General features: G+C 62.4%; 51 protein-coding genes, 2 tRNA genes and 2 pseudogenes (1 of these 55 running past the window's edge). 38 read left to right on the plus strand and 17 right to left on the minus strand.

The window, feature by feature from the left end; translation table 11 throughout:
* Window positions 1–542, minus strand: the 5' portion of a protein-coding gene (locus tag PGB28_RS10130) for a Bug family tripartite tricarboxylate transporter substrate binding protein (RefSeq protein WP_271421399.1). It extends 442 nt beyond the left edge of the window; 542 of the gene's 984 nt are visible here — the first part of the coding sequence; its start codon is at window positions 540–542; its stop codon lies off the left edge, out of view.
* 119 nt (window positions 543–661) lie between these two features.
* Here PGB28_RS10130 and PGB28_RS10135 point away from each other — a divergent pair, with 119 nt between their 5' ends.
* The 4 genes from PGB28_RS10135 to PGB28_RS10150 all read left to right on the plus strand — a co-directional run bounded on the left by PGB28_RS10135 (window position 662) and on the right by PGB28_RS10150 (window position 7,096).
* Window positions 662–1,327, plus strand: a complete 666-nt coding sequence (locus tag PGB28_RS10135) for a response regulator transcription factor (protein ID WP_271421400.1) — start codon at window positions 662–664, stop codon at window positions 1,325–1,327.
* The gene (locus PGB28_RS10140; RefSeq protein ID WP_271421401.1) at window positions 1,324–2,715 is read left to right on the plus strand and encodes a sensor histidine kinase; all 1,392 of its coding nucleotides are present in this window, start codon (window positions 1,324–1,326) and stop codon (window positions 2,713–2,715) included. Before PGB28_RS10135 ends, PGB28_RS10140 begins: the two co-directional genes overlap by 4 nt.
* On the plus strand, window positions 2,685–3,698 hold the full coding sequence (locus PGB28_RS10145) for an ABC transporter substrate-binding protein (RefSeq protein WP_271421402.1): 1,014 nt from the start codon (window positions 2,685–2,687) through the stop codon (window positions 3,696–3,698). Before PGB28_RS10140 ends, PGB28_RS10145 begins: the two co-directional genes overlap by 31 nt.
* 488 nt (window positions 3,699–4,186) lie before the next feature.
* Window positions 4,187–7,096: an Rne/Rng family ribonuclease gene (locus tag PGB28_RS10150; protein WP_271421403.1), complete on the plus strand. Its 2,910-nt coding sequence runs from the start codon at window positions 4,187–4,189 to the stop codon at window positions 7,094–7,096.
* Between the two features lie 135 nt (window positions 7,097–7,231).
* Here the strand turns inward: PGB28_RS10150 and PGB28_RS10155 are convergent, their stop codons facing one another.
* On the minus strand, window positions 7,232–7,456 hold the full coding sequence (locus PGB28_RS10155; RefSeq protein WP_271421404.1) for a sulfurtransferase TusA family protein: 225 nt from the start codon (window positions 7,454–7,456) through the stop codon (window positions 7,232–7,234).
* A 110-nt stretch (window positions 7,457–7,566) separates the two neighbouring features.
* Between PGB28_RS10155 and PGB28_RS10160 the strand changes: the two genes are divergently transcribed.
* Together PGB28_RS10160 and PGB28_RS10165 are read left to right on the plus strand one after the other, a co-directional pair.
* Window positions 7,567–8,799, plus strand: a complete 1,233-nt coding sequence (locus PGB28_RS10160; protein WP_271421405.1) for a hypothetical protein — start codon at window positions 7,567–7,569, stop codon at window positions 8,797–8,799.
* Complete coding sequence (locus PGB28_RS10165) at window positions 8,796–10,148, plus strand: cytochrome P450 (RefSeq protein WP_271421406.1); 1,353 nt, start codon at window positions 8,796–8,798, stop codon at window positions 10,146–10,148. The genes PGB28_RS10160 and PGB28_RS10165 overlap by 4 nt, the downstream gene beginning before the upstream one ends.
* 170 nt (window positions 10,149–10,318) lie before the next feature.
* Here PGB28_RS10165 and PGB28_RS10170 read toward each other — a convergent pair whose 3' ends face one another.
* Both PGB28_RS10170 and PGB28_RS10175 read right to left on the minus strand, forming a co-directional pair.
* The gene (locus tag PGB28_RS10170) at window positions 10,319–10,558 is read right to left on the minus strand and encodes a hypothetical protein (RefSeq protein WP_271421407.1); all 240 of its coding nucleotides are present in this window, start codon (window positions 10,556–10,558) and stop codon (window positions 10,319–10,321) included.
* 11 nt (window positions 10,559–10,569) lie between these two features.
* The gene (locus tag PGB28_RS10175) at window positions 10,570–11,223 is read right to left on the minus strand and encodes an alpha/beta hydrolase (protein WP_271421408.1); all 654 of its coding nucleotides are present in this window, start codon (window positions 11,221–11,223) and stop codon (window positions 10,570–10,572) included.
* A 174-nt stretch (window positions 11,224–11,397) separates the two neighbouring features.
* On the opposite strand from PGB28_RS10175, the gene iscR reads away from it, so the two are divergent.
* From iscR to PGB28_RS10245, 14 genes are all read left to right on the plus strand, one after another.
* Window positions 11,398–11,859 carry a Fe-S cluster assembly transcriptional regulator IscR gene (iscR, locus tag PGB28_RS10180; protein WP_271421409.1) on the plus strand — a complete coding sequence of 154 codons (462 nt, stop codon included), beginning with the start codon at window positions 11,398–11,400 and terminating at the stop codon, window positions 11,857–11,859.
* Between the two features lie 84 nt (window positions 11,860–11,943).
* Window positions 11,944–13,002: a cysteine desulfurase family protein gene (locus PGB28_RS10185; protein WP_271421410.1), complete on the plus strand. Its 1,059-nt coding sequence runs from the start codon at window positions 11,944–11,946 to the stop codon at window positions 13,000–13,002.
* Entirely contained in the window at window positions 13,002–14,522 is a 1,521-nt protein-coding gene (sufB, locus tag PGB28_RS10190) for a Fe-S cluster assembly protein SufB (protein WP_271421411.1), read from the plus strand. The genes PGB28_RS10185 and sufB overlap by 1 nt, the downstream gene beginning before the upstream one ends.
* A gap of 63 nt (window positions 14,523–14,585) precedes the next feature.
* The gene (locus tag PGB28_RS10195; RefSeq protein WP_271421412.1) at window positions 14,586–14,762 is read left to right on the plus strand and encodes a hypothetical protein; all 177 of its coding nucleotides are present in this window, start codon (window positions 14,586–14,588) and stop codon (window positions 14,760–14,762) included.
* Window positions 14,763–14,792: 30 nt separating this feature from the next.
* A complete protein-coding gene (locus tag PGB28_RS10200) occupies window positions 14,793–15,599 on the plus strand; it encodes an FkbM family methyltransferase (protein ID WP_271421413.1) in 807 nt (268 codons plus the stop codon).
* Entirely contained in the window at window positions 15,596–15,910 is a 315-nt protein-coding gene (locus tag PGB28_RS10205; RefSeq protein ID WP_271421414.1) for a heavy metal-binding domain-containing protein, read from the plus strand. Before PGB28_RS10200 ends, PGB28_RS10205 begins: the two co-directional genes overlap by 4 nt.
* 120 nt (window positions 15,911–16,030) lie before the next feature.
* Window positions 16,031–16,609: a hypothetical protein gene (locus PGB28_RS10210; protein WP_271421415.1), complete on the plus strand. Its 579-nt coding sequence runs from the start codon at window positions 16,031–16,033 to the stop codon at window positions 16,607–16,609.
* Between the two features lie 80 nt (window positions 16,610–16,689).
* Window positions 16,690–17,445: a Fe-S cluster assembly ATPase SufC gene (gene sufC / locus PGB28_RS10215; protein WP_271421416.1), complete on the plus strand. Its 756-nt coding sequence runs from the start codon at window positions 16,690–16,692 to the stop codon at window positions 17,443–17,445.
* Window positions 17,445–18,725: a Fe-S cluster assembly protein SufD gene (gene sufD / locus PGB28_RS10220; protein ID WP_271421417.1), complete on the plus strand. Its 1,281-nt coding sequence runs from the start codon at window positions 17,445–17,447 to the stop codon at window positions 18,723–18,725. Before sufC ends, sufD begins: the two co-directional genes overlap by 1 nt.
* A gap of 12 nt (window positions 18,726–18,737) precedes the next feature.
* The gene (locus tag PGB28_RS10225; RefSeq protein ID WP_271421418.1) at window positions 18,738–19,223 is read left to right on the plus strand and encodes a YIP1 family protein; all 486 of its coding nucleotides are present in this window, start codon (window positions 18,738–18,740) and stop codon (window positions 19,221–19,223) included.
* On the plus strand, window positions 19,220–19,813 hold the full coding sequence (locus tag PGB28_RS10230; RefSeq protein WP_271421419.1) for a YIP1 family protein: 594 nt from the start codon (window positions 19,220–19,222) through the stop codon (window positions 19,811–19,813). Before PGB28_RS10225 ends, PGB28_RS10230 begins: the two co-directional genes overlap by 4 nt.
* The gene (locus PGB28_RS10235) at window positions 19,806–21,026 is read left to right on the plus strand and encodes a cysteine desulfurase (protein WP_271421420.1); all 1,221 of its coding nucleotides are present in this window, start codon (window positions 19,806–19,808) and stop codon (window positions 21,024–21,026) included. Before PGB28_RS10230 ends, PGB28_RS10235 begins: the two co-directional genes overlap by 8 nt.
* Before the next feature lie 40 nt (window positions 21,027–21,066).
* Window positions 21,067–22,551, plus strand: a complete 1,485-nt coding sequence (locus tag PGB28_RS10240; protein ID WP_271421421.1) for a fused MFS/spermidine synthase — start codon at window positions 21,067–21,069, stop codon at window positions 22,549–22,551.
* Window positions 22,552–22,645: 94 nt separating this feature from the next.
* Complete coding sequence (locus tag PGB28_RS10245; protein WP_271421422.1) at window positions 22,646–23,950, plus strand: ferredoxin reductase family protein; 1,305 nt, start codon at window positions 22,646–22,648, stop codon at window positions 23,948–23,950.
* A 148-nt stretch (window positions 23,951–24,098) separates the two neighbouring features.
* Here PGB28_RS10245 and PGB28_RS10250 read toward each other — a convergent pair whose 3' ends face one another.
* Entirely contained in the window at window positions 24,099–25,598 is a 1,500-nt protein-coding gene (locus PGB28_RS10250; protein ID WP_271421423.1) for a peroxidase family protein, read from the minus strand.
* Between the two features lie 214 nt (window positions 25,599–25,812).
* On the opposite strand from PGB28_RS10250, the gene PGB28_RS10255 reads away from it, so the two are divergent.
* Window positions 25,813–25,889 (plus strand) — tRNA-Arg (locus PGB28_RS10255).
* A 51-nt stretch (window positions 25,890–25,940) separates the two neighbouring features.
* Here the strand turns inward: PGB28_RS10255 and PGB28_RS10260 are convergent.
* From PGB28_RS10260 to PGB28_RS10295, 8 genes are all read right to left on the minus strand, one after another.
* Entirely contained in the window at window positions 25,941–27,104 is a 1,164-nt protein-coding gene (locus PGB28_RS10260) for an alpha-hydroxy acid oxidase (protein WP_271421424.1), read from the minus strand.
* A 43-nt stretch (window positions 27,105–27,147) separates the two neighbouring features.
* Complete coding sequence (locus PGB28_RS10265; protein WP_271421425.1) at window positions 27,148–28,077, minus strand: AEC family transporter; 930 nt, start codon at window positions 28,075–28,077, stop codon at window positions 27,148–27,150.
* A 75-nt stretch (window positions 28,078–28,152) separates the two neighbouring features.
* Window positions 28,153–28,956, minus strand: a complete 804-nt coding sequence (locus tag PGB28_RS10270; RefSeq protein ID WP_271421426.1) for an MBL fold metallo-hydrolase — start codon at window positions 28,954–28,956, stop codon at window positions 28,153–28,155.
* On the minus strand, window positions 28,953–29,756 hold the full coding sequence (locus PGB28_RS10275) for a TatD family hydrolase (RefSeq protein ID WP_271421427.1): 804 nt from the start codon (window positions 29,754–29,756) through the stop codon (window positions 28,953–28,955). The genes PGB28_RS10270 and PGB28_RS10275 overlap by 4 nt, the downstream gene beginning before the upstream one ends.
* Window positions 29,757–29,763: 7 nt before the next feature.
* A complete protein-coding gene (locus PGB28_RS10280; RefSeq protein ID WP_271421428.1) occupies window positions 29,764–30,894 on the minus strand; it encodes a DNA polymerase III subunit delta' in 1,131 nt (376 codons plus the stop codon).
* Complete coding sequence (tmk, locus tag PGB28_RS10285) at window positions 30,891–31,520, minus strand: dTMP kinase (protein ID WP_271421429.1); 630 nt, start codon at window positions 31,518–31,520, stop codon at window positions 30,891–30,893. Before tmk ends, PGB28_RS10280 begins: the two co-directional genes overlap by 4 nt.
* Window positions 31,517–32,689, minus strand: a complete 1,173-nt coding sequence (locus PGB28_RS10290; RefSeq protein WP_271421430.1) for a D-alanyl-D-alanine carboxypeptidase family protein — start codon at window positions 32,687–32,689, stop codon at window positions 31,517–31,519. Before PGB28_RS10290 ends, tmk begins: the two co-directional genes overlap by 4 nt.
* 46 nt (window positions 32,690–32,735) lie before the next feature.
* On the minus strand, window positions 32,736–33,635 hold the full coding sequence (locus PGB28_RS10295) for an SPOR domain-containing protein (protein WP_271421431.1): 900 nt from the start codon (window positions 33,633–33,635) through the stop codon (window positions 32,736–32,738).
* A gap of 201 nt (window positions 33,636–33,836) precedes the next feature.
* Between PGB28_RS10295 and PGB28_RS10300 the strand changes: the two genes are divergently transcribed.
* A tRNA-Ser gene (locus PGB28_RS10300) sits at window positions 33,837–33,926 on the plus strand.
* Between the two features lie 278 nt (window positions 33,927–34,204).
* On the opposite strand, the gene PGB28_RS10305 is transcribed toward PGB28_RS10300, so the two are convergent.
* On the minus strand, window positions 34,205–34,726 hold the full coding sequence (locus PGB28_RS10305) for a hypothetical protein (protein ID WP_408636242.1): 522 nt from the start codon (window positions 34,724–34,726) through the stop codon (window positions 34,205–34,207).
* A 143-nt stretch (window positions 34,727–34,869) separates the two neighbouring features.
* Between PGB28_RS10305 and PGB28_RS10310 the strand changes: the two genes are divergently transcribed.
* On the plus strand, window positions 34,870–35,160 hold the full coding sequence (locus PGB28_RS10310) for a DUF6127 family protein (RefSeq protein WP_271421432.1): 291 nt from the start codon (window positions 34,870–34,872) through the stop codon (window positions 35,158–35,160).
* A 74-nt stretch (window positions 35,161–35,234) separates the two neighbouring features.
* Window positions 35,235–35,899: pseudogene (locus PGB28_RS10315) on the plus strand (YcbK family protein).
* On the opposite strand, the gene PGB28_RS10320 reads toward PGB28_RS10315, so the two are convergent.
* On the minus strand, window positions 35,860–36,951 hold the full coding sequence (locus PGB28_RS10320) for an AraC family transcriptional regulator (RefSeq protein WP_271421434.1): 1,092 nt from the start codon (window positions 36,949–36,951) through the stop codon (window positions 35,860–35,862). The pseudogene PGB28_RS10315 and the gene PGB28_RS10320 overlap by 40 nt on opposite strands.
* A gap of 177 nt (window positions 36,952–37,128) precedes the next feature.
* On the opposite strand from PGB28_RS10320, the gene PGB28_RS10325 reads away from it, so the two are divergent.
* From PGB28_RS10325 to PGB28_RS10385, 13 genes are all read left to right on the plus strand, one after another.
* Window positions 37,129–38,685 carry an amidohydrolase family protein gene (locus PGB28_RS10325; protein WP_271421435.1) on the plus strand — a complete coding sequence of 519 codons (1,557 nt, stop codon included), beginning with the start codon at window positions 37,129–37,131 and terminating at the stop codon, window positions 38,683–38,685.
* Between the two features lie 58 nt (window positions 38,686–38,743).
* Window positions 38,744–40,375 (plus strand): amidohydrolase family protein, encoded by a 1,632-nt coding sequence (locus PGB28_RS10330; RefSeq protein ID WP_271421436.1) that lies wholly within the window; start codon window positions 38,744–38,746, stop codon window positions 40,373–40,375.
* Between the two features lie 2 nt (window positions 40,376–40,377).
* Window positions 40,378–41,073: a DUF3299 domain-containing protein gene (locus tag PGB28_RS10335; RefSeq protein WP_271421437.1), complete on the plus strand. Its 696-nt coding sequence runs from the start codon at window positions 40,378–40,380 to the stop codon at window positions 41,071–41,073.
* Window positions 41,074–41,284: 211 nt separating this feature from the next.
* Entirely contained in the window at window positions 41,285–42,862 is a 1,578-nt protein-coding gene (locus PGB28_RS10340; RefSeq protein ID WP_271421438.1) for an amidohydrolase family protein, read from the plus strand.
* Between the two features lie 31 nt (window positions 42,863–42,893).
* A complete protein-coding gene (locus PGB28_RS10345; RefSeq protein ID WP_271421439.1) occupies window positions 42,894–43,022 on the plus strand; it encodes a hypothetical protein in 129 nt (42 codons plus the stop codon).
* Window positions 43,022–44,020: a class A beta-lactamase gene (bla, locus tag PGB28_RS10350; protein WP_271421440.1), complete on the plus strand. Its 999-nt coding sequence runs from the start codon at window positions 43,022–43,024 to the stop codon at window positions 44,018–44,020. The genes PGB28_RS10345 and bla overlap by 1 nt, the downstream gene beginning before the upstream one ends.
* Window positions 44,021–44,194: 174 nt before the next feature.
* Complete coding sequence (locus PGB28_RS10355) at window positions 44,195–45,532, plus strand: metal-dependent hydrolase family protein (RefSeq protein WP_271421441.1); 1,338 nt, start codon at window positions 44,195–44,197, stop codon at window positions 45,530–45,532.
* Between the two features lie 57 nt (window positions 45,533–45,589).
* Window positions 45,590–46,276: an ABC transporter ATP-binding protein gene (locus tag PGB28_RS10360; RefSeq protein ID WP_271421442.1), complete on the plus strand. Its 687-nt coding sequence runs from the start codon at window positions 45,590–45,592 to the stop codon at window positions 46,274–46,276.
* Window positions 46,276–47,796, plus strand: a complete 1,521-nt coding sequence (locus tag PGB28_RS10365) for an ABC transporter permease (protein ID WP_271421443.1) — start codon at window positions 46,276–46,278, stop codon at window positions 47,794–47,796. Before PGB28_RS10360 ends, PGB28_RS10365 begins: the two co-directional genes overlap by 1 nt.
* A 20-nt stretch (window positions 47,797–47,816) precedes the next feature.
* The gene (locus PGB28_RS10370; protein ID WP_271421444.1) at window positions 47,817–48,473 is read left to right on the plus strand and encodes a DUF3299 domain-containing protein; all 657 of its coding nucleotides are present in this window, start codon (window positions 47,817–47,819) and stop codon (window positions 48,471–48,473) included.
* Window positions 48,474–48,556: 83 nt separating this feature from the next.
* Window positions 48,557–48,943 carry a hypothetical protein gene (locus PGB28_RS10375; protein WP_271421445.1) on the plus strand — a complete coding sequence of 129 codons (387 nt, stop codon included), beginning with the start codon at window positions 48,557–48,559 and terminating at the stop codon, window positions 48,941–48,943.
* Window positions 48,944–49,011: 68 nt separating this feature from the next.
* The gene (locus PGB28_RS10380; protein WP_271421446.1) at window positions 49,012–49,545 is read left to right on the plus strand and encodes an HdeD family acid-resistance protein; all 534 of its coding nucleotides are present in this window, start codon (window positions 49,012–49,014) and stop codon (window positions 49,543–49,545) included.
* Entirely contained in the window at window positions 49,542–50,054 is a 513-nt protein-coding gene (locus PGB28_RS10385; RefSeq protein ID WP_271421447.1) for an HdeD family acid-resistance protein, read from the plus strand. The genes PGB28_RS10380 and PGB28_RS10385 overlap by 4 nt, the downstream gene beginning before the upstream one ends.
* Before the next feature lie 109 nt (window positions 50,055–50,163).
* On the opposite strand, the gene PGB28_RS10390 is transcribed toward PGB28_RS10385, so the two are convergent.
* Window positions 50,164–50,388 (minus strand): transposase domain-containing protein, encoded by a 225-nt coding sequence (locus PGB28_RS10390; RefSeq protein WP_271421448.1) that lies wholly within the window; start codon window positions 50,386–50,388, stop codon window positions 50,164–50,166.
* Between PGB28_RS10390 and PGB28_RS10395 the strand changes: the two are divergent.
* A pseudogene (locus PGB28_RS10395) lies at window positions 50,387–50,611 on the plus strand (IS6 family transposase); the annotation flags it as partial. The gene PGB28_RS10390 and the pseudogene PGB28_RS10395 sit on opposite strands and share 2 nt — an antisense overlap.
* Window positions 50,612–50,668: 57 nt before the next feature.
* Here the strand turns inward: PGB28_RS10395 and PGB28_RS10400 are convergent.
* The coding region (locus tag PGB28_RS10400) for an integrase core domain-containing protein (RefSeq protein WP_271421449.1) at window positions 50,669–50,901 on the minus strand (233 nt) is incomplete at its 5' end.

Consider the following 50,901-nt stretch of genomic DNA (forward strand, 5'->3'; position numbering starts at 1 on the left):
TTGCCCGCCGCTTCCATCACCATCGCCGCAACCAGGTGGTCCATGCCGCCGGGCACCGAGCCGCCGCCGATGGCGGTGCTGTTGGGGTCGGCATCATAGGCGGCCAGAAGATCGGCCATCGAGTCGATGTTGCTGTCGGCGGGAACCACCATCGCGGCGTAATCGCCAATGGTGCCAGCCACGAGCGTCAGATCGCGGAAGTTCTGCGGGAACACACCGGTGAGCGACCGGATGATGATCGGCGTGGAGTTCACCATCAGCGTGCCGTGGTTGCTCTCGGCATTCTCGATCAGGTAGCCGATGGCTTTGCCGCCGCCGCCGCCGGACATGTTTTCATAGGACGCGGTGCCCACGAGGCCCGCATTGGTCAGCGCCTCACCGGTGCCGCGCGCGGTGCCGTCCCAACCGCCACCGGCGCCGCCGGGGATCAGGAAGTGGATGCTGTCCAGCACCTGGTGGCCGCCGGCCAGAACAGGGGTGCCAAAGCTCATCGCCGCGGTCGCGGCTACCATCAGGGCGCGACGGCCCAGTTTCAATGTCATCAGATTTTCCTCCCATTTGACAATGGCGGGGGGACCCGCTCATGTTTCATGAAACTTGCCCATGAACCTGACATAAACCTGACACGTCCGGATAATTCCCTGAAACGAAAGCACGGCCCATGCGGTTTCTCCTGATCGAAGATAGCGAGGCGCTGGCCTCAGCCGTGGTCGAGCGGCTGCATCTGGACGGGCATGTGGTGGATCATGCGGGCGATCTGGCGACCGCCTGGGATTATGTGGCAACGACCGATTACGATCTGATTTTGCTGGATATTATGCTGCCCGATGGCGATGGGCGCAGCTTTCTGGAACGCCACAGGAGCGCCGACGCCAGTACCCCGGTCATCGTGCTCACCGCGCGGTCCGAAGTGTCGGACCGGGTGGGGCTTCTGGACCTTGGCGCGGATGACTACATGGTCAAGCCGATCGACTTTTCCGAGCTTGAGGCGCGTTGCCGGGCGGTGCTGAGACGCCGGGGCGGGGAGGCGCGCAACCTCATCACGCTGGGTAATCTGGGATTCGATTCCCTTGCCGGGACGCTGAAGATCGGCGGCGAAACCGTCCAGCTCCGGACCCGCGAACTGCGCCTGTTCGAGGTGTTCATCAACGCGCCGGGGCAGATATTCTCCAAATCCGCCCTGGTGGACCGGCTGTTTTCCTATGACGAGGACCCGTCCGAGAACGCCATCGAGGTCTATGTCGGCCGTCTGCGGCGCAGGTTGGCGGGCTCCGATGTCGGGATCACCACGGTCCGGGGGCTTGGCTACAAGCTGGAACAGACGTGAGCGCGCCCGCCAGACAAGACCCCGTTTCCCAAGGCTCGATCCGGCGGCGATTGCTGCTGGTACAGCTTGCGGGCGCGGCGGCGCTGGCGGTTCTGCTCTATTTCGTGGTGCTTTCGGTCACCCGGCAGGTGGCACAGCAGAGCCAGGACAACGTGCTCGCGGCCTCGGCCCTGTCAATCCTTGGCTCGGCGCGGGTCTCGGGCGGCGAGATCGTGATCGACCTGCCGTATTCGGCGCTCTCCATGCTGGATTCGGTGACGGATGAACGGGTGTTCTATGCGATCTGGCTGGGCGATGAGTTCCTGTCGGGATATCAGGACCTGCCGCGTCCCCAGCGACCGGGCGAGGCGCAGCCCGCCTTTCTTGAGGCGGCATTTCTGGGGGCACAGGTGCGCATCGCGGCGGTGGAGCGGCCGTTTTCCACCGATCTGGGCAATGAGCAACTGAGCGTGTCGGTGGCGCAGACCCTGACCGGGCGCGATCAGACCATGGCGCGCATCTCGCGCGTGGCGCTGGGCGTGGGGGCCGGGTTCTTTGCGCTCTCGGCGGTGCTGGCGCTGATCGTGGCGCAAAGCACGATCCGCCCGTTGAACCGGTTGACCGGGGCGGTGTCGCGGCGCGGGCCGCGCGATCTGCGCCCTGTGTCGGCACCGGTGCCGTCCGAGATGGTGCCGCTGGTGGCCTCGCTCAATTCCTTCATGAAGCGGCTGGAAACCTCGCTCTCGCGCTCCGAGGATTTCATTGCCGAGGCCGCGCACCGGGTGCGCACCCCGCTGGCCATCGTGCGCACACAGGCCGAGATCGTGCAGCGCCGTGTCCGGGACGAGGACACGCGCAACGCCGTGCGCGAGATGATCCATGCCGTCGACGAAAGCTCGCGCACGGCGGGGCAGTTGCTGGATCACGCGATGGTGGTATTCCGGCTTGATGATCTGGCGTGCGAACCGGTCGATTTGCCCGCGCTGGTACGCGAAACCGTGTCGCAGGTGGGGGTTTTGTCAGAGATGCGTGACATTGACCTGATCCTGGGCCGCATGGAGGACGCGGTGGTCGAGGGGGATGCAATCCTGTTGCAGAACGCGCTGCGCAACCTTCTGGACAACGCCATTAAATACTGCCCGCCCCTGGCCGAGGTCACGGTTTCGGTGCGCAATGACGGCAATGAGATCTGCTTGCAGGTCAGCGACACCGGCCCCGGCTTTCCCGAGGGCGGCAAACGCCGGTTGGTGCAGCGCTTTTCGCGCGGTGACAATGTCTCGGGCGTGGTTGGCTCCGGTCTGGGGCTGACCATCGTCGAGGATGTGACCGTGGCCCATGGCGGGCGCTTTACCATCGACAACAATGACGGAGGTGGCGCATGCGCGCGATTGTTCTTTCCGGCATCCTGACGCTTTGGGCCGCCTGGGTCAGTGCATTTGAGGTCGAGGACCGCGCGGTCTTTGGTCCCGAGGCGGCAGGGGACACAATCAAGGTGATTTCTACCGCCGATATCGCCTATTTCGAGCCGATGATCCGGTCTTTTCTGGACCGCGCGCCGGGGCTGCGCGTGGACTACACGGTGGCCAGTTCGTCGGAACTCATGAAAGCCATCCAGGACGAACGCCAGAGCTTTGATCTGGCCATTTCCAGTGCCATGGATTTGCAGACCAAGCTGGCCAATGACGGGCTGGCCCAACAGCATTTTTCCGATGTCACGCGCAGCTTGCCGCGCTGGGCCACATGGAATGACATGGTCTTTGCCTTCACCCAGGAACCGGCGGCCATCGTGCTGTCGCGCGCGGCCTTTGCCGATCTGCCGATCCCGCGCAGCCGACAGGACCTGATCCAGCTGTTGCGCCAGAACCCCGAGCGGTTTCGCGGGCGGATCGGCACCTATGATGTGCGGATCTCCGGGCTGGGTTACCTGTTCGCCACACAGGACACCCGCGCATCCGAGACGTTCTGGCGGCTGACCGAGGTGATGGGCGCGCTGGGCGCACGGCTCTATTGCTGCTCGTCCGACATGATCGAGGATGTGGAACGCGGCGATCTGGCCATCGCCTATAATGTGCTGAGCAGCTATGCCGTCACGCGCGCCGATACGGACCGGTTTCACATCGTGTTGCCGCAGGATTTCACAACGGTGATGCTGCGCAGCCTGCTGATCCCGGTCACTGCGCAGAACCGCGACGGCGCGGCGCGATTTGCCGATCATATTCTGTCGCCGAGCTTTGGCCCGGAGGCTTCGCCGCTGGCCGGGGTGGACCTGACCGCGCTGCAGGCGGAAAGCACGCTGCATAGGATCAGGCTGGGGCCGGGGCTTTTGGTGTTTCTCGATCAGTTCAAGAAACGCAGCTTTCTGGCGGAATGGCAAAGCGCCATCGTGCAGTAGCGCCGCAACAGGAAATCACCGCATTTTGCAAGCCCGAAACCGGTGAAATGCGACAAAGTGCATTTTGAGCATTGTCATTGCATCCCCTCCGACCTTATGTTGAACGAAGGCCAATGGGATTTTCCCGGCCTAAAGAGTTTCGCTGTTATCAAAGCTCTCGTGGGCAAACCCGCCCAGCCTCTTTGAAACAGACCGATGCGATTGCCCAGAGCGGGGAAACCACGCCGGGCGATCAGTAAGACCAGCCCGATCCGTGAAACCGGCGGGCCGTAAACGGGCGGAGGGCCAAAGGGCTGCTTCCGTCGGAGAAGAACCGCGATGCAACGCGCGAACGCATTGAGGATACGGGCAGGGGGCGATCGTCGCTCTTCCTATAACCGTGGTCCCGACGCGTCCCGCATCGCCTCAATCAGACATCTCCCGCAATATGCTGCACCGCCCGGGCTTTCGCCTGGTGTGCGGTCTTTGCCGGGGTGCAATTGGACAATATGGCTAAGAAAATGCTTATCGACGCCACCCACGCGGAAGAAACCCGCGTCGTGGTGGTTGACGGAAACAAGGTTGAGGAATTCGACTTTGAATCCGAAAACAAACGCCAGCTTGCTGGCAACATCTATCTCGCCAAGGTAACGCGCGTCGAGCCGTCGCTTCAGGCGGCTTTCGTGGATTACGGTGGCAACCGCCACGGTTTCCTTGCGTTCTCGGAAATCCATCCGGACTACTACCAGATCCCGGTCGCCGACCGCGAGGCGCTGATGGAAGAAGAGCGCGCCTATGCCGAGGCGATGCGCGCCCGCGACGAGGAAGACGAAAAGCCCAAGCGCTCTCGCTCCCGGTCGAAATCCAAGGCGGAATCCACCACCCGCAAGGATGCCGTGCAGACCCGCGAAGTCGAAGGCATGGAGACCATCGACCTTGGCGACGAGGACGAGACGGATGAGGGCCTGTCGCCGATGGAAACGGTGGCCGAAACCCCGGTCGAGGAGCCGGTGGACGAGGCACCCGAGGTTCAGGGCACTGCGTCGGAAACAGATGCCGTCGAAGAGGCCCCGGCCGATGACGCAGACGCAGCCGTGGCTGTGACCGCCGATGGTGCGGATGCGGCAGAGGCAGAGGAGCAGGCCGCTCCGGCAGAAGCGGACATGGAACAAGCCGACGCAGGCGAAGATGCAGACACGTCGGAAACCGCAGAGGCCGACGTAGAGCCCGCCGCCGAGGAGGATGACAGCGACGAGGGCGAAACCGCCCGCGCGCCCGATGCCGCCGCCAAGGACAGCGAGATCGAATCCGTAGCCGAAGAGGACGATCAGGAAGACATTCGCCCGCCGCGCAAACCGCGCCCCAAGCGCTACAAAATCCAGGAAGTCATCAAGGTCCGCCAGATCATGCTGGTGCAGGTGGTCAAGGAAGAGCGCGGCAACAAGGGCGCGGCGCTGACCACATACCTGAGCCTCGCCGGTCGCTACTGTGTGCTGATGCCCAACACCGCGCGCGGTGGCGGGATTTCCCGCAAGATCACCAATGCCGCCGACCGCAAGAAGCTCAAGACCATCGCCAATGAGATCGACGTGCCGACCGGCGCGGGGCTTATCGTGCGCACCGCCGGGGCGAAACGCACCAAGACCGAGATCAAGCGCGACTACGAATACCTGCAACGGCTCTGGGAACAGATCCGCGAGCTGACGCTGAAATCCATTGCACCGGCCAAGATCTATGAAGAGGGCGACCTGATCAAACGCTCGATCCGCGATCTCTATTCGCGCGAGATCGACGAGGTGCATGTCGAAGGCGAGCGCGGCTACCGCATCGCCAAGGACTTCATGAAGATGATCATGCCGTCCCACGCCAAGAATGTGAAGCAATACACCGACCCGATGCCGCTTTTCGCGCGCTATCAGGTGGAAAGCTATCTGGGCGCGATGTTCAACCCGACCGTGCAGCTCAAGTCCGGCGGGTACATCGTGATCGGCGTGACCGAGGCGCTTGTCGCCATCGACGTGAACTCCGGCCGCGCCACCAAGGAAGGCTCGATCGAGGAAACCGCGCTCAAGACCAACCTTGAGGCCGCCGAAGAGGTGGCGCGCCAGCTGCGCCTGCGTGACCTTGCCGGACTGATCGTGATCGACTTTATCGACATGGACGAGCGCAAGAACAACGCCGCCGTTGAAAAGAAGATCAAGGACAAGCTCAAGACCGACCGCGCCCGCATCCAGGTGGGCCGCATCTCGGGCTTTGGCCTGATGGAAATGTCGCGCCAGCGTCTGCGCCCCGGCATGATCGAGGCGACAACCGCGCCGTGCCCGCATTGCCACGGCACCGGCCTGATCCGCTCGGACGACAACCTTGCCCTGCAAGTGCTGCGCCAGATCGAGGAAGAGGGCGTGCGCCGCCGCTGCCGTGAGGTTGTGGTGCGCTGCCCGGTGGGCATTGCCAACTTCCTGATGAATTCCAAGCGCGAACATATCGCCATGATCGAGGCGCGCTATGGGTTGTCCGTGCGGGTCGAGGGCGATCCCAGCCTGGTCAGCCCGGATTTCTCCATCGAGAAGCTGAAAACCGCCACGCGCCGCGTGCCCGAGGTCGAAGCACCTGTGGTGTCTGCCGACACCTCGCTGATGTCGCTGGTGGACGAGGACGCCGCCGAAGACGAGGAAGAGATCGAGACACCGGAAGTGGCCGAGGACGAGGAATCGCCCAAACCCAAGAAACGCCGCCGTCGCCGTCGTCGCCGGAGCAGCAAGTCCAAGACGGCAGAGGGGGATGAAAACGGCTCGACCGAGGAGACCCCGGATCAGGACGGCGATGCCCAGGACGAGGGCAGTCCCGACGAAGCCGAGGCCAGCCCCTCCGACGAAACCGCCACCGACGAGGCCAAGCCGGAAGACGGCGAGGACGAGGCGAAACCGGCCAAGAAGAAGCGCACGCGCTCCCGGTCGCGGTCGAAATCGAAGAAGACCGAAGAGCTTTCGGAAACAGAGACGGATACACCCGCCGAAGCGGATGCAGCCACTGATGAAGCGCCTGTCGAGGCGGTTGCAGAGACGGCGGATACCGTGTCCGAAGAGGCCAGCGCTCCTGATGCGGCAGAGCCTGCACCGGAGCCGATGGCAGAGGATGCGGTGACCGAGCCTGAAGCGGCCCCCGAACCGGTTGCTGAGGCCGAACCGGTTGCTGAGGCCGAACCGGTTGCTGAAGCCGAGCCCGCGGCAGAGGCCGAGACGCCTGCGGAACCTGAGGCAGAGGCACCGGCAGAGCCGGAGATCGCTCAGCCGGAAGAGCCTGTGGCCGAGGAAACCGCAAAAGAGCCCGAGCCTGTGGCCGCCGAGGCCATTCCCGAACCGGCCCCCGCCGAGCCGGCCAAGCCCAAACGGCGCGGCTGGTGGTCGATGGGCGGCTAAAGCATGTCGCGCAAAAGTGGGAACCGGTTTTGCGCTCCTCGGAGATGCGACGCGCTATAAGCCCGGCATCATGACACCAACAAAACCCCGGCGCGCTGGACGTGCCGGGGTTTTTCTTTGCCTGCCGGGTTTTGGTTAGCCGCCCTTGCGGATCACATAGATCTGCACGCCTTCGGCCTCGCGGCTGTCCACCAGCGCATGACCCGCTTCCATGCAGAAATGCGGCACGTCCACCACTGCCGCCGGATCATCGGCATGCAACTCAACAACATCGCCATTTTGCAGCGATTTCAGCGCTTTGCGCGCCTTCAATACGGGCAGGGGGCAGAGCAACCCAACGGCATCAATCTTGTCTGTCATGCCCTTGGTTTAGGGCGCGGCACCGGCCCTGTCCAGCGCCTTACTCTTGCCGCAAAAAACGGGTAACGTCATGAAAAGCCGTAAAGAGTGACCCAGCCAGGGGTTGAGACATGAGCAGTGTTGCGGGCGAAGCACCAGTCAGCCGCCGCCGGGTGTTCTACATCCCCGGTTATGATCCGATTCATCCGCGCCGTTACCGCGAGCTTTACCGCAAGGAAGGGGCCGCGCAGGCAGAAATTTCCGGCTATGATCTCGCTCTCAGCCCCCGAAAGGCCAAGGGTCGCTTTGGCTGGCATGTGACGGGCGATATCGACGGCTACACGACCGAGGTCGATGTCGATGTGCTCCTGTGGTCCGACATCGTGCGTTCCTCCATGGGCCATTCCATTCCCGCCACCTACCTGGCGATGCTGCGCACGGCCTGGGTCTATATCGGGTCCGGCGCGCTTTGGCGGCTCATGCGGTTGCGCAAGGGGCCGGTGATTGCCGCGCTTTACCCGGTGGGGATGCTGATCCTTCAGGCGATTATTGCGCTACTGGCGGGCTATGGGCTCTATCGCGGGGCATCCCTGCTGCCGCTGCCCGATCTTGTGACGCGTGGTTTGGGTGGCGTCGCCGCTTTGGCACTGATCTGGGCGATCCTCGATCTGTTCCGGCGCTGGGATAACAGGTTCTTTGTCTACTACCTGATGCATGACTATTCCTATTCCGCCCGCACCCGCGGCGCGAACCCGCCCGCGCTGGAGGCGCGGATCGCGGAGTTCACTGACGCCGTGGCCGAAGCGCTCTCCAGCGATGTGGACGAGGTGCTGGTGGTGGGCCATTCCTCGGGCGCGCATCTGGGCGTGTCGGTTCTGGCCGACCTGATCCGCGCGGGGCGCGTGCCGGGTGACGGCCCGGCGCTGTCCTTCCTCACGTTGGGGCAGGTGGTGCCGATGGTGTCCTTCCTGCCCGATGCGCAGCGGCTGCGTGCCGATCTGCGGTTCCTGTGTGACCGCGATGAACTGTTCTGGGCCGATGTGACTGCGCCCGGCGATGGCTGTGCCTTTGCGCTCTGTGATCCCGTGGCGGTGTCCGGAGTAGCCCCCAAGACCCAGCGCTGGCCGCTTGTGTTTTCTGCCGCTTTCACCCAATCGCTTAGCCCGGCGCGGTGGAAAGAATTGCGCTGGCGCTTCTTTCGCCTGCATTTCCAATATCTCTGCGCCTTTGATGCGGTGAAGGATTACGACTATTTCCGCATCACCGCCGGTCCAATGACCCTGCGCCAGCGGTATCATGATCGCCCGCCATCGCCCTCGCGCAAGGTGACCCCGGTCAACAAATTCACCGCGACCCGCCCATGAAACGCCCGCCCAAACCGCCCGCCCGTGCCGACCGCGTGTCGCTGTTGCGTTATATGGCGCTGTTCCGAAGGGACATTCTCTCGGCCCAGCCCGCGCGGCTTTATCGCGCTTGGATGGCCGAGTTTCGCACGCCGTTCTTTCGCTCTTACCTGATGAACCAGCCCGATCTTGTGAGCGAGGTGCTGCGAAAACGGCCCGAAGATTTCCCCAAATCCGACCGTATCGGCGAAGGGCTGCGCCCGCTTTTGGGTGACTCGGTCTTTCTCACCAATGGCGCGACATGGGAACGTCAGCGCCGCATCATCGATCCGGCGTTCGAGGGCGGGAGGCTGCGCGATACCTTTCCGGCCATGTGGGCGGCAGCCGAGGCCGCGACCGCACGGCTGACCCGGCGGGCAGGGGACGAAGTCGAGATCGAGGCCGAGACCAGCCATGCGGCGGCGGATGTGATCTTTCGCACGCTGTTCTCGATCCCCATCGAGCACGAGGTCGCGGCACAGGTGTTTTCCGAGTTTCGCGACTACCAGCGCAGCCAGCCGATCCTGAACCTCGCGGCCTTTGTGCCATTGCCGAAATGGATGCCGCGCTTTTTCCGGCGTGATACCCGCGCCGCGGCGGCATCGATTCGAAAACTGATCACGCAACTGACGGCGGAGCGCATGGACGCGATCGGGGCCGGCACCGCGCCCGATGATCTGGCCACCAAGATCATGACAACCCGTGACCCGGAAACGGGCGAGACCTTTTCCACCGGGGAAATGGTCGATCAGGTGGCGATCTTCTTCCTGGCGGGGCACGAAACCAGCGCTTCTGCGCTGGCCTGGACGCTCTATCTCATGGCGCTCTATCCAGAATGGCAGGAACGGGTAGCGGAGGAGGCGAAAGCGCTGCAAGGCCCCGATTTCGGCGTCATGTCGAAACTGCGTATCTCCCGCGATGTGTTCCGCGAGGCGCTGCGGCTTTATCCGCCGGTGCCGATGATGGTGCGCGAGGCGGCGTGCCCCGAACATTTCCGCGACCGTGACGTGCCAAAGGGCAGCCAGATCGTGCTCAGCCCCTGGCACCTGCATCGCCATGAGCGGCTCTGGGACAATCCCGATGGTTTCGACCCGGGCCGATACGGGACCGAGAATGGCAAGACCTGCCTGCGCGCGGCCTATATCCCGTTTTCCGCGGGGCGGCGCGTGTGTACGGGCGCTGGCTTTGCCATGGTCGAGGGGCCGCTGATCCTGTCGATGCTGCTGCGCGATCTGAAAGTGGAGCTGACCGACCGCCCCGCGCCGGTCCCGGTGGCGCATCTGACGGTGCGTTCTGACAAAGGCATCTGGCTCAGGATCAGTCGCCGCTGACGTGTTTCATGCCGACGCATGCCCTCGCCCGGCACCAGCTCTTCTTCTGTTCGAAAATGCCTCGGGGACTGTGGCGCGTCCGGAGATTGATCCGGGGGATCAATCTCAGCGCCGAAGGGTCGGAGACCACCCCACAGGCAGGCGGGGGCAGAGCCCCCGTCATGCGTGGATCAGCCCTGCTGACCCTTCAGCTTGGCTTCAAACGCCGCAATCCGCTGGTTCAGCATTTCCCGCCCGCGCTTTGCGGCCATGCGGCCCCGCACGGCGGACAGGAACGCCTCTTCGGTGATTTGCGAGGACGACCCCATGAGATTGGCGATATCCATGATGAGCTTTTCGTCATCCATGGCCTCCGCCGCCTCGATGGCGTCGGCGGCAAGCTTGTCGGCCAGTTCTTCGATCACGCTCATGGGGCAGGCCTCTAGCGGGTGTTCTCGGTCAGGCGGCGCTTCACGTAATTGGTCACCGTGCCGATCATCGTGTCCATATGGTCATTTTCAAAGAAATGCCCGGCACCTTCGATCTCGGTATGTGTGATTGTGATGCCCTTTTGCTCATGCAGCTTGTTCACCAGCGCCGTGGTGTCTGCGGGCGGGGCCACGCGGTCATTGGTGCCGTTGATGATCAGCCCCGAGGATGGGCAGGGCGCGAGGAACGAGAAATCATACATATTTGCCGGCGGGCTGGCCGAGATGAAGCCGGTGATTTCCGGACGGCGCATCAAAAGCTGCATGCCGATCCAGGCACCAAAGGAAAAGCCCGCGACCCAGCAATGCTTGGAATTGTTGTTCATCGACTGAAGATAATCCAGCGCCGAGGCCGCATCGGACAATTCGCCCACGCCCTGATCATATTCGCCCTGGCTCCGGCCCACGCCGCGGAAATTGAAGCGCAGCACGGTAAAGCCCATGTTGTAGAAGGCGTAATGCAGGTTATAGACCACCTTGTTGTTCATCGTCCCGCCGAATTGCGGATGCGGATGCAACACGATGGCGATCGGAGCGTCGCGTTCTTTTTGCGGATGATAGCGGCCTTCAAGGCGACCTTCGGGTCCGGGAAAAATGACCTCGGGCATATACAGCGAAACTCCTGCGCGTGTGGCGGCAATTCTTGACGAAATCGCTCAACCACTTTAGAATGGTTCTAATGTCACTCCGCTGTGAGTGAGCGGGTCTTACGCAGTTAAGCGTTATACGGCCCAAGGTCAACATTGCTTGGGTCCCTTGGGGGCCTGCCGGAGGGGGCGCATATGAAGCTGAGTACAAAAGGGCGTTATGCGATGGTGGCGCTGGTCGATATCGCGCTGCAGCCCAGCGACAAGCTGGTGACTTTGGGCGAGATTTCCCAGCGACAGGATATTTCGCTGCCTTATCTCGAACAGCTCTTCGTCAAGCTGCGCCGCGCCGATCTGGTGGCGTCGGTACGCGGGCCGGGCGGCGGCTATCGGCTGGCCCGGCCAGCGACGGAAATCCGCGTGGTGGATGTGCTCTCGGCGGTGGATGAGACCGTGGACGCCATGCACAAGGGCGCGGGGGCCAGCGGCGGCGCATCCGGGTCGCGGGCGCAATCGCTGTCCAACCGGTTGTGGGAGGGGCTGTCGGCGCATGTCTATGTGTTCCTGCACCAGACGCGCCTGTCCGATATTGTGGACAATGAACTCGCCCCATGTCCCGCCGTGCCGGGCCTGTTTTCGGTGGTGGATGATGGCTGACCCGTACGGGGGGCCAGCCCCCCATCGCCTTTGGCGATTCCCCCCGGAGTTTATCTGGCAAGATGAAGCACGGGAGCGGTGTTGATGCCGCGCGTGTATCTGGATCACAACGCCACCGCGCCCCTGCGCGAAGAGGCCCGCGTTGCGATGATCGCGGCAATGGACGTGGTGGGCAACCCGTCCTCGGTGCATAGCGAAGGGCGCGCGGCCAAGGCCCTCATTGAGCGCGCCCGCGTGCAGGTGGCCGAGGCCTTTGGCGCGGGGGAGGCGGATATCGTCTTTACCTCGGGCGCGACCGAGGCGGCGGCGCTGGCGCTGGCAGGGCGGGGATTGTCCTCGGGCGCTGTGGAGCATGATTGCGTGGGGGCCTGGACGGATGGGGCTTTGACCGTCGATGAATCAGGGGCTGTTACCGTGGCCAATCCCGCGCAGAGCACGGTGCAGATGGCCAACAGCGAGACGGGAATCATCCAGAACCTGCCCGAGGGGCTGGCGCTCACTGATGCGGTGCAGGCTTTTGGCAAAATCCCGTTTTCCTTTGCCTGGTCCGGGGCGGAAATGGCGCTGACCTCTGCCCATAAACTGGGTGGTCCCAAGGGGGTGGGCGCGCTGATCCTGCGTCGTGGACTGGATGTAGAGGCCCGAATCCTTGGCGGAGGTCAGGAAATGGGCCGACGCTCCGGAACGGAAAATGTCATTGGAATCGCGGGGTTCGGGGCCGCAGCTCAGGCAGCGGCTCAGGATTTGGCGGATGGCGTTTGGGACCGGGTGTCAAAACTTAGAAATATTCTAGAAAAGGCTATTGAGGCCGGAACAAAAGAGACTATTTTGGTCGGGAAAGATGTATCTCGTTTACCTAATACCTGCTGCGTGATTGCGCCGGGCTGGAAGGGTGAGACGCAGGTCATGTCCATGGATCTGGCCGGGTTTGCAATCTCGGCGGGGTCGGCGTGCTCCAGCGGCAAGGTCAAGGCCAGCCGCGTGTTGCAGGCGATGGGATTTAGCGGGGAGGAGGCGGCCTGTGCGATACGGGTGAGCCTTGGTCCCCAGAACACGGAAGATGATGTGCTGCGCTTTGCCGATGCGTGGTGCACAGCATATGAGAAACACCGCGCACGCGGGTCAAAAACCGGAGGTTTGTGATGGCAGCTTTGGACACGACACAGGTCAAGGACGGCGTCGATCAGGAAACCGTTGATGCGGTGCGCGAGGTCAGCACCTACAAATACGGCTGGAACACCGATATCGAGATGGAATACGCCCCCAAGGGGCTGACGCCGGATATCGTGCGTCTGATTTCGGAAAAGAACGAAGAGCCGGAATGGATGACCGAATGGCGGCTCGCGGCTTATGAGCGCTGGCTGCAAAAGGAAGAGCCGGACTGGGCCATGGTCGATTATCCGGAGATCGATTTTCAGGACCAGTATTACTACGCCCGCCCCAAGAGCATGGAGACCAAGCCCAAATCGCTGGACGAGGTCGATCCGAAGTTGCTGGCGACCTATGAAAAGCTGGGCATTCCGCTCAAGGAACAGATGATTCTTGCCGGTGTCGAAGGCGCGGACGAGGCGCCTGCCGAGGGCCGCAAAGTGGCGGTGGATGCGGTGTTTGATTCCGTCTCCGTGGGTACGACCTTTCAGGCGGAACTGAAAAAGGCGGGCGTGATCTTCTGCTCGATCTCCGAGGCGATCAAGGAGCATCCCGAGCTGGTCAAGAAGTACCTCGGCTCGGTTGTGCCGGTCTCTGACAATTTCTATGCAACGCTGAACTCGGCCGTGTTCTCGGACGGCTCGTTTGTCTATGTGCCGCCCGGTGTGCGCTGTCCCATGGAACTGTCGACCTATTTCCGCATCAATGCCGAGAATACCGGCCAGTTCGAACGGACGCTGATCATCGCCGATAAAGGCAGCTATGTCAGCTACCTGGAAGGCTGCACTGCACCGCAACGCGACACCTCGCAGCTTCACGCGGCTGTGGTGGAGATCATCGTCGAGGAAGATGCCGAAGTGAAATATTCCACGGTGCAGAACTGGTACCCGGGCGATGAGAACGGCAAGGGCGGCATCTATAACTTTGTGACCAAGCGCGCCGATTGCCGGGGCGACCGGGCCAAGGTGATGTGGACGCAGGTGGAAACCGGCTCTGCCGTGACGTGGAAATACCCGTCCTGCATTCTGCGCGGCGATGACAGCCAGGGCGAGTTCTATTCCATCGCCATCACCAACAACCACCAGCAGGCCGATACCGGCACCAAGATGGTGCATCTGGGCAAGCGCACCAAGTCGCGCATCGTGTCCAAGGGGATCAGCGCAGGGTTTGCGCAGAACACCTATCGCGGGCTTGTGTCGATGCACCCCAAGGCCAAGGAGAGCCGTAACTATACCCAATGTGACAGCTTGCTCATTGGCGACAAATGCGGGGCGCATACGGTTCCCTATATTGAGGTCAAGAACAATTCCTCGCGCGTCGAACATGAGGCGACCACCTCCAAGGTGGATGACGACCAGATGTTCTATTGCCGCCAGCGCGGCATGGACGAGGAAGAGGCGGTTGCGCTGATCGTGAACGGCTTTGCCAAGGAAGTGCTGCAGGCGCTGCCGATGGAATTCGCGCTTGAGGCACAACAGCTTGTGGCGATTTCGCTGGAAGGGTCGGTGGGCTAACAGCCCACCCTACGGGAGCGTGTAGGGTGGGCAATTCTGCCCACCATTCCTGCGAGGTGACCGATGAACCTGCTCATTCTGCCCGCGATCATGACCGGCGTGTTCTGCGCCGTCTTCGCGATGCTGGTGGGTTTCATCACCGAGGCGCTGACCATGTCGATGGTGCTGGGCGTGTCCTTCGTGTCGGGCTTTCTGGGGAATCTTTTTGCGCAATGGGTGACGGGAAAGAGTAATGAGTAACCAAGGTAGCAGGGCACAGGAGCACCGGACATGATCCCGCGGATAAAACGTATCAACAAGCGTCTCTCTCTGGGGCGCCCGGTGGAAAGCGTGAAGCTGCGGCTGATCCATACCCGCGTGCTGGGTGAACCCGTAACCTTTTGCGTGAACATGAAAAACGACCCGATTCAGCGCAATCATCGCCGGGGCCAGTTTTATGAGATGAGCGAGCTGTCCCGCCTGCGCCGTATCTTCCCCGAAGGTGGCGTATTCGCCGATATCGGGGCCAATGTGGGCAATCACACGCTCTTTGCCGCGAAGTTCCTCAAAGCGTCCAAAGTGATCCCTTTTGAGCCGAACCCGCGCGCCTTTGATCTGCTTTTGCAGAATGTGCTGGTCAACGGGTTGGGCGATGTGGTGGACCTGTCCAAGCTGGGTGTTGGTGTCTCGGACGCCCATTCCGGCGGCTTTGCCATGCAGGACCGGGAACGCAATCTTGGCGGTGCCACGATGCTGGAGGGCGAGGGCGATCTTGAGGTGTTCCCCGGGCATGAGCTTCTGTCCGATGTAACGCCGGATTTCATCAAGATCGACGTGGAGGGCATGGAAATGAAAGTGCTTTCCGGGCTTGAGCCGGTGCTGAAGCGCTGCCGTCCGATCCTCATGGTCGAGGTGGATAACACCGCCGAGGACGAGTTCATGACTTGGGTCGAAGCGCAGGGTTATGCGGTGCTGTCGACCCACCAACGCTACCGTCTCAACAAGAACCACCTGGTTTGTGACGCGGGGCAGTTGGAGACGCTCAAAGCGGCCTATTTCGTGGAAGACGCGGCCAAGCCCGAGGAGGAAACCGCATGATCATCACCACAACCAACGGCGTCGAAGGGCGCAAGATCATCGATTATCGCGGCATTGTCGTGGGCGAGGCGATCATGGGCGCCAACGTGGTGCGTGATGTGTTCGCCTCGATCACCGATATCGTCGGCGGGCGTTCGGGGGCTTATGAGAGCAAACTGCAGGATGCCCGCGACACGGCGCTGCGCGAATTGCAGGAGCGCGCCGCCGCGCTTGGCGCGGATGCGGTGGTGGGCGTCGATCTCGATTACGAGGTGGTCGGGCAATCCATGCTGATGGTCTCCGCTTCTGGCACGGCAGTGGTATTAGAGTAATGCCCAACCTTCTCCGCAAAATCATACCAACCCTGACGCATTTGCGCCTTGTTTCGCCGCCACCTTGGTCGGTGGCGCGGGGCGAAGTCCGTCCGCGTGCGGAATTTGCGGAGGACAGGCATGATTTCAAACGGGCAATTGGCGTTCAACCAGCGTGTCGCGCGGATCAATTCGGGTCAGGTCTGCCGTGTGCCGCAACCCGGCGTCGCGGAAAACGCATCGCATGGCTGGCTCAGCGACGCGGAACTGGCACGCACCGTCCGGTCCAGCGTGGGCGCGGGACTCAAGGACCGGCTCCATGCGCTGAGCTATGTCTGGGCCTTCCTGCTGGGCGTGTTGTCCATCCTGCTGTCGCGCTACACGGTCTATCACCTGCACGGCCTGCCCAACGAGGTGCCCAAACAGTTTGCGGGCATGGTGGGCGATATCGCCATGGCCGATCTGATCATGGGCGTGGATGTGGCCATCGGCGGGTTCATCCTCGTGGCTTTTGCGCTGGCGTTCAACCTCGCCACGCGCGAGCACATGTTCTGCAAATTCGTCGGCCTTTGGGTGGCCACGACCATGATGCACAATCTGGTGCATATGTATCCCGAACAGTGGACCACTCTGTTCTCCTGGGAATGGGTGGACTGGGTCCGCTCGACAACCGATCCGAATTCCATCCTGTTTCGCGGGATGAGCTTCAAACTCACCTGACATCAACTGAAAACCAAACCGCAGATGGCGCGGCCCGTTTCGGGCGGCGTCATTGCCATGCGTATTGAAAGGGTAAATTCATGCTGGAAATCAAGAACCTGCACGTAAAGCTGGAAGAAGAGGACAAGCAAATCCTCAAGGGCGTGGACCTCTCCGTGGAAGCGGGCAAGGTGCATGCGATCATGGGGCCGAACGGCTCGGGCAAATCGACGCTCTCCTATGTGCTGTCGGGCCGCGAGGGCTATGAAGTGACTGGTGGCAGCGCCGAGTTGCTGGGCGAGGACCTGCTCGACATGGAACCCGAAGAGCGCGCCGCCGCGGGCCTGTTCCTGGCGTTCCAATACCCGGTTGAAATTCCCGGTGTGGGCAACATGACCTTCCTGCGCACCGCGCTCAACGCACAGCGCAAGGCGCGCGGGCAGGAAGAGATGAACGCGACCGATTTCCTCAAGCTGATCCGCGCCAAGGCCAAGGAGCTCAAGATCGACGCGGACATGCTCAAGCGTCCGGTCAATGTGGGCTTTTCGGGCGGTGAGAAAAAGCGCAACGAAATCCTGCAGATGGCGATGCTTGAACCCAAGATGTGCATCCTCGACGAAACCGACTCGGGCCTCGACGTGGACGCGATGAAGCTGGTCTCGGAAGGCGTGAACGCGCTTCGTGACGAGGGCCGTGGTTTCCTTGTCATCACCCACTACCAGCGTCTTCTGGATCACATCAAACCGGATGTCGTGCACATCATGTCCGACGGCCGGATCATCAAGACCGGTGGCCCCGAGCTGGCGCTTGAGGTCGAACAGAACGGTTACGCAGACCTGCTGGCGGAGGTGGCGTAATGGCATTGCCGCAAACAAAACTGGATGCAACCGAAGAGCGCCTGTCGTCTCTGACCCTGCCCGAGGGCGGCTGGTCCGGCGCGGCGCGCAAGGACGCTCTGGCGCGGCTGCGTGAGTATGGCCTGCCCGGACGGCGTGACGAATACTGGAAATACACCCGCCCCGACACGCTGGTGCAGCCCGGCGCGCCCAGGGCGGCGCTGTTCGATCCCGGCGAAGCGCCGGTATTTGACAGCATCGACCGGCTCAAGATCGTCTTTGTAGACGGTGTCTTTGACGCCGGGGCCTCGGACGACCTGAGCCTTGAGGGTGTCACCATCGAACGTCTGGCCGAGGCGCAGAGCGATCTGCATTGGGCGCAGTCGCTCTATGGCGTGCTGGAAGTCAAGGGTCAGGACCCGGTGCAGCGCCCGCTGGCGGCGCTCAACACCGCCTATGCGACCGATGGCGTGCTGATCCATGTGACGGGCAAACCGTCCAGGCCGATCTCGCTGATCTATCATCATCGCTCGGAAAGCTCGGACGCGATCCTGCATCACGTGATCAAGCTGGACGCAGGGGCCGAGGCGACGATCCTTGAAAACGGTCCCGCCGCGGCACGGTTCAACAAATGCATGGAAGTGGACATTGCCGACAATGCCACGCTGCACCATGTGCGCACCCAAGGCCGCGACCACGAACGCCGCGCCGCCACGCATATCTTCGCGCGGCTGGGCACGGAATCGGTGTTCAAGAGCTTTACGCTCACCGCCAATGGCGTGCTGACCCGCAATGAATGCGTGATCGAGCTGACCGGCGACGACGCGGTGGCGCATGTGGCCGGTGCCTGTGTCGGCGATGGGGATTTCCATCACGATGACACGGTGTTCATCACCCATGACGCGGTGAATTGCGAAAGCCGTCAGGTGTTCAAGAAGGTGCTGCGCAATGGCGCGACCGGTGTGTTCCAGGGCAAGATTCTGGTCAAACCCGGCGCACAGAAGACCGACGGCTACCAGATCTCGCAATCGCTGCTTCTGGACGATGACAGCCAGTTCCTCGCCAAGCCCGAGCTTGAGATCTACGCCGATGACGTGGCCTGTTCGCATGGCTCCACATCCGGCGCGATCGACGAGGAGGCGCTGTTCTACCTGCGCTCGCGCGGCGTGCCAGAGGGTGAGGCCGTGAACCTGCTGACGCTGGCCTTCCTTGCCGAAGCGGTGGAAGAGATCGAGGACGAGACCCTGTCTGAAGAGATCACCGCCCGCATCGAGCAATGGCTGATCCGGCACGCGGGCTAGGCCGGGGCGCAAATGGCGATCACACAGGACATCGTGGCCACCTATCGCGGCCCGGGCAAGGTGCTGCGCAGGCTGCTTGACCGGGGCCAGCGCGAGGACCGGGCGCTCGCCATTCTGATGGCGGGCTGTCTTGTGGTGTTCGTGTCGCAATGGCCGGTGCTGGCGCGGCGTGCCCATCTGGAACAGACCGAGCTGAACCCGCTTTTGGGCGGCTCGCTTCTGGCCTGGCTCTTTATCGCGCCGCTGGTGCTTTATGCGCTTGCGGCGCTGAGCCACATGGTGGCCCGCGCGTTGGGCGGGCAGGGCAGTCATTACGGCGCGCGACTGGCGCTGTTCTGGGCGCTTTTGGCAGCCTCGCCGCTGATGCTGCTCAACGGGCTGGTGGGCGGGTTCATCGGGCCGGGACCGGCGCTGAGCCTCGTGGGGTTCATCTGGGTCGTGCTGTTTTTGTGGTTCTGGTTCGCCGGGTTGCGCGAAGCCGAAAGGGTGCCCCAGTGACGCTCTGGCCCGCCTTTCGCGATCTTGCCCTTGAAACGGTGAGCGCGCCGCGCATGGCGGCGGCGCGCATCCTACAGTTCCAGCCCGGTCGCGACTGGCTCTGGCAGGCGCTTCTCTGCGCGGTTGTGCTCAATGCGCTGGTTTTTGGGCTGTCCACGATGATCGCGCCGCCAGACACAGCGTTGCCGCCGATGATGGCGACGCCGTTCCTGTTTGCGCTCACCATGGCCTGTGGCCTTGTGATTACCATCTTTGGTGTGTTCTGGGTCGGTGCTTGGCTGGGCGGTCAGGCAAGGCTGGACGATATTCTGGTCTTGATGACATGGCTGCAAGTGTTGCGCTTTGCGGTTCAGCTCGTGGCGGTGCCGCTGGGGATCATCGCCCCGGCATTGACGGTGATGGGGCTTATGGTGGCCTCGATCATTGGGATCTGGATCCTTGTCAATTTCATTGATACGGCGCACAGGTTCGACAATCTTTTCAAGGCCTTCGGCGTTCTCATTTTCACCGGAATGGGAATTGTCATGGGCCTGATCCTGATGCTGTCCATCATCGGGGTCTCAACTGCGGGGTTTGCAGCAGATGTATGACGTGAACAAAATCCGGGGTGATTTCCCGATCCTCAGCCGCGAGGTAAACGGCAAGCCGCTGGTCTATCTCGACAATGGTGCCAGCGCGCAGAAACCTCAGGTGGTGATCGACGCGGTCACGCGCGCCTATGCGGAGGAATACGCCAATGTGCATCGCGGCCTGCATTTCCTGAGCAATCTCGCGACCGAGAAATACGAGGCCGTGCGCGGCATCATCGCCCGGTTCCTTGGCGCGTTGGACGAGAACGAGATCGTGCTCAATTCCGGTACCACCGAGGGCATCAACAACGTGGCCTATGGCTGGGCCATGCCGCATCTGGAGGCAGGGGACGAGATCATCCTGTCGGTGATGGAGCACCACGCCAATATCGTGCCCTGGCATTTCCTGCGCGAACGGCAGGGTGTGGTGCTGAAATGGGTGGATGTGGATGCCACCGGCGCGCTGGATCCGCAGGCGGTGATCGACGCGATGGGACCAAAGACCAAGCTGGTGGCGATCACCCAGATGTCCAATGTGCTGGGCACGCGGGTGGATGTGAAAAGCATCTGCGCCGAGGCCCGCGCGCGCGGCATCGCCACGCTGGTGGATGGATCGCAGGCGGCGGTGCATGGCCCGGTTAATGTCGAAGAGATCGGATGTGATTTCTACGCCATCACCGGCCACAAGCTCTATGGCCCGTCCGGTTCCGGCGCGATCTACATGAAGAAGGAACGCATGGCCGAAATGCGCCCCTTCCTCGGCGGCGGCGACATGATCAAGGAAGTGCACCGGGACGAGGTGATCTATAACGACCCGCCGATGAAGTTCGAGGCAGGCACGCCGGGCATCGTGCAGACCATCGGGCTGGGCGTGGCGCTGGAATATATGATGGGCGTGGGGATGGAGAGAATCGCCGCCCATGAAGAGAAACTGACGCAATATGCGCGGTCGCGGATGGACGGGCTGAACTGGCTCAACGTGCAGGGCAAGGCCCCGGGCAAGGGGGCGATTTTCTCCTTCACCCTCGACGGTGCGGCCCATGCGCATGACATCTCCACCATTCTCGACAAAAAGGGCGTCGCGGTGCGCGCGGGCCATCACTGCGCCGGGCCGCTGATGGATCATCTGGGGGTGACCGCCACCTGCCGCGCCTCCTTTGCCATGTATAACACCGAGGCCGAGGTGGATACGTTGATCGAGGCGCTGGAACTGGCGCGCGAACTGTTTGGCTAAGGGCTGAACGCGGGTGCCGGTCCCGGCTTCAGAGGCTCAGATGCGCGCCGCGCCGCTGTGGCTCCTCGTTGTATTGCAGGCGGTGATCTCTGCGGCCTCGCTGGTGGTCGAGATCGTGGCAGGCCGGATGTTGGCCCCCTATGTCGGCATGTCGCTTTACACATGGACGGCGGTGATCGCCGTAGTGCTGGCGGGGTTCTCGCTGGGCCATTGGTGGGGCGGGGTGCTGGCCGAACGGCCCCTGCGCCGGGCGCTCTCAGCCACGGGCTGGGCGCTTTTGGGCGCGGCGCTGACCACGGCGCTGGCCGCACAGGCGCTCAGGCTTGCGGCAGAACCGGTGCTGGGTTTGGGCGGTGGGCCGGTCTGGGGCATCACCGGGCTGACGATGGCGGCGTTTTTCCTGCCCTCCTTCTTTGCCGGTGTCCCCGCGCCGGTGCTGACCCGCGTGGCGCTTGACAGCGGCGCGCCGCAAGGCCGCGCGCTTGGGGCGATGTTTGCCTCGGGCGCGGTGGGGGCGATTGGGGGCACGCTGCTGGCCGGGTTTGTCTTTATCGCTTGGCTCGGCTCCATGATCACGCTGGCGGTGGTCACGGCGGTCTATATCGCGGGCGCGGCGCTCTGCCTTTATCTCGCGCGTCAAAGCCGCGTCGCGGGGACAGCGGCGGCGCTTGTCTGCGCACTGGTGGCAGGGCAGAGCCTTCTGAGCGAGGGGCCCTGCACGGTGGAAAGCCGCTATTTCTGCATCAAGGTCTCGGATGTGTCGAGCGACCCGGAGCGCCCGGCGCGTGCCATGGTCATCGACCATATGGTGCATGGCATCTCCGCCCGCGACCTGCCCCGGGTGATGTTCACCGATCACGCCGCCATGCTGGATGCGCTGGCGCGGCTGCGCGCGCCTCAGCCGGAGTTTTCAAGCTTCCATATCGGCGGCGGCAATTTCGCCCTGCCGCGCGCCTTTGCCGACCGGGGGCTGGAACGCATCACCGTGGCCGAGATCGACCCGGAAGTGACCCGCATCGCGGCGCGGGAGTTCTGGTTTGATCCCGCAACGGCCCGGGTCCTGCACCGGGACGCGCGCGCCGCGCTGCGCGCCGATCCCGCGCGCTATGACGTGATCATCGGCGACGCGTTCACCGATATTGCCGTGCCCCAGCATCTGGTCACGCTGGAGTTCTTTGAACTGGTGCGCGACCGGCTGACACCCGGGGGCAGCTACCTGATGAACGTGATCGACTATGCCGACAGCCTGCAGGCTGTTGGCAGCCTCGTGCGGACCCTGCGCGAGGTCTTTCCCTCGGTCGAGCTCTGGACCGAGGCGCGCAGGCCCGCGCCCGGCGAGCGGATCGTGATGGTGATTGCCGCCGGAGAGACACCGACCCCGGCAAACAGCTTTGCCGTCCCATCGCCCGATCAAACGACATTCGCCGCGCTTGGGGCTGCTTTTGTGGACGAGATTGCCGCGCGGGGCATTGTGCTGCGCGATGATTTTGCGCCCATCGACCGTCTGCTGAACCCGCGCGACTGACCGGCCCGCATCGCGCTTGGTCTTTGTGCCGGGCTTCGCTAACCTCCGGCCCGAGGCGCATGAGCAGGGCGATATGCGCGGATCGGGAGCGTTCATGAAACCGCTGTTGTTGATCCTCATCTATCTGGTGGCCGTGACGCTGCCGCTGATCCTGTCATGGGTCACCGGCGGACCGCCACGCCCGGTGCTGCAGGAGATCGCGTCGGGGCTGGGCATCCTTGCCTATGCGATGATCCTGGCCGAATTCGTGCTGTCGGGGCGGTTCAAGAGCGTGTCAAACAGCGTCGGCATGGATGTCGCCATATGGTTTCACCAGATGCTGGCGCGTGTCGCGCTGGTCTTTGCGCTGCTGCATCCGTTTCTCTATGGCGGCACGCCGTCCGGGGGTACGCGGCCCTGGGACCCGACCCGCGCATTGACCGTCACCACGGATTTCACCGCGCTGGCCTCGGGCATCGCGGCCTTTGCATTGCTGCCCGCGCTGGTGCTGTTTGCGGTGCACCGGGACAAGCTGGATTACAATTATGAAACCTGGCGGTTGATGCATGGGATTGGCGCGGTGGTGATCGCGCTGGCCCTGCTGCATCACGCGGTTTATGCCGGGCGCTATGGCGGGCATCCGGTCATGGTCTGGGTCTGGATCATCCTGACCGGGATCGCGGTTGCGTCGCTGGTCTATTTCTACCTTCTGGTGCCGCTTCGGGCGCGTGGCAAACCATGGTGTGTCACCTCGGTGACGCAACTGACCCCAAGGCAATGGGAGGTGACCGTGGCGCCGCAAAAGGGCGGAGGGCTGCGCTATCACGCGGGACAATTCGCATGGCTCAATATCGGGCACAGCGCCTTTTCCCTGCATGAGAACCCGTTCTCGATTGCCTCGGCCCCGGCCTCAGGCCCCGAGGTCACGTTCATGATCAAGGAATTGGGGGATTTCACCCGCACCATTGGCGGGATCACGCCGGGCACCGTCGCTTATGTGGACGGGGCCTATGGCAACCTGTCGGTGGACGGGCGAAGCGAGCCGGGTGTGGCGCTGATTGCCGGAGGGATTGGCATCGCGCCGCTCATCGGTATCCTGCGGCAGATGCGGCTCACCGGCGATACGCGCAAGGTCAGGGTGATCTATGGCAACCGCAGCGAAGAGCAGATCACTTGCCGCGATGAGCTGGCGGCGGAGGACGTGACCTATGTCCTGTCCGAGCCGCCGCCGGGCTGGACAGGCGAAAGCGGCATGATCAGTCCGACGCTTCTTGACCGGGTCTTTACGCCAGAGGAGATGCGCGACTGGGTCTTCGTGATGTGCGGCCCGGGCGCGATGTTGGACATGGTCGAGGATCATCTGATCGCGCGCGGCGCGCCCTCGGACCGCATCCTGTCGGAGCGTTTTCAGTATGACTGACCCGTTGAGAAACAAATCCTTGCGCCAGCGCCTGTCCCTTGGGTTTCGGGTGGTGACTCTGGTGCTCGTCGCGCTTTTGCTGGCATTCGCGCTGCGCTGAGGCCGGGATCGAGGGGCCAAAAGGGCTGGCCCCTCGCTGTTCGGCCGATCATCCGTTGATCAACTGATCCGCATGGGCGACCTTGTCACGATTGTCTTCGGCATATTTCATCAACCCGGCCATCAACCCGCCGTCATTGGCAAACTTCGCCGACGGCCGGAACCCGTGCGCATGCCAATAGGTCGTCTTGTCCAGCCGCAACAGCCGCCCAAAGACCGAGGCCACGATCGCCCCGCCCACACCGGTGAGCTTGCCGCCGCCGTGCTGTTCGGCCTCTTGCAGACAGTAAAACCACAGCGGCGTGCGGGTGAACCCGGCATTCGCCAGGACCGGATGCATTTCGACCTCGGGGGCCGGACGGCCCAGACCGTCGCGCAGGAACGCCGCCATCAACTCACCGCTTTGCAGCTGATAGGTATAGCGGTCGCGGATCATGTTGCGCAGGGGCAGGTTGCGGCTCTGTGCCAGGGTGAGCGTGTGGTCGATCTCTTTCAGATGCACGCGTTCATGGATAAACGGCAGGTTCGTGAGCGGCAGGCCCAGCGTCGTGCCCACGGGGCGCGCGCGTTGGGCGGCTTTGCCGTCATAGTCAAAGAACATGTTCATGCGGATCGACTCCTTGGGCCGTTTGCCAAAGCCCAGAAGCTTGTCCATCGAAACCTGCCCGGTCTTGGGTTTCATCTCGTAATCGGGCTGCGCCGTGGCATGTCCAAAGCGATAGGCCGCGCCGGTGAACTCCACCGGCATGATCGCCGCATCAGTTCCGAAAATGTCATGCAGCCGCGCCTCATCCAGACAGGATTGATCGACAAAGGCGGGCAGAAATTCCTCCCAGACCGCGCATTGGTAATGAAAGCGCAGGAATCGGCGCACTTCTTCGAACACCATGCTCCGTTCCGGCACGAAATCGGCCCAGTCATTGGCCGAAGTGCCCATATGCGCGCAGCCCTTGATCTCGGCATAGGTGGCCGGGTCGTTCAGCGCCTCGGTCATGAGGATATTGTGCAGCGCGATGAACCCCGCCTGAATACCCGAAATGACGGCGTTTTCATCGTTGCGCGGATCGCCGATCAGCGCCGTGCCATTGGCCGTGCGGGCCAGGTCGAAAGCGTTGTCTCTGTTGCCCAGCACAAGGAAATTGGCGGTGTTGCCGCTGCCATAGAGATGCGGGCTGGCCTCGGGCCCGTCACCATAGACGCAATCGAGATCCAGCGACGGGGTGCGAATATTCGGGATGTCCGCGGGTGAAATTTTCGTGCCCAAAGCGCTGGTGGCGTCGAGCGTGATGTCATGATCGACGAATTGCCCGAAAAAGGTCAGCCCCGCCGCCGCCTCGCCGGATTTGTCGGTCTTCTTGCCCATGCCAAGCGCCACCTCTTCCAGCGTGGCAATCACCTGCGGATGGGTGGTGTGGCTGACCTTGACGGGCAGGGGCGGGCGCAACCGGCCCAGCGTGGCAGGAAAGGGCTTGGGCCGGGTCTCTTCCGGGCCTGCATGGCATTCCAGAAGCTTGTCGAACCGGGACAACCCGTGTGGCATTGTACTCATTGAACGTCTCCGTTTGAAAATTGCGTCGTCGAAAATCTGCGGCCACGAAATCGGCCTTGCGGGGCATCGAAATCAAACCGGCCCCGGAACCGTGCTACATCTTTTGCGTGAAATGTATGTGATTTTGCCCGTAATGTATGCGCAGCCGGAAATGCCCGCCGCGCGTCAAAACCCGCTTGAAGCGCCGGAACCTTCGGGGTAGATGCGTAGGCAGGCACCTGTAGCTCAGCTGGATAGAGCGCTGCCCTCCGAAGGCAGAGGCCAGAGGTTCGAATCCTCTCAGGTGCGCCATTTCTTCAAACGCTTGAGATAGACCCGCATCACGCCTGTGGTTGACGTGGCTCAGTCCGTGCCGCCATGCACCGGGAGCTTGGCCAGCGTTTCTTTCGACAGGTCCGCCACACCCAGCTGCCGCATCGCGTGGTCCAGCTCGGCGCTCAGAATGTCGGCCACGTGGGCGGCCCCGCGCGGGCCAAGCGCGGCGAGGCCATAGAACCACGGGCGGCCAAGGAACACGAAATCCGCCCCGAGCCGCAATGCGCGCAGCACGTCCAGGCCGCTGCGCAGACCGCTGTCGAGGATCAGGCAGGCGTCGGGAAAGCGCGGGCGCAGTTTCTGCAACGCGGTCAGCGAGGGCAGCACCGCATCGTTCTGCCGCGCGCCGTGGTTGGAGACCCAGAGCGCGTCGGCCCCCAGATCCAGCGCGGCGCGCGCGTCGGCCTCGCTCAGGATCCCCTTGATCACCAGCTTGCCGGGCCACAGCGCGCGGATCTCGGCGATCTCGTCCGGGGTCGCGCGGCGGCCAAGGTTGCGGGCGGCAAAATCGCCCATGTCCTCGAAGCTGGCTGTGTCGGGCAGGTAGGGCCGGAAATTGACGAAATCGGGCCGCCCCCGTTTCAGTGTGCGCAACGCCCAATCCGGGCAGAGCGTGGCCTGCGCCACCATGCGCGCGGTCAGACGCCCCCGCGGCGGCAGGCCCGAGATCGAGGCGACTTCCCGCCGCGACGTGACCGGCACGTCAATCGTGATCACCAGCGTGTCCACCCCGACCGCTTTGGCCCGACGCACGAGGTCGAACCGCGCTTCGCGGTCCTCGGTGGCATAAAGCTGGAACCACATCTTGCCCCCCGCCTCGGGCGCGACCTTTTCCAGAGGCACATTGGCCACGGTGGACAGCACCATGGGCAGGTCGACTTCGCGCGCGACGCGGGCAAAGTGATGTTCCCCATCGGGCCACATCATCGAGGTCAGCCCAACCGGGGCAATGCCGAAGGGTCGGGCAAAGCGTTGGCCCAGAACCTCGGTGCCGGTGTCCGGTGCGCCCATGTCATGCAACACGGATTGGCCCAGCGTCACCCGGTCGAAAACGGCAATGTTCTCGGCCAGCCGCGTTTCGCGCGATTGGCCATGTTCCAGATAGCCCCAGGCAAAACCGGGCATGCGCCGCCGGGCGCGCGGGATCAGGTCCTGAATACGCGGGTAGCGCAGCATGGTCTTGGTGGACATGGGGTCTCCTTTGGCCCGAGTTCGCCATGCCGGGGCAGCACCGTCAAGGCAGGATCAGCAGCCAGACCCAGATTGTTCCGATAGAGAGCGCCGTGGCGATCAGCACGGATGACGCCGCCACCCGCCGCGCCACGCCATACATGTTGGCAAAGACATAGGTGTTGATCCCCGGGGCCATGGACGCGGTCAGCACCGCCGAGCGCAGCGCGCCGGTGGACAGGTTCAACGCCGATCCCAGCGTGTAGGCGATACTCGGATGCAGCACCAGAGAGACCGCGCAGACAAAACCGATGATGCGGAAATCTCCCTCGGGGCGGTAGCGATGGATCACCCCGCCCATGCCAAACAGCGCGCAGGGAATGGCGGCGCGCACGATGATGTCCACGGCGTCATTGGCGACCTTGGGCAGCTCCAGCCCGCTGAGATTGACGGCAAACCCCGCCACGATGCCGATCACCAGCGCATTGCGGAACATGGCGCGCAACACCTTGGCGGGCAGGTGGCGGGCCGGGGTGCCGCGGGCGCGGGCAATCTCCATGGCCGTGATGCCCACGCCGTAGCAGAACGGCGAATGCAGCGCGACGATGGCATAGTTGGGGGCCAATGCGCCCGCGCCATAAGCGCTTTCGGTGATAGCCAGACCCAGCATGACGGAATTGGCAAACAGGCAGCAAAAGCCGATGGCCACCGCGTCTTCCCACTCCCGTTTGAAGAGGTATCGCCCGGCCAGCAATCCGGCGATAAAGCCGGTGAGAGATCCGGTGTAGAAGCTGACCAGCAGGCGGGCGTCAAAGCTCGCCCCCAGATCCAGCGTGGAGATCGCCTTGAACAGCAGGACGGGAATGGCGAAATTCTGGGTGAAGCTCATCAGCCCGTCGATGCCATTGCCGCCGATCCAGCCGCGCCAGACCGCCACATAACCCGCACCGATCACCAGAAAGACCGGCAGGATGACATCGATCAGCGCCTGCATCTCAGAGCCTTGCGCGAGGGGAGAGTGCAGGAGCCTCCGGCGGGAGTTTATCTGGCAAGATGAAACAGGAGCCTGTCATGACACCTGCAAGCTCAGCTGCATGAGGTCATAGGCCGGGGTGACGTTGTCTGGGGTCTCTGCTTTGACCGTCTCGTAATCGAGGTCGATATGCATATTGGTCAGCACTGCGCGGGCAGGTTTGGCACGCGCGATCCAGTCCAGTGTCTTGTCCAGATGTGCATGCGTGGGATGCGGCGTGCGGCGCAGCGCGTCGACGACAAAGATGTCGAGCCCCTCCAGAACGGGCCATGCCGCATCGGGGATATCGGCCACGTCGGGCAGATAGGCCAGACCGCCAATGCGAAAGCCCAGCGCGTCGATGGAACCGTGATCCACCTCGAAGGGGGTAAAGGTGATCGGGCCGCCCGCGCCCTCGATGGTCACGTCGCCCTTGATCGTGTGCAGATCGAGAATGGGCGGATAGGGCGAGCCTTCGGGTTGGACAAAGGCGTAGCCGAAGCGGCTGAGAAGCGCGTTCTGCGTGTCGCCATCGGCCCAGACGGGCAGGCGCGCCTTCATGTTGAAGACGATCATGCGCAAATCGTCGATGCCATGCACATGGTCCGCATGGGCATGGGTATAGACCACCCCGTCGAGCCGCCCGGTGCCGGTGTCGAGAAGCTGGCTGCGCAGGTCGGGCGAGGTGTCGATCAGGACCGAGGTCGTGCCCTCCGGCCCGTCCCGTTCCACCAGCATGGAACAGCGGCGGCGGCGGTTCTTTGGATTCTCCGGGTCGCAGTCGCCCCAATGCCCGCCAAGCCGCGGCACACCGCCCGAGGAGCCGCAGCCGAGAATGGTGAAGCGGTATGTGTCGCTCATGCGGGGCTCCAGTTGGCGGCCTTGGTAAAGAGGCTTTCGAAATTGGCTTCGGTCTGCGCCGCGAAGTCTTTGTATTCCATGCCGAATGTCTCGGCGGCCCGGCGCGCGGTATGGGCGGTAAAGCTGGGTTCATTGCGCTTGCCGCGATAGGGCGGCGGGGCGAGATAGGGCGCGTCGGTTTCCACCAGAATGCGGTCGATGGGGGCGGAGGTGAAGATATCGCGCAGCTCCTGGGATTTGGGGAAGGCGGTGATGCCCGACATCGACAGGTAGAACCCCAGATCGAGCGTGCGTCGCGCCAGCTCGGCCCCGGAAGAAAAGCAATGCATGACGCAGGAATAAGGCGCATTGCGGTGCTCGGCCTCCAGAATATCGGCCATATCCTCATCCGCTGCGCGGGCATGGATGATCAGTGGCAAGCCGGTGCGCTGCGCCGCCTCGATATGAATGCGCAGCGAGGTTTTCTGCACCTCGGCACTGTCGGCGGTGTAGTGATAGTCCAGTCCGGTTTCACCGATCCCTACGAATTTCGGATGCTGCGAGAGCGTCACCAGCTCGTCCACCGTGGCCAAAGGCTCATCCGCCGCGCTCATCGGGTGGGTGCCCGCGGCGTAGAAGACCGGGGCAAATTCCTCGGCTAGCGCGCGGACCTGTGGCTCCAGCCGCAGCTTGGTGCAGATCGTGACCATCCGGTGTACGCCCGCTTCCATCGCGCGCGCCACAAGCTCCGCGCGTTCGCCGTCGAAATTCGCGAAATCAAGATGGGTGTGACTGTCGGTGATCCGGGGTGCGTTGCTCATATCCGCCTCAGGCGGCCATGTCCGCCGCCGTTTTCTGGAGTTTTATCATCGTATCTAGGATGAGTGCGGCAGGGTCAAGATTGACCGCCCGCCCGTGACGGCTTCGAGCGGAGATCTCCTGTCCGATCTCGGCCCAGCGGCGGGCGCTTTGCGGGGTCGGGGCGAGGCGGGCAAAGATCTCGGCCTCATGCGGTGCGGCGGCGGGGAGGGGGGGCTGACCGGTGGCGCCCGCACGGGCCAGCCGGATCAGCGCCAGGTCGAGCAGCGAGAAAATGGTGTTCACCTTGTCCTCGTCGCCACGGGTCGTGGCGGCCTCGGCCAATGCCAGGGCGCGGGCGCGGTCCAGCCGGGGCAGGGTGCCCAGAAGCGACAGGATTGCCGCATAGAGCTTTGGCCCGTCATTCAGCGACAGACGGATGGCATCGCCCACAGAGCCCGACGACAGCGCCGCCAGCGCGTCGGCCTCTTCCGGGGCGGTCTCGATTCCGGCTTGTGTCAATGCCTCTGCCATGTCGGGCGTCGTCAGCGGCGACAAGCGCAGCATGCGACAGCGCGAGCGGATAGTGGGCAAGAGCGAAGAGGGCTGATGCGTGACCAGCAGCAGGGTCGAGCGCGCGGGGGGGTCTTCGAGAAGTTTCAAAAGCGCATTGGCGGCGGCGGTGTTCATTTCGTCCATTGCATCCACGATGACGACACGCCAGCCGCCATCCGCCGCAGACAGTGCAAAGCGCGATTTCAGCTTGCGCACCTCGTCCACAGTGATCTCGGATTTGAGCCGCTTGAGCTTGTCATCCCAGGGGCGGATCAGCCGGAACAGCCCCGGTTCTGACCCGGCGTGGATGCGGCGCGCAACCGGGTGTTCGGGGTCCAGATCCAGAGATGTTGGGGGCGGTGGTGCGCCAAACAGCCCGCCATCCGCTTCGGGCGGGTTGGCGATCAGATGCCGCGCGATGCGCCAGGCCAGCGTCGCCTTGCCCACGCCGCGCGGACCCGCAATCATCCAGCCGTGGTGCAGACGACCAGAACCGACCGCGCCCAGAAAAGCACGTTCAGCGGCATCCTGTCCGATCAGTCGCGCGGTGTCACGCGGATGCGGTGCGCCGTCGATCTGGTCCGGTTGGGGGCGGTCTTCGCTCATGTCAGGTGCTTGTCTACCACGGCGGCAATGTCCTGCGCCACGGTCTCCACGCCCTGCGCGCCGTTGATCACGCGGATACGGTCGGGAAATTCGCGGGCGAGATCAAGAAACCCGGCGCGCATCTTTTCCTGCAACCCGGTGCCGAAATCCTCGAACCGCTCTTCGACCCCATTGCGGGACTTGGCGCGGGCCAGCCCGGTGGCGGGGTCCATGTCGATGAGTATCGTCAGATCCGGTTCGCGCCCGATCATCAACGCGTGCAATTGATCTACCGATGCGCGCAGATCACCACGCGACAGGCCCTGATACATGCGGGTGCTGTCGGCAAAGCGGTCGCAGATCACCACCTTGCCCGCCGCCAATGCGGGCAGGATCGTACGTTCCAGATGATCGCGGCGCGCGGCGGTAAAGAGCAAAAGCTCGGTCTCGGCCGACCAGCGGTCGGGATCCCCCTGCAACACCAGCGCGCGAATTTCCTCAGCTCCGGGTGAGCCGCCCGGTTCACGGGTCAGAACAACCTCGCGGCCCTGCGCACGCAGGTGATCGGCCAGCAGGCGGGTCTGGGTGGACTTGCCCGAGCCATCAATCCCTTCGAAAGACAGGAACACCCCGGGCTGCGTGCTCAAGAGGCGGCCTCGGGCACTGTTGTGCCGATCTTTTCCAGAAGCAGCTTGGCCGCCGTTGTCACGCGGGACATGAACCCGCCCGCCGCCACGTCGCGGTCCGCCACCAGCGGCACGCTGAATTCGGGCAGGCCCTCGGGTTTGACGATCATTTCGCCCAGCGGATCGCCGGTCTTGATCGGGGCGGCCACGGGGCCGCGATAGACCACTTCGGCGTCGATCTTGCCACCCGCCAGCACCGGCACCAGCATCTCCAGATCGGAGGCGGGCGTCAGGCCCACAATCGGCGCTTCCCCCATCCAGACATCGGCCTCGGCCACCACGGCACCCTGTTTCAAAAGGGTCGTCTGGGTGAACTGGCGGAAAGCCCAGTTGACGATCTGCTCAGATTCCTCGGCCCGGGCGCGGGCGCTTTCCAGCCCGGTAAAAGCAAAGACCACCCGGCGGTCGCCTTGTTTGGCCGATCCGACGAGGCCGTATCCGGCCTCTTGCGTGTGTCCGGTCTTGAGCCCGTCCGCGCCGATGCCAAGACCCAGAAGCGGGTTGCGGTTTTCCACGTTTTGCGGGGCGCGCCCGTCAAACAGGAATTTGGTTTCGGCAAACATAGGGTAGAATTCCGGAAAATCCTCGATGATCAGGCGGGCAATCAGGGCAAGGTCCCGCATCGACATGCGATGACCGGCCTGGGGCCAGCCATTGGAATTTGTAAAGGTCGACGATGTCATGCCCAACTGCTGCCCGCGTCGCGTCATGTAGCGGGCAAACCCGGCCTCGGTGCCATCGGGGCTGAGCGCTTCGGCAATCACTGCGCAGGCGTCGTTGCCCGACAGCACGATAATGCCGCGCAACAGATCCTCGACCGTAACCCGGTCGGTGGTGTCCAGAAACATGGTCGAGCCGCCATAGGACATGGCGTGCTGCGATACGGGCAGTTTCTCATTGAGGGACAGGCGGCCGTCGCGGATGGCCTCGAACGCCATGTAGAGCGTCATCAGCTTGGACATGGAGGCGGGCGGCAGGGCCGTATCCGCATCCTTGTTCAAGAGCACGGTGCCGGTGGTTACATCCACGACAAAGGCGGAGCGGGCCTTGGTGTCAAAGGCCTGCGCCATGCCAGCTGCCAGCAAGAGGGCCAAGGTCAGAACGGGGGCGAGAAACGTAGAGCGGATCATGTCACTTTCCGGTGTCAGATGTCTCGGGGCCCCAGATGGGGCTGGTTCAATGGGTGACGGCATAGGCGTCGATAAAGCCGGCCGATTTGATGATTTTCAACAGCTCCGCACGTTCCGACACAGAGGTGGCCGGACCGACCACGACACGCCAGAATTTCTTGCCCGAGCTGGAGCCTTCCTTGACCGTCGGGATCAGGCCCTTCTGGCGCATGGTGGCGGCGGTGTTGCGGGCGTTTTTCTCGATCGAGAAGATGCCGATCTGGATATACGGCCTTTCAAGTCCCGAGGCGGGCTTGGGCGCAGGTTTCGGTTTGGGGGCCGGGGGGGGCGTCGTCGCTTCGGGCGCGGCGTCAATCGCGGCGGCGGCGGTCTCGGTCACCGGGTCCAGCTCGGTCTCGGTCACGCCGTCGGGCGCATCAAGGCTGGAGGCCGGGGCGGGTTCGGCCGCTTCCGGTGCTTGTTCGCGCCGCAGGGCAGTGACGTTCAGATTGGTCGGTTGACCGGCCACAAGCTTCAGCGCGGCGGCGGCGTCGGACGACACCTGAAGCCGCGGCCCGGGATTGGCGCGCTCCTTGCGGAACAGTGCACCGATCACGAATTTGCCGTTGGAGGGATTGCGGATGATCACCCGCTCGGGGTCTTTCACATCCGGATGCGCGACCCAGACACCGCCCAGCGACGGCCGCCCGTCCCAGAGCCCGGCTTCGGTCACCTGAAACACGTCCGGTGCCTCGACGTCGCGTTCGACCAGCTTGACCGCGCGATTGGGGCTTTCGGACTGTGCTGCGTCCGCACCATCCTTGGCCTGCAGGAAGCCGGGCAATTGCGCGCCCTCTTCGCAGGCCGCCAGCAGGGCCAGCGCGGCCGTTGCCGCCAAGAGCCGCGCAGCAGTGCGTCCAGAGCGTTTGCGCGCTGCCCGATACGCGGAGAGATCCTGAGAATTCATGTCGTGCCCTTCTGCCTGATCAGCCCCGGTTTCGGAGCAATGGCCGGTTATCCGGTCTTGTTTTGACTGCCTGTGCGATGACCGCAGGCGTATTTTAGCGATTGCAGCGCGTCAAGAAAAGGCTGCTGCGATCACATAGGCGAGTTTCTGGCAAATCAGTGCTTTGCAGAATCATTTCGCGGCGTTTAACGAAGCGGAACCGGAGGAGTGGCAGAGTGGTCGAATGCACCGGTCTTGAAAACCGGCGTGCGTGAAAGCGTACCGTGGGTTCGAATCCCACCTCCTCCGCCACCACATAACATATTGATTTTAAAATATTTTTCGCCTCTCGTATTGTGGCGTGTTTTCCGCGGCATGCGAGACACGTTACCCTCTAGAGACTTGAAATCGCAGGCGAAATAGTCGCCCAAAACAGCCCGAGTCTCTATTTGGCATTTGGCGCGATACGGTTTTCGGGTGCTGCTTCAGCCGCAGGACTTGACTTCTAGCGGTTTCGAAGTTGGCCAGAGCCCTGTCGCGCAGTCGCTAACTCGTGCATCAGAACCAATCACTTAACCCAGTCGAGTCCTTCAGGAGGCATGCGAGCGACGCGCCAGCCACTTTCCCGTAGGAGGCCGATCTCGGCGTCGTCGAAGGCATCTGCCCGCATGGCAAGGCAGGCGAATGCGGGGGAGGGTCATGTCGAGGCTCGGGAGCAGGTAGTAGTCGAGCGGCTGTTGGTTCGGCCGATCCATACGAACCGCAATCGTGATGTCAGGCTTGAGGCTCATGTCAAAGCGGATATTCCACCGCAGAGAGCCCGCATTGGTTTCACTGCAGCGGACGATGACGAGAGATGCGGTGAATTCGCCGTTGATGGTGAGCAGGTCTGTTCGGGGATGCCGCTCGACTTTGCCGCCCGAAGCCTCGATGCCAGCAATCGTCTCGGCGACAATGTCCGGATGGAGCTCGCGCAAGCGTCTGTTGATCTCGATGTATCTGTAGTCCCGATCAGGTTTGAACCCGACCAGCCGGTAGGCGCGCAGCAGGCTGCCAATCCGCGGCTCCTTTGGCGAGATTTCCGCCACCCATGTTTCGCTGGCGACGACCATCTGGCTCCACACCATGGTGCCGCTATCGGCTGGCGATATCGTCGAGCTGCAAGGGTATTTCCGGGTCGCGGACGGCTACTTCGCCGCCGACCACACGTCCTTCTGGGGCTGCAAGGTCGGTTGAGCGGCGGAAGGAGGATCCCATGACACCACCCCGATCCGATCAGGGTTTCGTGCGCATGCCCGATGCTGAGTTTGAGGCCATGCTGGCACGTGCTGCGGAGAAAGGCGCCAAACGCGCGCTCGCCGATGTCGGCCTCGACGGCGAAGAAGCTGCGCTCGATATCCGGGATTTACGCTCGCTGCTGGACTGCATCCGGCTGGTGCGCCGCACCGCGATGCAGACGGCTGTGCGAATGATCACCACCGGCGTGATGTTGGCGCTGCTCGCGGGTATCGCGATCAAGCTCAAGATCTTCGGAAGCGGCCCTTAGCCGCCCATCGCAACAATTCACGCACCAACCTGAACCCGCCCATGTGGCGGGTTTTTTCGTTTCTGGAGGACACCATGACCACGACCTTTTACGACCATTGGAGCGATGTGCCGGAGAAAGCTTGGCGCTGGACCAACTTCTCGCCCGCCGAAATTGCCTGCCGCGGTGCCGGCAAGCTGCTCATCAACGAGCCCGCGCTCGACAAGCTTCAGGCGCTGCGTGACCGGCTCGGCAAGCCGCTGATCGTGCGTTCCTGCTATCGCAGCCCCGAACACAACCGCGCCGTCGGTGGCGCCACGAGGTCGAAGCGCCTCGACGGCGCCGCCTTCGACATCGCCATGTCGAACCATGACCCGGTGGCCTTCGAAGCGGCGGCGCGCGATGTCGGTTTCCTCGGCTTCGGCTTCTATCCGCGATCGGGGTTCATGCATGTCGACCTCGGCCCCGCACGCCAGTGGGGCGAGCGGTTCCCGATCCGGGCGACGGCATTTGCAGCCGAGACGCCGCCCGCACGCGAAGCGCTGGCGGAGAGCCGCACATCGAAAGGCGGTGGCGCGGCGACGCTGGGCGCAGCCGGCGTGGCGGTGGCGCAGCAGGTCCTGGCCGAGACGCTGAACGCCATACTGCCATTGTCCCGTATCTCGACACCCTGCGCTGGGTGTTCATTGCCGTCGCGCTCGGCGGGATCGCGGTCACCATCTATGCCCGCCTCGACGACTGGCGCCGGGGGCAGCGATGATCGGCTTCCTCCTCATCAGTGGCCTGAGGCGTAAGGCGCCGTTCTGCAGCAGACTCGGCCCGAAATCCTGTCGGCGTCTTGCCCGTCCATCGGCTGAATGCCCTGTCGAACGCGGCCGGGCCGGAGAGGCCTACCTGAACGGCGATTTGCGAGATGGGTAGCGTTGTGTTTGACAGGAGGTCTTCGCTGACGCTCTGGCGCACGTCTTCTTTCATCTGGCTGAAGGAGGTGCCGTTTGCCTGTAAGATGCGCTGTACACGACGTGGATGCAGGCCACAGATTGCGGCAAATCCATCAAGAGTAAGATCGTGGTGAGCGATGTTGTCCGCAAGCAAGCTACGAAGATAGGCAAGGGTTATTTCGCTGGCGCCGTCGGGCGCGAATTCCCCTCGTGAGGCTTTCTTCAGGTCCCAGTCCAGCGAGAATGGCGTCCAAAGCCATTGCGGCGGAAACGAAATCCGCAAGCCGTTGATCCCGGATGTGATAAGCGCCTGTTTCGGCAGAAACTTCGGCGGAAGACCTGCGGTGGTCGGCACAGTGACGTGGATGTCTTTGGGGTCGAAAGTGCCAGCGAGACCCTGTCTGATCACGGTCACGTAGAAGGCGACGCCGACTGCATCCAACTGCCTTGTTGGCTTCAACACCCCGATCGTGCGCTTAATCTCCAAGCTGGCAACGTCGGGTGAAACGATTAAGGAATACTTGACATTATCAACTTGCTTCGAAACCTCCACAACCACCCGGGAGAGAAAATCTCCCAAGGTGAGCGCGCGGCTCGCCGCGTCCCGGAGCCCGGGCGTCCCCTTCTTGGCGGTTTCGATCGCCACCGTTGCGCCGAAATACGGGTCGCCGAGAGTTTCGGCCATGTCCTCCATGGCAGCATAACAGGCTCTCGCCTCAACCAGCATCGCAGGATCGGTCAGCGCGCCGAGCGGAATCCTGTTGCGGGCAAGCAAAGCTTCGATATCGCCGCCACGCGAGACGAATGCCTTGGCGAGCGGGACCAGAACCAACATTGCCCGGGTGAATTTCAGTGTAGATGGTTTGCTCATCTGGACTCTTTTCTCATCTTTCAATGGATACCACTAAGGCGACAGGATTGTGTCACCGCTGGCATGAGATGCAAACACCTGATCTCACGGGGATGGTAGTTTTCAGGTTAGGGATGAGCGGAATCGGGCGATGTGCGCGCGGCGCTCATGATCCTAGCAAGCGCGGGGGGCTTGAATATGCTGCGAACAAGGACCTTGGGAGCTGCCACGATGGTGGCTTTGCTGTTGTCGACGACAGCCGTGCTGGCGAATGACATCGTCATAGCCGGCGGGAGGGTGATCGACCCCGAAACCGGTCTCGATGCCATTCGCAACGTCGCCATCGAGGGCGACAAGATCGTGGCGATCAGTGAATTTCCGTTAGAGGGCGATGTGGTTATCGACGCCACCGGCCACGTCGTGTCGCCGGGCTTCATCGACCTGCATTCCCATGGCCAGAACATCGGCGACTACCGGATGCAGGTTATCCAGGGCGTCACCACGGCGCTGGAGCTTGAATCCGGGCTTCTGCCCATCGGCGACTGGTATGATGCGCAGGCCACCAAGAACCTGCCGATGAACTATGGCGCTTCAGCAGCTTGGGTTTTTGGCAGGATCGCAACCTTCACCGAAACCGATCCATTGGCGACGGCAGGCTATTTCCTGGATGTACAGGGCCGCACCGACTGGAAGCTGGACATCGCCAGCCCGGAACAATCCGAACGCATCATGGCGCTGGTCGAACAGGGCCTCAAGGACGGTGCGCTGGGTATCGGCATCAACGCCGGTTACGCGCCGGGTTTTGGACACAAGGAATATTACGCGCTGGCCGAACTGGCCAACAAATACAATGTCCCGACCTATACCCATGTGCGTTATGCCAGCAACACCGAGCCGCAAAGCTCGTTCGAGGCGATCCAGGAGCTGATCAGCCTCGCCGCCATCACCGGCGCGCACATGCATCTGTGCCACATCAATTCGACCTCGCTGTCGGACATCAAGGCCACGATGGCGCTGGTGGAAGAGGCGCAGGCCCAGGGCATCAACGTCACGACCGAAGCCTATCCTTACGGCGCAGCCAGCACCGTGGTTGGCGCGGCCATGTTCAGCGGCCCGGACTGGCGCGAGCGGATGGATTCGACCGCCGATAACTTCCAGCTTGGCGCGGATCGGATGACCGAGGACGAGTTGGCCGATTATCAGGCGAACAAGCCCGGTACCATGATCGTCTGGCATTTCCTGGACGAGGAAGATCCCGCGGCCCTGTCGCTGCTGGACGTTTCGGTAACCAACCCCGCGACAGCGATCGCCTCGGATTCCGTGCTCTGGTCCTATTTCGACGAGAACGGCAACATTCTGCAATACGAAGGCGATGAATGGCCTCTGCCCGACAATGTGTTCAGCCATCCGCGGTCAACAGGCGCGTATACCAAGATCCTGCGGTCCTATGTGCGCGAACGCGGGGTATTGTCGCTTTCCGAAGCGATCCGCAAGATGTCGCTTCTGCCTGCACAGACGCTGGAAGACAGCGTGCCGCAAATGCGCACCAAGGGTCGGCTTCAAGTGGGCATGGACGCTGATATCGTCGTCTTCGATCCCGCAACGGTCGCTGACCTGGCCACCTTTGAAAATGCCAATCAACCGACCGTGGGCGTGCAAACCGTGATCGTGAACGGCGGCTTTTCGGTGCGCAACGGCGAGCTGGTATTGGACGCTCCCTTTGGTCGGCCGATTCGGAATGCCCGGACTGACTGACGAACGGCGCAAAATGCTGTAAATAATGGATAATCAAAGGCAAGAGAGGACGACATCGATGGCAAAAACGCTCTTTCTGACAACGACTCCGCTTATTGCCGGGCTGCTGACCGTTTCAGCGGCCTTCGCGCAAGACTATGATCTGGTGATCAACAACGGCAGGGTCATCGACCCTGAAACCCTGTTCGACGACATCGCCAATGTCGGCGTGAAGGACGGGCGCATCGTTGCGATCAGCACCGACCCGCTGACGGGCACCGAGACGGTGGATGCCACGGGTCATATTGTGGCGCCGGGCTTCATCGACACGCATTTCCACTTTCAGATGCCGATCGGTTATTCCCTCGGGTTGCGTGACGGGTTGACCAGCAGCATGGATTTCGAGATGGGCTGTGCGGGATCCTATGTCGCCGCCTGGTACGAGGCGCGTGCGGGTGTGACCCAGGCCAACTATGGCTGCGCGGTCAGCCACGAGTTCGCCCGCGCGATGATCCTAGACGGGTCGGACGGCGCTGAGTACCTGATAAATGGCCCCGTTGCCGCTTACACAACTCGGGCGAAAACAGGCTGGAGCGTGACACGCCCGAACCTGGAACAGGGCAACGCGATTCTTGAAGAGATTGACAAGGGCCTGATGGCTGGCGCACCCGGCATTGGCAGCACCACGGGCTATATGAGAGCGGGCATCTCTTCTCGCGAGATGTTCGAGGTGCAGAAGGTTGGCGCACGCTATGGCCGTCCGATGGGCTCGCATACACGCTATACGCTTGGCAACGACACGACCGAGGTCAACGGCGCGCAGGAACTCATCGCAAACGCAATCGCGCTCGGCGCGCCTGCGATCGTCCTGCACTTCAATAACCCCGGTTGGCGCGTGACACACGAATTGATTTCAGGGTTGCAGGAAAGGGGCTTCAACATCTGGGGTGAAATCTATCCCTACGCTGCAGGCTCCACCACGATCAATGCGGAGTTTCTGGAGCCCCAAAGCTGGGTCGATGATCTGGGCAACCGCTATGAGGAAACCATTCTGGATCCGGTCACGAATGAGTACTATACCCTCGAGACCTACAAGGCGACCATCGCATCCGAACCGACCAGGCCGGTCGTCGTGTTCAAGATGCCCGAAGAAGATCAGGCGAAGTGGCTGACGCTGAAGGGCGTGACCATGGCCAGCGATGGGGTTGGTGCCCAGCCGTACGACGCCCCGTGGGATTTCCCGATGGACCAGCTGGGCGGCACACACCCCCGGACCGCCGGATCCCGAGGAGCCACGATCCGGCTCGGTCGGGAAAACAACATCCCGATGATGCAGCTGATGTCGATCCTCAGCTACAACGCAGCCAAGCATCTGGGCAATACTGGCCTGAAGGCCATGCAGGAACGCGGTCGCATCCAGACCGGCATGGTCGCCGATATCGTGGTCTTTGACCCCGAACGCTTCACGGACAATTCGACCTACGACAAGGGTGCCGTCCCTTCAACGGGCATGAAAGCCGTGATCGTCAACGGTCAGGTCACCGTGCGTGACGATGTGCTGCTTCCTGTCTTCGCCGGTCAGCCGATCCGGTTTGAGCCCGAAGACAAGCCGCGCTTCGTGCCGGTCTCGCTGGAAGCATGGAATGCCGAATTCTCGACCGGGATGCCCAGTGACTTCACGGGTGCTTTCCCCGTGGACGGTGGAAACTAATCGTGATCGCGTTCAGGCAACGAGAAGTCAGCGTGCGATTCTTGATCTCTGTCTTTGTGGCGGCCTTGTTGGCCGCCACTCAAGCAACTGCAGAACCGGAGGCGATCGAGTTCTCCGACTTGGCGGATCCGTTGGCGGTGGCCTTTGACGATCCCTACGCAGCCATGGGGGTCGACATGCTGAACGAATTGAAACTGTTGGTTCAGTCGGACGAAAAGCTCGCCGGCACTGATCTTGATGCGGAGACCCGCACGCGTCTGGAAGCCCGCCGCACTGCCGCGCGGGAAGTGCTTGAAACAAACGGTCACGATGTGGAAGCGCTGCTCGAGCAGCGCTGGGACGTCGCCAGGAAGCGGCAGATCGCCCGCATGGCCACGAACCCCATTTTCGACGGCGTCGAGGTCTCGATCTCGGGCTATATCATCCCTGCACCACCAAACGCGGATGGCAGCGGGTTCGGCTATCTGGTGCCGCAGGTCGGAATGTGCAGCCACCTTCCGCCGCCACCGCCGAACCAACTCGTCAGGGTCAGACTTCGCGCGGATCAACAGGTCGAGTCCCTGTATCTGCCGGTTCGGGTGTCGGGGCTGCTGCGCGTCGAGCCAAGCGATGAGACCATATTCATCCTCGACGGCGAGTCGCGCATGCTGAGTGGCTGGACCCTCAACGCCGAAACCGTCGAGTTGCCGGAGGGTTGAAGCGGGAATGGCCCGGCCCTTTTACTCCGGAATGTAGGAACTGTTGGCGAAGCCGCGCGGCGCCGCGTCCGGGAAACAGGAATTCGCCAAGGGCGCATTCAAGGCGATTGCCCTGCTGGCGCTAAAGCCAAAAATAGAAGCCGAAATTGACATGGAGACACTAATGAAGAAGCAAAGATACATATTGACAGGCACATTCCTGCTAAGCGTCATGTCTGCCGTTCCGGCCCTGGCGCAAGACTATGATCTGGTAATCAACAATGGCCGGGTCATGGACCCGGAAACTCTGTATGACGACATCGCCAATGTCGGGATCAAGGATGGCCGGATTGTCGCGATCACCAAGGACGCGCTTACCGGTGCCGAGACGGTGGATGCCACGGGCCATATTGTGGCGCCGGGCTTCATCGACACCCATTTTCATTGGCAGACGCCAATCGGCTACCGGGTCGGCTTGCGTGACGGGTTGACCAGCGGCATGGATTTCGAGGCAGGCTGTGCGGGATCCTATGTCGCCGCCTGGTACGAGGCGCGTGCCGGTGTGACCCAGGCCAACTATGGCTGTGCGGTCAGCCACGAATTGGCCCGCGCGGTGGTGCTCGATGGGGCAGAGGGCGATTTCTTGGTAAACGGTCCCATTGCCGCTTTGGAAACCCGCAAGAAATCGGGCTGGAGCGTGACGCGCCCGACCCTGGAACAGGGCAACGCGATTCTTGAAGAGATTGACAAGGGTCTGCAGGCGGGCGCACCCGGCATTGGCAGCACCGTGGGTTATATGAGGGAGGGCGTCTCTTCCCGCGAGATGTTCGAGGTGCAGAAGGTTGGCGCACGCTATGGCCGCCCGACTGGCGCACATACACGCTATACGCTTGGCACCGACACGACCGAGAACAATGGTGCGCAGGAACTCATCGCTAATGCCCTGGCGCTGGGTGCCCCGGCGATTGTTCTTCACTTCAACAACCCCGGCTGGCGGCTTGCCCAGCAAATGATTGTTGGGCTTCAGGAACAGGGCCACAACATCTGGGGTGAAATCTATCCCTACGCTGCCGGGTCCACCACGTTGAATGCGTCGTTCCTGCAGCCGGAGAGCTGGGTCGAGCAATTGGGCAACCGCTATGAGGATACCGTGCAGGATCCGGTCACGGGCGACTTCTACACCCTGGAGACATTCAAGACCGACATGGCCGCCAATCCGACCAAGCCGATCGTCGTGTTCAAGATGCCCGAAGAAGATGCGCCGAAATGGCTGACCCTGAAGGGCGTCACCGTGGCCAGCGATGCGCTTCCTCCCGAACCTCTTTTCGGCCCGTGGGATATCCCGCTGGACCAGCTCGGCAACACCCATCCCCGCGCGGCTGGCACCCGGGGTATTACGATCCGCCTCGGTCGGGAAAACAACATTCCGATGATGCAGCTGATCTCGATCCTCAGTTACAACGCGGCCAAGCATCTGGGCGATACGGGCCTGAAGGCGATGCAGGAACGCGGCCGCATCCAGACCGGGATGGTTGCCGATATCGTGGTCTTTGACCCCGAACGCTTCACGGACAATTCGACCTACGACAAGGGTGCCGTCCCTTCAACGGGCATGAAAGCCGTGATCGTCAACGGTCAGGTCACGTTGCGTGACGACAAGGTGCTTCCTGTTTTCGCCGGTCAGCCGATCCGGTTTGACCCCGAAGACAAGGCGCGCTTCGTGCCAGTCTCGGTGGAAGCGTGGAATGCCGAATTCTCGACCGGGATGCCCAGTGACTTCGGTGCCTTCCCTGCGGACGGTGGCAACTGATCGCGCCGCATCCAAGCAAGGAGACGGGATCATGCTGTTTTTGATCTCCGTCTCCTGGCTGCCCTTCGCCCAGGTTTTGTGCGCAGGCTGCGCGTTCCTGGGTATCAACGCCGAACGGGACAATCCCGATGCCTGTCTCTCAGAAAGGAGATATCTGTAATGAAACTTCGCAACACCATCATGGCCCTTGCGGTTTCCGCCGCGGCGACCTTCGGCCCGGCATACGCCCAGACAGCGGACGGACAGTCCGTCGGGGCCGCGATCGAGCGGGTCGCGACTAAGCTTGCCGGGCGCATCGGTTTCGCGGCGCAGGAGATCGGCGGCGACGAGGTCATCGCGTTCAATGGCGATGAGGCCTTCGTCATGGCCAGCACCTACAAGGTTGCGATCGCCGCTGCGGTCCTGGATCGCGTCGACAAAGGCGAACTCAGCCTCGACCAGATGGTCGAGGTCACACTCGACATGATGATGATCGGGGACGCTGCGCTGAACGGCACATTCGTTCACCCTGGGCTCCAGTTGTCGATCGCGAACGTGATCGAGGTGATGATCACGGAGAGCGATAACACGGCGACCGACATCTCGATGGGACTGGCTGGAGGACCCGCGGCGGTGACCCAATATCTGCGCAGGATCGGGATCAGCGATATCAGAGTCGATCGGCCCACCGGCGAGATCATCGGGGAGTTCTATGGTTTGCCGGGACCGGCCACGCATAAACTCGCCACAGAGGTCTTCAAGGCCCGGCCGGAACTCTTGAAGATCCAGGCTGACCGGAATCTCGACTTCGAGGCGGATCCACGTGACCAGGCAACGCCGCTTGCGATGCTGCAACTCCTGCTTGCCATCGACAGTGGCGCGGCGACAAGCGCCGAGAGCCGCGACTTCCTGATTGACGTCATGTCGCGCACGCGCACCGGCGCTGGCCGGCTCAAGGGCCTGCTGCCCCGTGGAACGCCCGTGGGGAACAAGACCGGAACCATCGGGGGAGTGGCCAATGACGTCGGCTATATCACGCTCCCCGACGGTCGCCGGTTTGCAATCGCCGTGTTCACCAAGAGCAGCGAGACATCCGAGGCGGACAGGGATCGGGCAATTGCCGAGGTCGCCCGGTCGCTGTTCGACTACTTCAATGTCGGGCAGATGGCGAAGCAGTAAGCGGGGAAATCTCGCCGGGGCGCACCTTTGCCGGTGCGCCCCAAAACGCCGACCAAGGGACTGATCGTCGATACACGAAACGGAAGCGCACGGTCCAGTGGCGATGCTGCACGAAGGCGAATGGATTTGTTCAAGAGTTAACCACTGCAACGCTGAGGTAAAGGAGGCGGTCAAATGAAAAGATTAAACCCAAGGAACCTCACTGCGGCGCTTGCCGTCGCCGTCAGTTTCACCCTGCCGGCAACGGCTCAGGATGCCTCCGGGCCGATCCTGTTCACGAACGTCCATGTCTTTGATGGCGTGAACGAAACCCTGATCGAAAATGCCAATGTCGTGGTCACGGACAACCTGATCACGGCAGTGTCAACCGAGGCGCTTGCTGTCGCGGGTGGCACGGTGATCGATGGTGGCGGGCGCACGCTGATGCCAGGGCTGATTGACACACACCAGCATCTCAACCAGGGCGGGCTGTCATTAGCCGACCAGTTCGCCAACCTCTATTACATCGGGATCGCGCAGAGCAAGTATGCTGAGGGGACCCTGATGCGAGGCGTGACCTCCGTGCGGGACCCGGGCGGTGACAGCATGGGACTCAAGAGGGCGATCGACGAAGGGCTCGTGCCGGGACCGCGGATCGTATCAGCCGGGCCCGTTGTAGGTCCGACGAATGGGCACGGCGACACCAGATTCCCTTACACGGGCCATCCCCGCTTCGATAAGGTGGGGATGACTCCAGACCGCCGGTTGAACTTTGCCTACATGGCGGATGGCGAGGCGGAAGTCTTGGCTGCAACGCGTGAAATCCTTCGCCAGGGCGCAAGCTTCATCAAGATCATGGCGGGCGGAGGCGTCAGCACCGATTTGGACCCGATCGACACCAAGCAGTATACGCCCGCGGAAATGCGCGCGGCGGTAGCCGCAGCGGCGGATTGGAACACCTATGTCGGGGCGCATGCGTACAACGTCGAGTCAATCCGTCGCGCAATCGACGCCGGCGTCAAGGTGATTGAACACGGCCAGCAGATCGACGAGGAGACGATGAAATATGCCGTCGAAAAGGGAATCTGGTTCACGTCGCAGTACCTCGTCTTTACCATCGACATTCCTTCCTTCACCGAGAAGGCTAGGGAAAGCCAGAGAGTGGTTCTGCAAGACACCGAGCGTTTCTTCGAGTTGGCGAAGAAGTACAACGCCAAACTGACCTTTGGCACCGACCTTGTCCTCGGCGCGGATCCCATGCTGCAAACGAAAGAGCTCGTGATGCGCAAGAAGTGGTTCACCCCCCATGAGATCCTGGTTCAGGGAACATCCCGCCCAGCTGAGCTCATCGCGTTGTCCGGCCCACGCAACCCCTATCCGGGCAAGCTCGGTGTCATTGAGGAGGGTGCGTATGCCGACCTGCTTCTGGTCGATGGTAACCCACTCGAGAATATCGATCTCATTGGCGATCCGGAGAAGAATTTCGTCGTCATCATGAAAGACGGCGTGATCTACAAGAACACGCTTCAGTGAAAACGGCCGCCGGTTGCGAAAGCGCGGCGGGCGGCTTGATTGCCGGGAGGTCGGTATATGCACCCATTGCGGATTGAACGGCTTGTCTACCGTTGGCCGGGCGCGGAGCGCAACACGCTGGAGATCGGCGCGCTGTCTCTGGCGTCCGGCGAGAGCCTGTTCCTGTTTGGACCGAGCGGCTGCGGAAAATCGACGCTGCTGTCTGCGATTGCGGGGGTGGTCGAAGTGCCGAAGGGTGCCATACGCGTTGCGGATCAGGATGTTGGCGCAGTGCATGGCGGTGCGCGGGACCGGTTTCGGGTGGACCACATCGGCATGATCTTCCAGGTATTCAACCTCATTCCGTGGCTGAGCGCGATCGAGAATGTCCTACTCCCCTGCACCTATTCCCGGCACCGCCGCGTCCGTGCTGGCGACAATCCGGAGGGCACGGCGCGACGGTTGTTGAGTGAGTTGGGCCTTGCCGATCCGTCTCTGGCCTCGAAGCCGGCCAACGAGCTCAGTGTCGGCCAACAACAACGCGTCGCTGCCGCCCGGGCACTGATCGGCAAGCCGGACCTGATCCTGGCGGACGAGCCGACCTCCGCGCTCGATGAGGCGGCCAAGGCCGCCTTCGTCGACTTGCTGGCGCGGGAATGCGCCGAAGCGGGCACCGCTCTGCTCTTCGTCAGTCACGACCGCAGCTTGGAGCGTCATTTCGACCGTGGCGTTGACTTCCTCGCCCTCAACGAGGGGGGCGCCTGATGCTGGGGTTCAGCCTGCGCAGCCTGTGGAACCGCCGGTTCGTCGCCGGCCTGACCGTGCTGGCCATCGGCCTGAGCGTCGCGCTGATCCTCGGTGTCGAGCGGCTGCGGGACGGTGCGCGCGACAGTTTCGCCAACTCCGCCTCGGGGATCGACCTGATCGTGGCACCGCGCGGCAATTCGGTGCAGATCCTGATGGCCACCGTTTTCGGCGTCGGCGGCACCGGGACCGGCATGACATGGGACAGCTTCGAGTGGCTGGAGGACCGGCCCGAAGTCGCTTGGGCCGTGCCGATCCAGATGGGCGACAACCATCGCGGCTATCCGGTGATCGGGACGGATGCATCGTATTTCGAGCATTTTCGGCACTCCGGCGGTCAGCCGCTCGCATTGGCGGCTGGCACGTTCTTCACTGGGGAAGGGGCGGATGCGGCGGTGGTCGGGGCTGAGATCGCGGTGCGGTTCGGCTATGCGCCGGGGACCGTGATCGTCAACGCCCATGGCTCCGGCGAGGTCTCGTTCGACGTCCATGACGAGGCTCCCTTCATCATCTCGGGCGTGCTCGCGCGGACCGGCACCGCCGTCGACCGGATGGTCTTTGTCACGCTGGAAGGGTTCGACACCATCCATGCACAGGAAGAGACGCCACTGGCCGACCCCCTCGACCCGGCCGCCATGCCCTCCGACGATCATGACGCGCACGACGATCATGAAGCCGGCGACGAGCACGAAGATCATGACGCGCATGACGACCATGAAGCCGGTGACGCGCACGAGGATCATGACGCGCATGACGACCATGAAGCCGGTGACGCGCACGAGGATCATGACGCGCATGACGACCATGAAGCCGGTGACGCGCACGAGGATCATGACGCGTATGACGACCATGAGGCCGGTGACGCGCACGATGATCATGACGCGCATGGCGACCACAAAGGCACGGAGGCCGGACACGATCACGAACCGGACCGGATCAATGCCGTCTACGTTGGGCTGATCGATCGGACCAGTGTCCTCGGCCTGCAGCGGGCCGTCAACGAACGCCCATCTGATGCGTTGAGTGCCGTCCTGCCGGCGGTTGCCCTGGCCGAGCTCTGGGGGATCACCGGGACAGCAGAGCGCGCGATGCGACTGATGGCGTGGGCCGTGGCTTTGGCCGGGATGATCGGTATGGTGGTCATGCTCTCGGCCACACTCGATACGCGCCGCCGCGAGTTTGCGATCCTTCGCTCTGTCGGCGCGACACCGGCACGCATCTTCGGCCTGATTGTGATCGAAGCCGCCAGTCTCACGGCCGCGGGACTGATCCTTGGCCTTGTTCTGCTTACGGTGGCCACGTTCGTGACCGACCCGATCCTGTCCGCCCGTTTCGGTTTGCGATTGGGATTGAATGTCTTTGGAGCGAGCGAATTGGCCGCCCTTTTCGTCATCTTCTGCGCAGGGCTTCTTGCTTCGCTTGTCCCGGCAGTCCGGGTCTATCGCATGACGCTGGCCGACGGGCTGTCGGTCCGGCTATGATAAACTCAGGGGAATTCTCCATGACCATGTTCGCTCGTCTCGTCTTGATACTCTCGCTTGCCGTTCTTCCGGGTCTCGGACAAGCGGCTGACCCTCTGGAAATCTCGTGGGATACGCTCGCACCTCCGGCCGTTGTGATCGAGAACCCGTTTGAGACCCTCACCGACGATCAGATGGACACGCTGCGCCAGATCCTGCGGTTCGAGGCCCTGGCCGAGCGGAGCGATGACGCCGAAGCCAGCACCGAGGCGCAGGCGTTACGCAAGCAACTGGCCGGGGACGGCCTCGATGTCGATGGGTTGTTCGCCGCGCGCCTCGCGATCATGGAGAAACGCGAAGCTGCGGCCTCCGGGGTGAACGAGGAGCTCGTTGGCACGAGCGTACGCCTGCCTGGATATGTGTTGCCGCTCGAATTCAAGGATCGAAAGGCGGTTGAGTTCCTGCTTGTGCCGACCGTCGGCGCCTGCGTCCACACCCCGCCGCCCCCCGCCAACCAGATCGTCCATGTAGTGTATCCGGAGGGCATCGAGGTCAACGGACTCTTCACCCCCGTATGGATCACCGGAACCATGGTGGCTCAGAGTTCGGTTCAGAAGGTTGGCTATGTCGACGGACAGGCTCCGGTCTCCGTGAGCTATTCGATGCAGCCGGTGCTGGTCGAGGAGTATGGCGGATGAACGCCAGCGCTGTTTTTGTCAGATCAATTTCGGCTGAACCAGACCGGACGGCAACGGTTCGCCTTTCGCTTGTCGGAATTGGCATGGCCGCCGGAATGTTCGCGCTTGCGCCGTGCTCGGCCTTTGCGGTTGACAGGGTGATACAACCCGGCGGTGTCTCGCCTGCGGAAGTTGTCCAGACCGATGTCGGCCTGAGCTTTGGCACCCTGGTGGTGGCGCCGATCCCGTTCTCAAGCGCGGAACTGGGCAACGGCCTGACGCTTGGCACGGGGTATCTTTTCAACCTGCCAGGCTCGAACACTTCGGGTGTCGGTCTCGGATACATGCATACAGACAACGGTAGCACCGCCTCTGGCCTTGGCGGCAGCGTGAATTTCGGCGACGGACGTTGGACGGTGAGCGCTATCGCAGCCGAGGCCGAAGTCTTCTACGAATTGCCGGTTGGGCCTATCGATTTGCCTATCATCTAGTCGGGCGATCTTACTATTGTTAGTGTTGAAAGTTCCACTGAACACCGAAGCGAAAAAAGGATATGGTGATGAAAGGTTGGATTTGGTGGCTCATTGCCGGGCTATTATCTCTGCTCGGGGGAGTCTTCGCGCTTGCGAACCCACTGGCCGCGACCCTGACTGCAGAGTTGCTGACCGGATATCTGTTCGTTGCGGTCGGAGCTATGATGCTCGTTTCGATATTCTGGGACACGGAGTGGGGATCGCGCATCCTGTCGCTTCTTCTCGGATTTGGCCTCGTTGTGCTTGGCTTCAGTCTGGTCGCGAATCCTCTCAAGGGCGTTCTGTCGCTGACCCTTCTTGTTGCGGTGATTATGCTGATCGTCGGTGGCTTTCGCCTCATTCTGGCATTCAGCGCATCGGATTTCCGTGTTCGCGTCTTCCTGATCCTCGCCGGAGCGGTTTCCTTGGTGCTGGGCGCCATGATCCTTTTGAACTTTCCATGGTCTGCGGCCGTCGTTCTTGGAATACTCCTGGCTATCGAACTGATCTCCAATGGAGTTTTTCTGATCGCAATTTCACTTCTGGCAAGATCGGAAAAAAAAATAGGGAAACGTCCATGACTGGCAGAAACGTTCGCCTGGCGGCTGGTGCTGTCGCGCTGGTTGGTGGGCTTTGGGGGCTCTTTAATCCGACCGCCGCTCAGTTCGCTTCGACAACCATTGCAGGCTGGGCATTGCTCATCGTGGGTCTGCTGCAGGGACGCGCTGCCTGGCAGGCATCGGAAGCACGCGAAAGGGCCGGCGCGATCCTCTTTTCCGCGGCAGCACTTTTTCTAGGGCTGTCGCTCGTGTTCGGCCCATTCGGTGACGGAAGCCTGCTGAGAAACATTCTGGGCGTTCTTCTTTTGGTATCCGGCGCGGCGAAGTTCTGGATGGGCCGCGCTTTGCGAGGCGATCCGTTCTTTCCGGTGATCCTCGCGGCGGCCGGAGTGTCTGTCGTGCTTGGAGGTCTCGTGCTGGCGGGAAACCAGGTCACTTTGGGCTTCGTTCTGTCGCTAGAGCTGCTGGCTGATGGAGCCGCACTGTTCGTATTGGGGTTCAGACAGGGAATAACGCAGAAGGCAGGCTGAACGGTCATGTCAGGGGAACTTGGCTTGTGGCGGGCGCGGTGCTTTCGCAGCCTTTGACGATGACCAAACGCTCTCCCTTAAAATACTTCGTAAGCGCGATGCCGCAGCCCTATGCGGCGCGGCTTGACGGCCGGGCGTAGCGCCAGGGCGTGAGGTCCTCGATGCGGAACTTGCAGTGTCCGTCGAGGATAACCCGGAGGGTATAGGCGAGGTAGTCGACCGGGTTCACGCCGGCCAGCTTGCAGGTGGCGACCAGTGAGGCGAGCATGGCCCAGGGTTTTGTCATAAGGATTTCGGTTGAGACGGACAGGGCGGTCTCGTGGCCTTGTCGCATGAGCAAGCACGAGCCGTTCAAGTACTTCAAGACGAGCCGCGAGATCATCCGCCTGGCGGTGATGCTGTACGTCCGATTTCCCCTGTCGCTCGGGAATGTCGAGGACCTGCTGCACGAGCGTGGCGTCGACATCAGCCACGAGACAGTCCGGTATTGGTGGCATCGTTTCGGTCCGATGTTCGCCTCCGAGATTAACAAACGTCGCATAGAGGGCATGCGGTCGCGCCTCTCGGCGGTTCGGTTCGTTTCCAGTTCATTCTATGCGCTCGGGGTTCCAACTCTAGGTGTTCAGTCCCGGCATTTGGTGGATCGGATTTAGGATGAAACGATCTGGCTCTGAAGTCCAGATCTTGCAGATGTATTCGTAAGGCGTCAGCCCGCTGAGGGTCTTGAACCTGCGGGCGAAGTTGTAGGCTGCCATGAAGTCGGCAAGGTGTGTTCTCAACTGGTCGTGGTTTTCGTAGTGGAAGCGTTTGACGGTCGCCTCCTTGATGGTGCGGTTCATTCGTTCGA

Origin of the sequence: Primorskyibacter aestuariivivens (genome assembly GCF_028023675.1) — a bacterium.
In the GTDB taxonomy this organism is placed as follows: Bacteria; Pseudomonadota; Alphaproteobacteria; order Rhodobacterales; family Rhodobacteraceae; genus Marinovum; species Marinovum aestuariivivens.

Excerpts from the sequence above, each read along its gene's own strand:
- PGB28_RS10375 (WP_271421445.1), top strand. The coding sequence starts at position 48,557 with ATGGCCGCCGGAATGTTCGCGCTTGCGCCGTGCTCGGCCTTTGCGGTT.
- sufB (WP_271421411.1), top strand. The coding sequence starts at position 13,002 with ATGGCAGCTTTGGACACGACACAGGTCAAGGACGGCGTCGATCAGGAA.
- PGB28_RS10365 (WP_271421443.1), top strand. The coding sequence starts at position 46,276 with ATGCTGGGGTTCAGCCTGCGCAGCCTGTGGAACCGCCGGTTCGTCGCC.
- PGB28_RS10330 (WP_271421436.1), top strand. The coding sequence starts at position 38,744 with ATGGCAAAAACGCTCTTTCTGACAACGACTCCGCTTATTGCCGGGCTG.
- PGB28_RS10385 (WP_271421447.1), top strand. The coding sequence starts at position 49,542 with ATGACTGGCAGAAACGTTCGCCTGGCGGCTGGTGCTGTCGCGCTGGTT.
- PGB28_RS10250 (WP_271421423.1), bottom strand. The coding sequence starts at position 25,598 with ATGAGTACAATGCCACACGGGTTGTCCCGGTTCGACAAGCTTCTGGAA.
- bla (WP_271421440.1), top strand. The coding sequence starts at position 43,022 with ATGAAACTTCGCAACACCATCATGGCCCTTGCGGTTTCCGCCGCGGCG.
- PGB28_RS10355 (WP_271421441.1), top strand. The coding sequence starts at position 44,195 with ATGAAAAGATTAAACCCAAGGAACCTCACTGCGGCGCTTGCCGTCGCC.
- PGB28_RS10280 (WP_271421428.1), bottom strand. The coding sequence starts at position 30,894 with ATGAGCGAAGACCGCCCCCAACCGGACCAGATCGACGGCGCACCGCAT.
- PGB28_RS10165 (WP_271421406.1), top strand. The coding sequence starts at position 8,796 with ATGAAACGCCCGCCCAAACCGCCCGCCCGTGCCGACCGCGTGTCGCTG.
- PGB28_RS10205 (WP_271421414.1), top strand. The coding sequence starts at position 15,596 with ATGATCATCACCACAACCAACGGCGTCGAAGGGCGCAAGATCATCGAT.
- PGB28_RS10270 (WP_271421426.1), bottom strand. The coding sequence starts at position 28,956 with ATGAGCGACACATACCGCTTCACCATTCTCGGCTGCGGCTCCTCGGGC.
- PGB28_RS10200 (WP_271421413.1), top strand. The coding sequence starts at position 14,793 with ATGATCCCGCGGATAAAACGTATCAACAAGCGTCTCTCTCTGGGGCGC.
- PGB28_RS10170 (WP_271421407.1), bottom strand. The coding sequence starts at position 10,558 with ATGAGCGTGATCGAAGAACTGGCCGACAAGCTTGCCGCCGACGCCATC.
- PGB28_RS10185 (WP_271421410.1), top strand. The coding sequence starts at position 11,944 with ATGCCGCGCGTGTATCTGGATCACAACGCCACCGCGCCCCTGCGCGAA.
- PGB28_RS10175 (WP_271421408.1), bottom strand. The coding sequence starts at position 11,223 with ATGCCCGAGGTCATTTTTCCCGGACCCGAAGGTCGCCTTGAAGGCCGC.
- PGB28_RS10320 (WP_271421434.1), bottom strand. The coding sequence starts at position 36,951 with ATGAGCAAACCATCTACACTGAAATTCACCCGGGCAATGTTGGTTCTG.
- PGB28_RS10245 (WP_271421422.1), top strand. The coding sequence starts at position 22,646 with ATGAAACCGCTGTTGTTGATCCTCATCTATCTGGTGGCCGTGACGCTG.
- sufD (WP_271421417.1), top strand. The coding sequence starts at position 17,445 with ATGGCATTGCCGCAAACAAAACTGGATGCAACCGAAGAGCGCCTGTCG.
- PGB28_RS10345 (WP_271421439.1), top strand. The coding sequence starts at position 42,894 with ATGCTGTTTTTGATCTCCGTCTCCTGGCTGCCCTTCGCCCAGGTTTTG.
- PGB28_RS10240 (WP_271421421.1), top strand. The coding sequence starts at position 21,067 with ATGCGCGCCGCGCCGCTGTGGCTCCTCGTTGTATTGCAGGCGGTGATC.
- PGB28_RS10305 (WP_408636242.1), bottom strand. The coding sequence starts at position 34,726 with ATGGTCGTCGCCAGCGAAACATGGGTGGCGGAAATCTCGCCAAAGGAG.
- PGB28_RS10210 (WP_271421415.1), top strand. The coding sequence starts at position 16,031 with ATGATTTCAAACGGGCAATTGGCGTTCAACCAGCGTGTCGCGCGGATC.
- PGB28_RS10325 (WP_271421435.1), top strand. The coding sequence starts at position 37,129 with ATGCTGCGAACAAGGACCTTGGGAGCTGCCACGATGGTGGCTTTGCTG.
- PGB28_RS10370 (WP_271421444.1), top strand. The coding sequence starts at position 47,817 with ATGACCATGTTCGCTCGTCTCGTCTTGATACTCTCGCTTGCCGTTCTT.
- PGB28_RS10160 (WP_271421405.1), top strand. The coding sequence starts at position 7,567 with ATGAGCAGTGTTGCGGGCGAAGCACCAGTCAGCCGCCGCCGGGTGTTC.
- PGB28_RS10340 (WP_271421438.1), top strand. The coding sequence starts at position 41,285 with ATGTCTGCCGTTCCGGCCCTGGCGCAAGACTATGATCTGGTAATCAAC.
- PGB28_RS10390 (WP_271421448.1), bottom strand. The coding sequence starts at position 50,388 with ATGCGACAAGGCCACGAGACCGCCCTGTCCGTCTCAACCGAAATCCTT.
- PGB28_RS10360 (WP_271421442.1), top strand. The coding sequence starts at position 45,590 with ATGCACCCATTGCGGATTGAACGGCTTGTCTACCGTTGGCCGGGCGCG.
- PGB28_RS10290 (WP_271421430.1), bottom strand. The coding sequence starts at position 32,689 with ATGATCCGCTCTACGTTTCTCGCCCCCGTTCTGACCTTGGCCCTCTTG.
- PGB28_RS10380 (WP_271421446.1), top strand. The coding sequence starts at position 49,012 with ATGAAAGGTTGGATTTGGTGGCTCATTGCCGGGCTATTATCTCTGCTC.
- PGB28_RS10275 (WP_271421427.1), bottom strand. The coding sequence starts at position 29,756 with ATGAGCAACGCACCCCGGATCACCGACAGTCACACCCATCTTGATTTC.
- PGB28_RS10310 (WP_271421432.1), top strand. The coding sequence starts at position 34,870 with ATGACACCACCCCGATCCGATCAGGGTTTCGTGCGCATGCCCGATGCT.
- PGB28_RS10145 (WP_271421402.1), top strand. The coding sequence starts at position 2,685 with ATGCGCGCGATTGTTCTTTCCGGCATCCTGACGCTTTGGGCCGCCTGG.
- PGB28_RS10155 (WP_271421404.1), bottom strand. The coding sequence starts at position 7,456 with ATGACAGACAAGATTGATGCCGTTGGGTTGCTCTGCCCCCTGCCCGTA.
- PGB28_RS10265 (WP_271421425.1), bottom strand. The coding sequence starts at position 28,077 with ATGCAGGCGCTGATCGATGTCATCCTGCCGGTCTTTCTGGTGATCGGT.
- PGB28_RS10260 (WP_271421424.1), bottom strand. The coding sequence starts at position 27,104 with ATGTCCACCAAGACCATGCTGCGCTACCCGCGTATTCAGGACCTGATC.
- PGB28_RS10195 (WP_271421412.1), top strand. The coding sequence starts at position 14,586 with ATGAACCTGCTCATTCTGCCCGCGATCATGACCGGCGTGTTCTGCGCC.
- sufC (WP_271421416.1), top strand. The coding sequence starts at position 16,690 with ATGCTGGAAATCAAGAACCTGCACGTAAAGCTGGAAGAAGAGGACAAG.
- iscR (WP_271421409.1), top strand. The coding sequence starts at position 11,398 with ATGAAGCTGAGTACAAAAGGGCGTTATGCGATGGTGGCGCTGGTCGAT.
- PGB28_RS10135 (WP_271421400.1), top strand. The coding sequence starts at position 662 with ATGCGGTTTCTCCTGATCGAAGATAGCGAGGCGCTGGCCTCAGCCGTG.
- PGB28_RS10150 (WP_271421403.1), top strand. The coding sequence starts at position 4,187 with ATGGCTAAGAAAATGCTTATCGACGCCACCCACGCGGAAGAAACCCGC.
- PGB28_RS10225 (WP_271421418.1), top strand. The coding sequence starts at position 18,738 with ATGGCGATCACACAGGACATCGTGGCCACCTATCGCGGCCCGGGCAAG.
- PGB28_RS10295 (WP_271421431.1), bottom strand. The coding sequence starts at position 33,635 with ATGAATTCTCAGGATCTCTCCGCGTATCGGGCAGCGCGCAAACGCTCT.
- PGB28_RS10235 (WP_271421420.1), top strand. The coding sequence starts at position 19,806 with ATGTATGACGTGAACAAAATCCGGGGTGATTTCCCGATCCTCAGCCGC.